Below are 53,784 nucleotides of genomic sequence, written 5' to 3' on the forward strand. Positions count from 1 at the left end.
TCGTGCGCGCCGGATACGTCCGCCGTACCTCCGCCGGCATCTGGACCTGGCTGCCGCTGGGCAAGAAGGTCCTGGAGAACGTCTCCCGCGTCGTCCGCGAAGAGATGGACGCCATCGGCGGCCAGGAGGTCCTGCTCCCGGCGCTGCTGCCCCGCGAGCCCTACGAGACCAGCGGCCGCTGGGAGGAGTACGGCGACCTCCTCTTCCGCCTCAAGGACCGCAAGGGCGCCGACTACCTCCTCGGCCCCACGCACGAGGAGATCTTCACCCTCACGGTCAAGGACCAGTGCACGTCCTACAAGGACCTGCCGGTGATCCTCTACCAGATCCAGACCAAGTACCGCGACGAGGCCCGCCCCCGCTCCGGCGTGCTGCGCGGCCGCGAGTTCCAGATGAAGGACTCGTACAGCTTCGACACCACCGACGAGGGCCTGGCCGAGTCCTACGCGCTGCATCGCGAGGCGTACACCAGGATCTTCGAGCGGCTCGGCCTGGACTACCGCATCGTCTCCGCCGTCTCCGGCGCGATGGGCGGCTCCGCCTCCGAGGAGTTCCTGGCCCCGGCCGCCGCCGGTGAGGACACCTTCGTGGACTGCCCGGCCTGCGACTACGCCGCCAACACCGAGGCCGTGACGGTCAAGGTCGCCGCGGCCGACGGCTCGGCGCACGGCCCCCTGGAGGAGCTGGACACCCCCGACACCCCGACCATCGAGACGCTCGCCGCGCACCTGGGCGTCCCGGCCTCCGCCACGCTCAAGAACCTCCTGGTCAAGGTCGACGGCGAGATCGTCGCGGTCGGCGTCCCCGGCGACCGCGAGGTGGACCTCGGCAAGCTCGGCGAGCACCTCGCACCGGCCACCGTCGAACTGGTCACCGCCGACGACTTCACCGACCGCCCCGACCTGGTCCGCGGCTACGTCGGTCCGCAGGGCCTGGCCGGCAAGTCCTTCCGCTACCTCGCCGACCCGCGCATCGCCCCCGGCACCTCCTGGGTCACCGGCGCCAACAAGCCCGGTACGCACGCGAGGAACGTCGTGTGCGGCCGCGACTTCGAGGTCGACGAGTACTTCGACGTGGTCGTCGTCGAGCCCGGCGACCCCTGCCCGAACTGCGGCGCCGGGCTGCGCATCGACCGCGCCATCGAGATCGGCCACATCTTCCAGCTGGGCCGCAAGTACGCGGACGCCTTCGGGCTGGACGTGCTGGGCCAGAACGGCAAGCCCGCCCGGGTCACCATGGGCTCGTACGGCATCGGCGTCTCCCGCGCGGTGGCCGCCCTCGCCGAGCAGACCCACGACGAGTCCGGGCTGTGCTGGCCCCGGGAGGTCGCCCCGGCCGACGTCCATGTCGTCGCCGCCGGCAAGGCCAAGCAGACCGAGCTCGCCCTGGAGATCGGCGAGCGGCTCGGCGCCGCGGGCCTGCGGGTCCTCGTCGACGACCGGGCCGGTGTCTCGCCCGGTGTGAAGTTCACCGACGCGGAACTGATCGGCGTCCCGACGATCGTGGTCGCCGGCCGCCGCGCCGCCGAGGGCGTCGTCGAGGTCAAGGACCGCCGCACCGGCGAGCGCGAGGAGCTGACGGTCGAGGAGGCCGTCGCCCGCCTCGGCGCGTAACCCCCGTATCCGGGCCGGCCGGGGTGGCCATCCACCCCGGCCGGCCCGTTCGCGTGCCCGCCCGCTACAGCCAGGTGGCGAACTCCAGCAGCAGTTCGCCGTGCCGGCGGTCACCGGCCGCGGATTCGCGGACGCCCGCGGCGACCGCGAGGTACAGCGTCCAGGCCCGCAGCCGGTCCCGCTCGACCTCCAGGGAGTCGGCCAGCCTGGCCACCCTGCGGCGGGCCGTGGCCGCCCCACCGGAACCGGCCACCAGGTCCTCGAAGCGGTCCAGCACCAGGCCCGCCAGGTCGTACGCCCGCTCGCCGACCACCGGCGCAGGGCCGACCGCCAGCCACGGCACCCGCTCACCGGCCAGCACCTTGCCCTGCCGGAACGCGCCGTGCAGCAGCACCTGCTCCGCACTGCCGGCCGGCAGCGCCCGGCGCAGCTCCCGCGCCTCGTCCACCAGCGGTCCGGCGGCCGGGACCAGCGCCCCGGTGGTCCCGAGCGCCGCCACCGCCTCCTCGGTGCGGCCGGCCAGCGTCTCGAAGGGATGCCCCTCGGCCGGCGCCACCCACAGCCGGCGCACCGTCCCGGCCGCCTCCAGCAGCGCCTTGGCCTCCGGCAGCGAACGCAGCGACACCGCGCCGTGCAGCCGCTCCAGCAGCAGCGCGCCATCGGTCTCGTCGGACCGCAGCAGCCGCACCGCGCCCCAGCCGTCCCACGCCGCCAGCGCCGCACCCTCCCGTGCGGACGCCCGCCCCGGCACCGGGAACTTCAGCGCGGCGGGCGTCCCGTCCCGCTGCCGTACGAGCGCGACGAGACTGCCGCGGCCACCGGGCGCCTGTACCCGCTCCAGCGTCAGATCCCATGCGTCCAGCCGCTGCTGAACCACTGTCGGCAGCGCCGCCAGCCACTTCCGTACGGGGCTGTCCGGATCGCCGCTCAGTGCGCTCACCAACCGTTGCGGCGGTTCGACGGGTGCCGTTGACATGCTGGAGCTGTGCCTTTCCTGGAAGCGGTGGCCGCGGGGCGGCCAGTCGGTCAGAGCGCGTTCGCGGCGGCGCTCGGTGCGCCGGCGGCGGCGCCGGCCGGGGCCCGCTCGGCGAGCCCGGGGAAGGCTACGCCGCTGCCGCGCCAGCGCACGGCCCGCACCGCCGCCTCGCGGAGCGCGGCCGCCGCCTCGGCCCGCCGCGCCGCGCCACCGGCCCGTACGAGGTCCGCGTAGACGCCCGCCAGCCGGTCCTCCAGCTCCGCGGCCAGCCGGACCGCGGCGGCCGGGTCCGGCACCGGGAAGGGCAGCGCGTAGGCGGCGGCCGCCGCCTGCGGCCGCCCGCCCAGGTCGCGCACCGTACGGTGCAGCGCGTCCCGGCGCGCGCGGTGCGCGTCGTACGCCGTCTGCGCCTCCTTGCGGCGGTCGGCGGCGATCCGGCCGCCGACCACGCCGTAGCCGTACACCGCGGCGTGCTCGGCGGCCAGCGCCGCCTGTACGGCCGTCAGTTCCGCGCCGCGGTCCTCGGCACCGGTTGTCCCGGTCATTTCGTGGCTACGCCCTTTCCCTGGTCGGTCCCCGGCCGCGGTACGCACCCGGAGGGCTGCCCGCCGCCGTCACGCCTCGGCCGCCGTCAGCAGATACGCGTGGGCCGCGCCGGCCGCCGCCACCGAGGCGAGCAGCCGGGCCAGCTCCGGCGGCGCGGCGGTCAGCGCCTTGGCCCGGGTGTCGGCGAGCCGCCGCTCCGCGTCGGCGAGCGCCGACCGCGCGGCCTTCTCGTCCTGGGGCACCGCGGCCCCGGCCGGCGGGGCGGCGGTGCGCACGGGGCCGGGAGCGGGCGTCCCGGCGCCGCGGGCCGGACCGCCGGACGGCGTACCGCCGGGGGCGGGCGTCCCGGGCCGGTCGCCGAACGCCTCGGCGTGCCGGGCGACTTCGGAGCGCAGCGGCCGCAGCCGCGCGGCCAGCACCGGGTGCGCGGCCAGTGTCGCGTCGTAGCGGGCCAGCAGCGCCGTGCTGTCGCGCGCGGCGCCCGCGCGCAGCCGGTCGGCGGCGGAGGGGTCCGCCGGACGGTCCCGTTCCGGCTCCCCGGAGCAGCCCGCGAGCAGGGCCGCGCCCCCGAGGGCGGTGCCGGCCAGCAGGGTCCTTCTACGCGTGAGCGCCTGGTTCGGCACGTTCCACTTCCCGGGGTCTTCCGTAGTGATCACCGCAGGCGAGCGTAGCCGTGACCGCTCACCGAATCGTCAGTACCCCGCCGGTACCGATAGGCTTTGACCCGACACGCGACTTTCCCACAACAGCACACGCGGCCGAGGAGTCACCCGGATGAGCACCACCCAGAGCGAGAGGCTGCGCGGATTGCTTGAACCGCTCGTCGCCGCGCGAGACCTGGATCTGGAAGAGATCGAGGTGACCCCCGCGGGCAAGCGGCGAGTGCTGAGGATCGTGGTCGACTCCGACGAGGGCGTCCAGCTGGACGACTGCGCCGCGCTGAGCCGCGAGGCATCGCAGGTCCTGGACGACTCCGACGCGATGGGCGGCGCCCCGTACACCCTTGAGGTGACCTCTCCGGGCGCCGACCGGCCGCTGACCGAGCTGCGGCACTACCGCCGCGCCGTCGGCCGCCTCATCAAGGCCCGGCTCCACGAGGGCGACGAGCTGATCGCCCGGATCACCGCTGTCGACGACGCGGGTCTGGACCTTGAGGTACCGGGCGTGAAGGGCCGCAAGCCGACCACCCGCCGGGTCGCGTTCGACGAGATCGCCAAGGCGCGGGTCGAGCTGGAGTTCAACCGCAAGTCCGACAAGCGTGACGCGCAACACGAAGAGAAGATCGACGAGAACCAGGAGGAGGCGTAGCCGTGGACATCGACATGAGTGCCCTGCGGGGTTTGGTGCGGGAGAAGGAGATCTCGTTCGACCTGCTGGTCGAGGCGATCGAGTCGGCCCTCCTCATCGCCTACCACCGCACCGAAGGCAGCCGCCGGCGGGCGCGGGTGGAGCTGGAGCGCAACACCGGCCATGTGACGGTGTGGGCGAAGGAAGACCCGGAAGACCTGGAAGAGGGCGCCGAGCCCCGCGAGTTCGACGACACCCCGTCGGGCTTCGGCCGGATCGCGGCGACCACCGCCAAGCAGGTCATCCTGCAACGGCTGCGGGACGCCGAGGACGAGATGACCTTCGGCGAGTACGCCGGACGCGAGGGTGATGTCGTCACCGGTCTCGTCCAGCAGGGCAAGGACCCCAAGAACGTGCTGGTCGACATCGGTCGGCTGGAGGCCATCCTGCCCGTGCAGGAGCAGGTCCCCGGTGAGGAGTACACGCACGGCACGCGGCTGCGTACGTACGTGGTCCGGGTGGCCAAGGGCGTCCGCGGTCCGTCCGTGACGCTCTCGCGCACCCACCCCAACCTGGTGAAGAAGCTCTTCGCCATGGAGGTGCCGGAGATCGCGGACGGCTCGGTGGAGATCTCCGCCATCGCCCGCGAGGCCGGTCACCGCACCAAGATCGCCGTACGGTCCACCCGCTCGGGCCTGAACGCCAAGGGTGCCTGCATCGGCCCGATGGGCGGCCGGGTGCGCGCCGTGATGGCCGAGCTGCACGGCGAGAAGATCGACATCGTGGACTGGTCGGACGACCCGGCCGAGCTGGTGGCCCACGCGCTGTCGCCGGCCCGGGTCAGCAAGGTCGAGATCGTGGACCTGGCGGCACGCTCCGCCCGGGTCACCGTCCCCGACTACCAGCTGTCGCTGGCCATCGGCAAGGAAGGGCAGAACGCCCGGCTCGCCGCCCGGCTCACGGGCTGGCGGATCGACATCCGTCCGGACACCGAGCAGGCACCGCAGGACTGAACCCGCCGGCTCCGCCGCGGCCCGCCGAAAAGAAGTGGTGCCGCGGCGGTCGACCGGGAATTCTGAGCAGCCGTTCGGTCCTTACCCCATCGGGGTGAGGCCGGCACGGGGAGGTAGACTTAAGAAGTGTCTGGTCGGACGCATGCCCGCGCATGCCCTGAGCGCACCTGTGTGGGGTGCCGGGAGCGAGCGGCCAAGAGCGATCTGCTGCGGATCGTGATGATCGAGGGTGAGTGTGCCCCCGATCCTCGCGGTACGCTGCCCGGCCGGGGTGCTCATGTGCATCCCACACTGGCCTGTCTCGACCTGGCGGTCCGCCGCCGGGCGTTCCCCCGGGCCTTCCGGGGCCGGGGACCGTTCGACACGACGGAACTGCGTCGGTCCATCGAGCGGGGCGGTCGCTGAGCAGCCGCAACTGCACCAAGGCACAGCACGAAACGCACAGCGCACGGAAAACCGTGCGGTCAGGTACCTCGCGAGTCGGAAGTAGGTCGAGATTGCGATGAGCACTCGATGAGTACGCGATGAGTACGCCCATGAAGTAGCGACGGTCCGGTGGACAACCCGGACCTAGAAGGAGCGAAGTGGCTAAGGTCCGGGTATACGAACTCGCCAAGGAGTTCGGCGTGGAGAGCAAGGTCGTCATGGCCAAGCTCCAAGAGCTTGGTGAATTCGTCCGTTCGGCGTCCTCGACGATCGAGGCGCCGGTTGTTCGCAAGCTGACCGATGCTTTCCAGGCAGGCAGTGGCGGCGGCCGCGCCGCCGGCAAGCCCGCGGCGCCGCGCAAGGCGGCCCCCGCGAAGCCGTCCCCGTCCGGCTCCCCGGCGCAGGCGGCACGTCCGGCTGCTCCGAAGCCGGGCGCCCCCAAGCCGGGCCCCGCGGCACCGGCACCTGCACCGGCTCCGGCGGCCCCCGTGGCCCCGGCCCCGGTGACCCCTGCGGCCCCCGAGGCCCCGGTGGCCCCCAAGAGCACCCCCGCGGCCGGCCCGACGCCGGGTCCGCGCCCCGCGCCCGCCCCGAAGGCGGCCGCACCCAAGCCCGCTCCGGCCGCCCCCGCGCAGCCCGAGTTCCAGGCTCCGCCGTCCGCGCCGGCGGCTCCCGCCGGCCCGTCGGCGCCCCGTTCCGGCGCCACCCCCGGCCCGCGTCCGGCCCGTCCGGCGCCCGCACAGGGCCGCGGCAACGCGCCGCGTCCCGGCGGCGACCGCCAGGGCGGCCGTCCGGGCGGTGCCCGTCCGTCGGGTCCGCGTCCGGGCAACAACCCCTTCACCTCGGGTGGCTCCACAGGTATGGCCCGCCCGCAGGCACCTCGTCCCGGTGGCGCCCCGCGTCCCGGCGGCCAGGGTGGCCCCGGCGGCCCGCGTCCGCAGGGCGCAGGCCAGGGTGGCGCCCCGCGTCCCCAGGGCCAGGGCGGCGCCCGTCCGACTCCGGGCGGTATGCCCCGTCCGCAGGGCGGCGCTCCCGGTGGCGCGCCGCGCCCCGGCGGCGGTAACCGTCCGAACCCGGGCATGATGCCGCAGCGTCCGGCTGCCGGCCCGCGTCCCGGCCCCGGTGGCGGCGGTCGCGGTCCCGGTGGTGCCGGTCGTCCCGGTGGCGGCGGCGGTCGTCCCGGCGGCGGTGGCGGCTTCGCCGGCCGTCCCGGTGGTGGCGGCGGCGGTCGTCCGGGTGGCGGCGGCGGTTTCGCCGGTCGTCCCGGTGGCGGTGGCGCCCCCGGTGGTGGCGGCGGCTTCGGCGGTCGTCCCGGCTTCGCGGGCCGTCCCGGCGGCCCCGGTGGCCGTGGTGGCACACAGGGTGCGTTCGGCCGTCCCGGCGGTCCGGCGCGGCGTGGCCGCAAGTCGAAGCGGCAGAGGCGCCAGGAGTACGAGGCCATGCAGGCCCCGTCGGTGGGCGGCATCATGCTGCCGCGCGGCAACGGTGCGACGGTTCGTCTGTCGCGCGGTGCCTCGCTGACGGACTTCGCCGAGAAGATCAACGCCAACCCGGCGTCGCTCGTCCAGGTCATGCTGAACCTGGGAGAGATGGTCACCGCGACCCAGTCGGTCTCCGACGAGACCCTCCAGCTGCTCGCCGACGAGATGAACTACGTCGTCGAGATCGTCAGCCCGGAGGAGGAGGACCGCGAGCTCCTGGAGTCCTTCGACATCGACTTCGGCGAGAACGAGGGCGGCGAGGAGATGCTCGTCGCGCGTCCGCCGGTGGTGACCGTCATGGGTCACGTCGACCACGGTAAGACGCGTCTGCTGGACGCGATCCGCAAGACGAACGTCATCGCGGGCGAGGCCGGCGGCATCACCCAGCACATCGGTGCCTACCAGGTCGCGACCGAGGTCAACGACGAAGAGCGCCGGATCACCTTCATCGACACCCCCGGTCACGAGGCGTTCACCGCCATGCGTGCCCGTGGTGCCAAGTCGACCGACATCGCGATCCTCGTGGTGGCGGCCAACGACGGCGTCATGCCGCAGACGATCGAGGCGCTCAACCACGCCAAGGCGGCCGATGTGCCGATCGTGGTCGCGGTCAACAAGATCGACGTCGAGGGCGCCGACCCGACCAAGGTGCGCGGCCAGCTCACCGAGTTCGGTCTGGTGGCCGAGGAGTACGGCGGCGACACCATGTTCGTCGACATCTCCGCCCGCGAGGGCCTGCACATCGACGAGCTGCTGGAGGCCGTGGTCCTGACCGCGGACGCCTCGCTCGACCTGCGCGCCAACGCGGAGCAGGACGCGCAGGGCATCGCGATCGAGGCTCACCTCGACCGTGGCCGCGGCGCCGTGGCGACGGTCCTGGTCCAGCGCGGCACGCTGCGGGTCGGCGAGACGATGGTCGTCGGCGACGCGTACGGCCGTGTCCGGGCGATGCTCGACGACAAGGGCAACAACATCGAGGAAGCGGGTCCCTCGACCCCCGTCCTGGTCCTGGGTCTGACCAACGTCCCGGGCGCCGGCGACAACTTCCTGGTGGTCGACGAGGACCGTACGGCCCGTCAGATCGCCGAGAAGCGCGCGGCGCGCGAGCGCAACGCCGCGTTCGCCAAGCGCACCCGCCGGGTGTCCCTGGAGGACCTCGACAAGGTGCTCAAGGCGGGCGAGGTTCAGCAGCTCAACCTCATCATCAAGGGCGACGCGTCCGGTTCGGTGGAGGCGCTGGAGTCCTCGCTGCTCCAGCTCGACGTCGGCGAAGAGGTCGACATCCGGGTGCTGCACCGCGGCGTCGGTGCGGTCACGGAGTCCGACATCAACCTGGCGTCCGGCTCCGACGCGATCGTCATCGGCTTCAACGTGCGCGCCGAAGGCCGTGCCACGCAGATGGCCGACCGCGAGGGCGTCGACGTCCGGTACTACTCGGTCATCTACCAGGCGATCGAGGAGATCGAGGCGGCCCTCAAGGGCATGCTCAAGCCGGAGTACGAGGAGGTCGAGCTCGGTACGGCCGAGATCCGCGAGATCTTCCGCTCGTCCAAGCTCGGCAACATCGCCGGTGTGCTCATCCGCTCCGGCGAGGTCAAGCGCAACACCAAGGCGCGCCTCATCCGCGACGGCAAGGTCGTGGCGGAGGACCTCAACATCCAGGGTCTGCGCCGCTTCAAGGACGACGTCACCGAGATCCGCGAAGGCTTCGAGGGCGGTATCAACCTCGGAAACTTCAACGACATCAAGATCGACGACGTCATCGCGACGTACGAGATGCGCGAGAAGCCGCGCGGCTGATCGCGTGCGGGCAACAGCCCGTCCGGAGCCCGGTCCACCGGAGACGGTGGCCGGGTGACGGGCGGACTACCGGGGCCGGTCGGCGGAGGGATATTTCCGTCGATCGGCCCCGGCCGTTGCGTGTACCGTTCATAGGACTCGTACACCCCCAGCTACCGCTGGGCGGTGACCCCAGGGCCCCACGGGTGGCTTGACCCGTCTTGCATGTATGTAGGGACACTCTCCTTTGACCTGCTTCTCGGCGACATACGGTCGCTGAAGGAGAAGCGTTCCGTCATCCGGCCGATCGTCGCCGAGCTGCACCGCAAGTACGCGGTGAGCGTCGCGGAGGTCGGGGACCAGGATCTGCACCGCCGGGCCACGATCGGCCTGGCGGTGGTCTCCGGAGACACGGGACATCTCACCGACGTCATGGACCGCTGCGAGCGCCTGGTCGCCGCACGGCCCGAGGTGGAGCTGCTGTCGGTACGGCGGCGGCTGCACGGCGACGACGACTGACCAGGAACACCAGGCGATCCGTCGCTTGTGGAAGCACAATTGTGGAAGACAAGAAGGAGACGGACCAGTGGCCGACAATGCGCGGGCGAAGAAGCTGGCGGACCTCATCCGGGAGGTGGTCGCCCAGAAGTTGCAGCGTGGCGTCAAGGACCCGCGGCTCGGCACGCACGTGACCATCACGGACACCCGGGTCACCGGCGACCTGCGGGAGGCGACGGTCTTCTACACGGTCTACGGCGACGACGAGGAGCGGGCCAGCGCGGCCGCCGGGCTGGAGAGCGCCAAGGGCGTCCTGCGGTCGGCGGTCGGGGCGGCGGCGGGCACGAAGTTCACGCCGACCCTGGCCTTCGTGGCGGACGCGCTGCCGGAGAACGCCAAGACGATCGAGGACCTGCTCGACAAGGCACGGGCCTCGGACGCCAAGGTGCGCGAGGTGTCCTCGGGCGCCGCGTACGCCGGTGAGGCCGACCCGTACCGCAAGCCGGGCGAGGACGACGAGGGCGCAGCCGCAGAATGAAGCATGAGCACACCAGCGAGCGGGCCGCGGCGCCCGCCGGTGGCGACAGCACGGTGCCCGTCCCGGCGGTGGCCGGTGGCGGGACCGGGCGGCGGAAGAGCCCGGGGCAGCGGCGCGGCGGGAACGGCAGCAAGCGCGTGGAGCCGAGCGGTGCGAAGGACGCGGCGCCGGACGGTCTGGTGATCGTCGACAAACCGGCCGGCTTCACCTCGCACGACGTCGTGGCGAAGATGCGCGGGATGGCCCGCACCCGCCGGGTCGGCCATGCCGGCACCCTGGACCCGATGGCGACCGGTGTGCTCGTCCTGGGCATCGAGCGGGCCACCAAGCTGCTCGGCCATCTCGCGCTGACGGAGAAGGAGTACGTCGGCACGATCCGGCTCGGCCAGACGACCATCACCGATGACGCCGAGGGCGAGATCACCGCGTCGAAGGCGGCGCACGGCATCGCGCGCGAGGACATCGACGCGGGGATCGCCGGACTGTCCGGCGCGATCATGCAGATCCCGTCGAAGGTCAGCGCCATCAAGATCGACGGCAAGCGGTCGTACTCGCGGGTCCGCGACGGCGAGGAGGTCGAGATCCCGGCCCGCCCGGTCACCGTCTCCTCGTTCGTGCTGCACTCCGCGCACGAGACGGAGGCGGAGGACGGCACCCCGGTGACCGATCTGCTGGTCTCCGTCGAGTGCTCGTCCGGGACGTACATCCGCGCCCTCGCCCGTGACCTGGGCGAGGGGCTCGGCGTCGGCGGCCATCTGACCGCCCTGCGGCGCACCCGGGTCGGCCCGTACAAGCTGGACCGGGCGCGCACCCTCGAACAGCTCCAGGCCGCGGTGGACGGCGGCGCGGGCGCCGAGGGCGCCGGCGGTACAGGGCTGCCGGTCATGCCGATCGGTGACGCGGCCGCCGCGGCGTTCGTCCGCTGGGACGTCACCCAGGCGCAGGCGCGGCTGCTGGCCAACGGCGTGCGGATCGCCATGCCGTTGTTCGACGGTACTGACAGCGCTGACGGTACTAACGGTACTGACAGCGCTGACGGTGCCGGCGGCGGCACCGGGGGACGGGTGGGCGGACCGGTCGCGGTGTTCGGGCCGGACGGGACGTTCCTGGCGCTGGTGGAGAACCAGGGCGGGAAGGCCAAGAGCCTGGCGGTGTTCGTCTGAGCGGTGCCCGTGCGCACGGTGCCCGTGGGAACGGGCCGGCCGCCGGGTGACCGGTGCGACGGCCGGGGCGGATGGGGGTGGCCGGGTCCGGGGCGAGGTTTCGCCCGGGACCCGGCCCTCGTCGTTCCGGGCCCGGCCGGGCACCCGGGAGCCGCGGCCGGAGGGCCGTGGCGGGCGGCCGGAGCGCCCGTCCGCCCCCGCGGATGTCCCGTCCCACGGGAGCGAGGCCACCCTTCGCGCGAAGCTCCCTCCCCGGCATGGCAGTCTTAGACCTGCGTCATGCCGAATTGGCGCAGTGGACGGACAAGTGATCGGGCGAGGAGCGGGCACAGTGCAGCGCTGGCGTGGCTTGGAGGACATCCCCGAGGGCTGGGGACGCAGCGTCGTCACCATCGGCTCGTACGACGGTGTGCACCGCGGCCACCAATTGATCATCGGCAAGGCGGTGGCACGCGCCCGCGAACTGGGCATCCCCGCGGTGGTCGTCACCTTCGACCCGCACCCGAGCGAGGTCGTACGCCCCGGCACCCATCCGCCGCTGCTCGCGCCGCACCACCGGCGGGCCGAGCTGATGGCCGGGCTGGGCGTGGACGCCGTGCTCGTCCTTCCGTTCACCAAGGAGTTCTCGCAGCTGGCGCCGGCCGACTTCGTGGCCAAGGTACTGGTCGACAAGTTGCATGCGCGGGTCGTCGTCGAAGGACCCAACTTCCGTTTCGGGCACAAGGCGAGCGGCAATGTCGCCACGCTCGCCGAGCTCGGCGCCACCTACGACTACACCGTGGAGGTCATCGACCTCTACGAACGCGGGGCGGCGGGCGGCGGCGAGCCGTTCTCCTCCACGCTCACCCGGCGGCTGGTCGCGGACGGCGACGTGGCCGGTGCGATGGAGGTCCTGGGGCGCCCGCACCGGGTGGAGGGTGTGGTCGTACGCGGTGCGCAGCGCGGCCGCGAAATGGGCTTCCCGACGGCCAACGTGGAGACCCTGCCGCACACCGCGATCCCGGCCGACGGTGTGTACGCGGGGCTGCTGCACGTCGAGGGCGAGGCGATGCCGGCGGCCATCTCGGTCGGCACCAATCCGCAGTTCGACGGGAAGACCCGCACGGTCGAGGCGTACGCCATCGACCGGGTCGGTCTGGACCTGTACGGCCTGCACGTCGCCGTGGACTTCCTCGCGTACATCCGGGGCCAGGAGAAGTTCGACACGCTCGACGCCCTGCTGGAGCGGATGGCGATCGATGTGAAGCAGGCCCGGGGGCTGATCGCCGCGGCGGCGTCGGCGGACTGACTGCGCGGTCCATCGCGTACGCGCCCGTGGCCGCACGGGAGTTGACACCTGACAAGGGGGCGGGGTCCGGCACCGATGTGCCGGACCCCGCCCCCTTGTGCTGTCCCCGCCGCGCCGTCCTCACTGAGGTGGCGGCTGCTGCCAGCCCGGCTGGAACCCGGGCTGCTCGGGGTGGACCGGCCCCTCCGGGCCGGGCTGCTGCCAGTGGGCCGGCGGCTGGGCGGGCGGCGGGGCGGTCCAGCCGCCCTGCTGCGGCGGGTAGCCGGCCGGCGGCTGACCCTGCTGCGGCGGCGGGCCCTGGTGGCCCTGCTGCGGGTACTGCTGCTGCGCGTACGGGTCACCGGCCATCGGCGGCGCCATCTGCTGCGGGGCGTTGGGGTCCGACCAGCCGCCCGGCGCCTGCTGCACCCGCGTGAAGTCCTCGGCCACCAGGGCCGAGAGCTGGAAATACGCCTCGCGGGTCTTGGGCCGCATCATGTCGAGGTCGACCTCGGCACCGGCGGCGAGATGCTCGTCGAAGGGGACGACGACCACACCGCGGCAGCGCGTCTCGAAGTGCGACACGATGTCGTCGATCTTGATCATCTTGCCGGTCTCGCGGACCCCGGAGATGACCGTGATACCGCGCTGTACCAGGTCGGCGTAGCCGTGCGCGGAGAGCCAGTCCAGGGTGGTGCTGGCGCTGCTCGCACCGTCCACGGACGGGGTGGAGATGATGATCAGCTGGTCGGCGAGGTCGAGGACGCCGCGCATCGCGCTGTAGAGGAGTCCGGTGCCCGAGTCGGTGAGGATGATCGGGTACTGCTTGCCGAGGACGTCGATCGCCCGCCGGTAGTCCTCGTCGTTGAAGGTCGTGGACACCGCGGGGTCCACGTCGTTGGCGAGGATCTCCAGGCCGGAGGGGGCCTGGGAGGTGAACCGGCGGATGTCCATGTAGCTGTGCAGATGCGGGATCGCGTGCACCAGGTCACGGATCGTCGCACCGGTCTCGCGGCGCACCCGGCGGCCGAGGGTGCCGGCGTCCGGGTTCGCGTCGATCGCCAGGATCTTGTCCTGCCGCTCGGATGCGAGCGTCGAGCCCAGCGCCGTGGTCGTCGTGGTCTTGCCGACGCCGCCCTTGAGGCTGATCACCGCGATCCGGTAGCAGGAGAGCACCGGAGTCCGGATGAGTTCCAGCTTGCGCTGGCGCTCCATCTCCTCCTTCTTCGCCCCGAGCTTGAACCGCGACGGCTGGGCGTTGGCACCCGGCTTCTTCTTCTTGGGCTGATTGCGCAGCAGCCGGTCGGAGGTCAGCTCGACGGCGGCGCTGTAGCCGAGCGGCGCGCCGGGAGCGGCCCGCTGCTGCGGCTGCTGCTGGCCCGGCTGCGAGTACGACACGTAGTTCGCCGCCGCGTTCGGGCCGCCGAACTGCTGCCCGGGGAGCGGCTGGTGCGCGGCCTGCGGAAACTGCTGGGCTTGCTGGGCCTGTTCCGCTGCGTGTGCCTGCTGGGCCTGGGCCGCTTGTTGAGCCTGCTGGGCCTGCTGGGCCTGTTGAGCCTGTTGAGCCTGCTGGGCCTGGTAGGCCGCCTGCTGCTGGTCGTAACCGGGGTACTGGCCCTGGAGCGGGTGAGGCTGCTGGGGCTGCTGACCCTGCGGAGGCTGCTGCGGGTACCCCTGGGCGCCGGTCTGCGGATAGCCGTAACCGGACTGCTGCGCGGGCGGGCCGGGGTCGTACGGCGGCTGCTGCGACGGCCCCTGCTGGGGGTAGCCGTACGCGGGCTGCGGATAGCCGTATCCCGGCTGCTGCTGCGGGTAGCCGCTCTGCTGCGGCGGTACCTGCGGGGGCAGGCCCTGCGGATACCCGGCCTGCGGGTGCTGCGGCGCCTGTGGAGGGGCGAACGGCGCCTGCGGCGGCAGGCCCTGCGGCTGTCCGTACTGCTGCGCGGGCGGTCCGCCCTGGACCGGGACCTGACCCGGGATCTGACCCTGGGCCAGTCGCGGGTCCGCCGGCTGGAACTCCGGCGGCAGCGGCGGCAGCGGGCCCGCTGCGGGCACACCCTGCGCGGGGACGCCTTGCGGTGCCGCACCCTGCGGGTCCGCGGCGGCGGCCCAGGGGGCTCCCCGCTGCGGAACGCCGTGGGGCGGCGCACCCTCTTGGGGAACGCCCTCCTGAGGAGAGCCGTCCTGAGGAACGCCCTGCGGTGGCGCGCTCTGCTGCGGAATGCCCTGCTGCGGAAAGCCCTGCGGTGGCGCGTCCTGGGCGGGCGGTGCGTCCTGCGGCGGCTGCGGCCGGTCCTGTGCGGGCGGCTCGGCCCCCTCGGCGGCCGGCGCGGTGGGCTCGGGCGCCGAGGGTGTGGGGGCGGGCGCGGCGGCGGCCGGAGTCCAGCCCTCCGCGGGGGAATCGGCGGCGGCCGTCGGCTGCGGCGCGGGTGCGGCAGGGGCCGTGGTGTCCGGCTCGGCGGTCGTCGCCGTCTCCGGCTCGTCGTCATCCCAGAGAGCAGCCGACGGGTCGACGCCACTGCCTGTGCGCACATTGCCGGACCCGGGGGCGGGCCGGGGCCCGGACTCGGCCCCGGCGGGCGTGCCGGCGTCCGCGGTCACCGGTGCGCCCGGCGCATCGCCGGTGGCGCCGGCGGGCCGCAGCGTGGGGAACCCGGGCGGCGGGGTCACCGCGGCGGGCGTGGCCGGACCGGGCGTGCCCGGCGGGACGCCCTGTACCGGCAACGGCAGGCCCGTCGGCGGCGGGGGAGTGGTCCCACCCGGCGGTGTGCCCCCGGGCGGGGTGGCGGGTGAAGACGCAGGAGGAGGCGTGGGGGAGGCCGGGGCACCCGCCCCGCCTCCGCTGGTGTCGTTGCTCGCGTACCAGGCCGGAGCGGCAAAATCGATCTTGAACTCACCGGTCAGGTCGAACTCGGACTGGTCGTCGTCAGGATCGTTCCCGTCCGGACGGAAAGCCTCCTGCTCTTTCACTGTGCCTCCTGGTGTACGGCAACGCACCTGAACGGCAGGACCGGATACAGGCGGATCGATCGGATGTGGCGGAAGTCGGAACACACCACCCGGGGTTGCGCCAACACTAACTTTCTCCGTCCCCGTATCGGCTGCCGTCCGATGTGCTCCGGTGGCTGTCCGTACAGCCTAATCAAGAGTCGGCCCGGAGCGGCAGTCGCTGTCATGTTGTCATCAAGCCCCGCCGGTACGCCTACGGGCGCATCCGAGGATGCGCCCGTAGGCCGCGTCAGCAGGCCGTCCCCGTGCGTCCCGCCCGTACCTGTCCCGTACCGGTACCCGTGCCCGTACGGCATGGCGGTGTGTCAGGCCCGTACGTCCGTGTGCGCGGCCCGGCCCCGACGAGGTCAGCCCGGATCGGTGTCGGCCCCGGCCGGTGTCAGTCCATCCGGCGCGGGCCGCCGAGCAGGCCGGTCTCCGCGTCGGTGGGCTGGGTCATGACGAACTGATGGCCGTCCCGCGAGCACCAGAGCATGGCGTTGTCGCTGAGCGTCGGCAGCACCCCGCCGACCTGTTCCGGCAGCCGCATGACGCGCGTCACCACTTCGGCCTCCTCCGGTGAGAGCCGCTGGAGACCGACCAGATCGGCGCGGCCGAGCATCTGCGGCGACCGCGGGCCGAGGAACGGCAGCACGGTCAGCACCGACTGCCAGGGGCTCGGGGCGAGCTGATTGCGCGGCGGCCGTGCGCCCATGTCCCGGACGACCAGCACCGGGCTGGAGACCGAAGGGCCCTGCGGCGCTATCTGCCGCACCTCGTGGACCGACACACACTGCTGCCCGCCGCCCGCGGCCTGCGCCATCTGCGCCCAGGCCGGCGGCCGCGCGGTCTCCACCGCGACCCGGGCGCCGGTGGCGACGGTGCGCAGCGCCAGCACCTGCGCCATCCACACGCTCCCGACCAGCACGATCTCCAGCGGTGTGGAGCGCAGCAGGCTCAGCACCGCGGGCTGGTTCTGCGGGTCGATACCGATGATCACGCCGTCGTCGCCGACCGGCAGGGTCAGCGCACCGAGCGACTCGGGCGTCAGGACGTGCGGGCTGCGCCGGGGGCCACGCAGGCCGAAACCGGGCTTCGGGCGCGGCCCGGCCGGGGCCGACTGCTGCTCGTCCGCCCGCGGCTGGTGCGACAGCCGCCGGCCGCCGCCGGTGCCCTGGCCCCCGATGGGGGGATTGCGCCAGCCGTCGCTGCCGGCGTTCACGCGGGGCTGATAGGTGGGAGAGGCCATCAGCGGGTACCTCCGAGGGGAAGCGTGGCCAGGAGGCCGGGCAGCTGCTCGCGGTCGAGCCGGACGAGCCCGATCTTCGACGAACCGGACCGGCGCTCCAACTCGGCCCGGACAGCGGTGAGTTCGTCCCCGCTGCGGGCGGACAGCCGGACGTAGCCCGAGATGGCCGGCGCGCGGCCGCCGCCGTGCGAGGCGGTCAGCGCGAAGGTGCTGGCCATCGCCGCCGTGCTGGTCAGTAGCTGGGTGACGGCGGCCAGCGGAGCGCCGCCCGCGCCGAGTTGGGGCCACCGGCCGATCCAGTAGGTGGTGTGCCAGCGGTCGTCGCAGCGCCAGGCGCGGGTCGTCTCCTGGGTGCGGCGGGCCGCCCGTCCGTCCCGTCCCATCGCGCCGTTCGCGGCCCGCGGGCTGACGCACACCGCCGTGCCGATCGCGGCCACGACCTCCCGCTCGGCGAGCACCCGCGCGCGCAGGCCGTGGGCGGTGAGCCGGCTGACGAGCTGGTCGGCGGCGCGCAGCAGCGAACGCTTGGCGCCGTCCAGCCCGCCGCCCCGCGCCTCGATCGCCTCCGCGCACAGTTCCGGGTCGAGCTTGAGCGCGATCCAGGTCAGCTGCACGGCCGGAGTCTGCGACTGGGCCTGGAGCGGTGCGTACGAGCGGGCCGCGACGGCCTGCTCGGGCAGGTGGGGGGCGGGCGCGGGCTGCGTGTACTGGACGTACTGCACGGATTCGAGGTGGATGTCCTCGACGTCGAGCGCGGTGTGCAGCACATCGAGCGGCAGCATGTGGCTGCCGCGCTGCGGGCGCAGCGGTTCGTCGCGGGCGTCCACCTGCACGAGGGCGGTCAGGAACGTGCCGTCGCCGACGAAGCCGACGGCGCGCTGCTCGGCGTCCAGGTACTCGTAGGTCCGCAGCGCCGCATCGCACTCCACCACCGGGGCGAACGCGGGGTCGACGCCCTGGGTGGCGGCGGCCGAACCGCCTTCCTTGCCACGGCGCTTCATGGCGCGCACGGTCGTGATCCACTCGGGCAGCGGGACCTTCCGGCGGCGGCCCAGCGCGAAGACGATCAGGACGGCCGCCAGCACCGCGGTCACGCTCAGCGCCACCGGGTGGTGGATCGACAGGCCCACCAGTACCAGGGCCGCGGCGAGTTCGACGATGGCCAGCTGCTGTACGCGGACGCCGCCGATATTTCCGGCCTGCGGGCGCAGCCGCGGTGCCACCGGGCCGGACGCCCGGTCCGCCGGGCCCCGGTCGCCATTTCCTCTATTGCCCGGAGCTGTACCGATTTGGTCAGCATTTCCCGCGTATTGCGGTGCGGCGGAAGCCTGTTGCTCCTGTTGCCGCCCATTGCGGCGTCGAGCCCTGGTGGCGCTGGACATCCCCCGGCCTGCTCCTCTACTGGTATGTCGTCTGGGCGTATCGACCGCCGCTGAGACTGGTGCGTTGGAAGGTGGCACCCGTACCGTACGGGTCGATCGGTACACGGCATAGTAGAGGGCGCTACGGCCTACGCGCCGGGTGCGGTCGACGGTGGATCCGACAGCGGGGAGAGAAAGCAACAATGGCATCACGTCGGGACGAGCTGAATGCATATTCGTTCGCGCGGAAGCGAACGAATGCCGCATTCCTGAAGCCGCTGCCGAACGGCTCGATCGAGAGCGCGCCGAAGCCGCTGAAGGCGGTGCTGCCCAGCGTCCTGACGGGAGTCCTGATCCTCGTCGGATTCGGTGCCTGTGGCATTCTCAAGCCGGTCGCCCCGAAAGGGTGGGACACGGTAGGGCAGAACGTCATCGTCGGGGATGAATCCACCACTCGTTATGTCGTGCTGAATAGCACGGACGTGGACGGCAAAAAGCAGAAACTGCTCCATCCCATCCTGAACCTCGCCTCGGCCAAACTCCTTCTCGACCCGAAGAAGTTCCAGGTCGTCAAGGTCAAGGAAGCCGAGCTGGACGGAAAGATCCCGCACGGCCCGGCCATCGGCATTCCGTACGCCCCCGACCGCCTGCCCAGCGCGAAGGAGGCCGACACCCCCAAGGTCTGGGCGGTGTGCGTACGCCCCGGCAGCGGCACCAGCAGCAGGGCCCAGCAGGCCGTCTTCGTCCTGGGCGGCAAGGACAAGCAACTGGTCGAGGGCGCCGGCAAGCTCGACCTGCACCAGGCGCTCTACGTCCGGGACCCCAAGGGTGTGCGGTACCTCGTCGACCAGAACGGTGTGGCCTTCACGTTCGACTCCACCCTGGGCAACACCCTGACGCCGAAGGGCGGCAAGGAGAAGGTCGACAGCGACCTGCGCCGGGTGATCTTCGGCGAGACCGAGCCGCAGGACGTCTCCGCGGACTGGATGAGCACACTCATCAAGAGCCCGATCCCGATCTTCATGCCGACGGTGCCCGGCGCGGGGCAGCAGAGCACCGGCAAGGGCGTCCCGGAGAAGTACAACAAGGTCGGCACCGTGGTCCAGGACAGCGGTTCGCAGCAGAAGTACGTCGTGGTCCAGGACGGCGTGGTGAAGGTGTCGAACTTCGTCGCCAAGCTGCTGCTCAAGGGAGAGAACGCGCAGGAGCTGAACAAGAACGGCGACAGCATGGAAGCGGTCCGGCTGTCCACCAGCAGCATCAGCCCCAAGCCCGACGCCCGGGGCCAGGCCGAGCAGTTCCTGGGCAAGGTCCCGTACCCGGGATACGAGGACGTGGACATGCCGTGGCCGACCGAGGCCGTCGACATGGCGAACAACTTCAAGCAGGGCTCGCAGACCGGCGGGCTGACCACCCCCACCAGCAACGGCGTGACCTGTAGCGTCTACCGGGGCACCAGCACCAAGTACCCGGGCGCGGCGGGCAAGGCCCTCGGCTTCCCCGACGGCGTGCCGGACATGCAGACCTGGGTGGGCAAGGACTACCCGGCCAAGATCGCCTCCGGTGCCACCTCGTACGTCACACCGGGCAGCGGTCTGCTGTACCAGCAGGTGGCGACCGGCGCCCAGAAGACCGGCAGCCTTTTCCTCGTCACCGATACCGGACTGCGGTATTCCGTGCCGCGGAACAACGACAGCTCGAACAAGGCCGGAAAAGCCGATCAGGACCAGGACCAGTCGCAGCTGCACCTCGGTTACGAGGGCGCGCATCCGCCGGCGATCCTGAAGGCGTGGTCCGATCTGCTCTCCGAGGGCCCGGCGCTGGATGTCGCGAGCGCCAAGAAGCCGCAGAGTTCCTGACCGGCCGCGGAGTTCCCGACGGAGCGGATCGCACCCGAGACCTGAATTCGGGCAACCGGTGCGGCCCGTTCCGCATTGAGTACCCCGGCACCGGCCGCTCCGCGATTGATCTCGTGGGGAGTTAGGGGCGTACGGGGGGCGTTCCCAGGGCGTTCCCCGGGCGCGTTCATCGAATCCCGTTGAATCCCGGTGAATCCCTGAGTACGCTTCCCCGATCCTTTCCGGATCTTTTCCGGATCTTTCCCGGGCCCGGCCCCTGACCGTTAGCATCGCATCTGTCCGATTCCGCGGAACGGTACGGGTGATGCCGCCGAACAGCGTTCCGAAGGGCGCCAGTTGGCGATGTTGTGATCCCGTCACAAGAGTCCTCCCCCCTGTTGGGGGCGGAGGTATGGAGTGGTTAAAGTAGCCAAAGGCGTCAACAGGAGACGCCAGCCGCGCAGCCGCCTCAGTCGGCGTGACGCGGTACGACGTACGAGTCTCATGGGGGACGTTGACTATGGCTGGTCAGCAGTTCACAACCACCGAGGAGGAGATGGTTGCGTTCAGCGGCCGCATCTCCACGGTCAATCAGTCGATCCAGGGTGAGATCCAGCGCCTGAACACGGTCGTCGACACCATCACCTCCGGGTGGAAGGGCGCCGCGGCCTCCTCGTACCACCAGCTCCAGTCGCAGGTGAACGAGGACGCGAACCGTCTCAACCAGCTTCTGGGCGAGATCAAGGAAGCGATCGACGCGACCACGAAGAACTACTCCGCCTCCGAAGAGGAGCAGGCGCAGTCGATCTCGCACGTCTCCGCACAGGCTTCCCCGTTCGGATGACGAGGCCGCGCCGCTCCCCGCGGCGCACCGGCCCAGCCGCCGCAGCACGGGCCCGCCGGCCAGTCCCGCCGGCCCGCTGCGGCATGTGAATCGACCAGGCCACATCAACTCCTGAGGAGACCCTATGTCCGGCCAGATCCTCGTCAACTTCGCGACGATCTCGCAGGCCGCATCCGACGTGCGCGGTACGGCCAACAACATCCGCACCCAGCTCGACGACCTCGAGTCGGGTGTCAAGAAGATCGTCGCCAGCTGGGAAGGCGCGGCGCAGGAGGGCTACCAGGCCCGCCAGCGCGAGTGGGACCAGCGTGCCGCCTCCCTGCACTCGACTCTGGAGGCCATCGCCAAGGCCCTGGACACCGCGGCGCAGAACTACCAGAGCACCGAGCACAAGAACGCCGGTATCTGGTCCTGACCGCACGTCAGCGCCGGTACGGACGGCACAACGGCTGAGCAGCCCCGACGGCTCGCACAGTGGTCAATGAGGGCGAGCGCGCTGCACCGGTGCGCTCGCCCTTCTGCCGTCCGGCACCGGCCGGCCACGCCCGCACGTCCTTCCCGGCACCTCCCGTCACCACTGCTTCCGCACCCCCTCCCCACCGCCTTCTCCTGCCTCTCTCACCGCACGTTCACTCACGCCCTGCACGCCCCCTCACGTCCCTTCCGCCACACATGGAGAGCTGACAACCCGTGGGATCTCGCGCCATTGGTCACCGAGCCGGGCACCGTCGACGAGCGGCGGGCGCACTGGTCGCGGCGGCCTGCGCCGTCGGCCTGTCCTGCGCCACCGCCGCGCCGGCGGTGGCGGACGAGAACGTGCCGCTCAACAGCGGTGAGTGCAAGTTCGGCAGCGACGACATCAAAGAGACCCCCTGGTCGCTCCAGCGCCTCCTGACCAATCAGATGTGGGCCGACACCCAGGGCCAGGGCGTCCGGGTCGCCGTCATCGACACCGGTGTCGACGCGGGCAACCAGCAGCTCAAGAGCGCGATCGGGCCCGGCGGCCAGACCTACGTCAAGGGCAAGCCGACCGAGGACAAGGTCGGCCACGGCACCAAGGTCGCGGGCATCATCGCCGCGCGGCCCAGGCCGTCCTCCGGTTTCGTCGGCATCGCGCCCAAGGCGACGGTTATTCCCTTCCAGCAGACGAGCGACGAGAAGGCCGGTACCGCCGACAGCCTGGCCACCGCCATCAACGACGCGGTGAAGGCGAAGGTCGACATCATCAACATCTCGCAGGGCACGGCCGCCAGCGAGGACCGGCTGCCCACCCTCAAAGCGGCGGTGGCCAATGCCGAGCAGGCCAAGATCCTGATCGTCGCCTCGGCCGGCAACGGCGGGGCGAGCGGCGAGGAGAAGAACATGTATCCCGCCGCGTTCAAGGAGTACAGCAACGTCCTGGCGGTGGCCGCCTCGGACCGCAACAACGAACGCGCGGCCTTCTCCCAGCCCGGACCGTTCGTCGACCTCGCCGCACCGGGCGTCGACATGGTCTCCACCGTGCCGGGCGGCGGCAACTGCGTCGACCAGGGCACCAGCTTCGCCGCCCCCTACGCCGCGGGCGCGGCGGCCCTCCTCATCGCCAAGCACCGGTCCGACGCCTGGACGCCGGAACAGGTCATCTGGCACCTGGAGCAGACCGCCGAGCGGGTGCGCAAGAACCGGGACGACAACATCGGCTGGGGCGTCGTCGACCCGGTCGCAGCCCTGAACGACGACACCAGGCCCACCGCCGCGCCCACTCCGGACAAGGGCACCAACGCGGCCGCCGGCGCGAACATCGAACCGGCCGCCCTCACCATCGGCGAATCCGCGGAGGACCGACGCTCCCGCATCGCCATCTACATTGTCGGTGGCGGCCTGCTGGCCGTCGCGGCGGTCGTCGGCTCCGCCGTCGCGCTACGCGACTGGCGACGCAAGAACGGTTTCCATACACACGGGGAGGCTTAACCATGGGTGAGCAATATCGGGTAGATCTGAGCGCGTTGGAAGACACCATCAGGAAACTCAACGGAGTTCTGAAGGATCTCGGCAACGCCAATGCGGACACCCGGTACAAGACCTCACTGTCACGGAGCGCCCTCGGAGCTGACGCACCCGGTGCCTCGTTCCTCGAGGCGCGGAAGCTGACTGAGGCCCACACGCAGATGAAGACGCACATCGAGGAGATCGTCCAGCACCTCCACGACGTGATGAACGAATTCGGTAACAAGACGCAGAAAGTGCACGGCAACTACCAGAACCAGGAAGCCGAGACCGCCGCGAACATGTCCGGTACCTGACGTGGCGTCGGTTCTGGCCGAAGTGGTTCTGGAAGCAGCATGAAGAGCAGTAGAGGGGGAACTGAATCATGAGTGAGGAACTCGAGTACGAGTACATGCCGGCGACGATGTGCTACGCCGCCAAGCATGAAACGAACTTCGCCGAAATGGACATGGACACCATGAAGGCGATGGTCAAGGCGTCCAATCCCGGCGAGGTGCACAATGTTTCGCGGGGCTGGAAAGACGTGCATACCCAGCTCGTCGGTGGGAGCGGCGGCGGCATCAAGGGCACCTTTGACGCTGCCGTGAACGAGGTCCTCCAGCACTGGCAGGGTCCGGCGGCCGAAAAGTTCAGGGCACAGGCTCAGAAGATCAGCAAGAAGATCTCGGACGGGGCCCTGTACGCCGACTACACCTCGACCGCGATGAGCAATGCCGCGAAGGTGCTCGAGCAGCTCAAGCCCGACATCGAGTCGATGGAGAAGCCGAGCGCCGCCAACAAGGCCATCAACTGGCTCGAGGACGGCGGCAGGCGTGATGACTCAGGTCTGAAGAATGACCTCAAAAACCCCAGCATGAGCACAGCCGATGCCTTGGACAGGAACAGCGGCAGTCTGTCCGCGGGCAAAGAGCAGCAGCTGCGCATGGCCGTCAAGATGGAGCAGCTGGGCGCGGCTTATGTTTCGCAGGCGAAGTCTATGGGGTCGTGGAAGTCCAACGGCAAGGTCGATGACAACGGCTCCGACTATCCGGGTCCTCCTGCGGGTGACCCACCGTCCGCTATCCCGATGCCCTTGCCGACCGGCTCGTCGCGACCGAAGCAGGTGGGAAAGCCCTCGATCGCAGGACTGGGCAAGGGGCCTGGGTTCTCCTCCGGCGGGATCAAGTCGCCTGGAGATCCGGGTATTAGCGGCGGGATCGGCTCTCCGCAGCCAGGGAGGGGGGCCTTGACTCCCCACGTAGGCACGGGGCTTGACAGCTTCAATCCACCTGGCACCGGTAGCGGCGGAGGAGGCATCGGCGGAGGCGGTATCGGCAGTGGCCTGACCGGTGTTGGCGGCAGTGGTGGCGTTGGTGGCGGCAGCATCGGTAGTGGCGGCGTTGGCGGTGGCGGCGGCTCCGGTGTTCTCGGTACCGGTCCCGGATCGGGCGTCGGGATTGGGGTCGGCGGGCTTCCGGGCAAGGGCGGCAGAGCACCCGGTGCGGGTGGCCCTGGTGTGGGCAAATCCGGTACAGGCGCTGGTGCGGGTGGTGGTGCGGGTGGCGCCGGTGCCCGCGGTGGCGGCCGTGCGGGCATGCCCGGGATGGGGGGCGCTGCGGGTGCCGGGAAGGGCGCGGGTGCCAAGGGCGCAGGCGCCGGGCGCGGTGCAGCCCTGGCCCGTCAGAAGGGCGGTGTCATCGGTTCCGGTGGCGGCAAGGCGAGTGGCGCCGGTCAGGGCGGATCGGGCCTGCACCGCAGCCGCGGCGGAGCACAGGCCGGGGCTACGGCAGGCGGTCGTCGTCCTGCCGGTATGGGAGCTCCAGGCGCACACGGTGCCAAGAACAAGGAAAAGGCACAGAACGGTGAGCGTCCCGACTACCTTGTGGAGGACGAGGAGACCTGGGCGTCGGAGCGTAACGTTGCGCCGAAAGTCATCGAGTAGGACTCTGTCGTCAGCAATTCGGTCGTAACGAGGCGGGGCCCGCTGCTCTTTGGGCGGTGGGCCCCGTCCTGTTGGGAGAGGTGTACAGCATGAGCTTCACGCGGACGCTGCGTGCAGTCGGCGGCGCGGTTGTGGCGGGAGCGCTGCTCTTCGGCACCGCGCCGGTTGCTGCGGCGGATCAGATCAGGGATGCACAGTGGCCTTTGAAGCAATTCAAGGCTGAGGAAATCTGGAATATCTCCACCGGCAAGGGAGTGACTGTCGCCGTCATTGACGACGGCGTAAATTCCCAGCATCCGGATCTGAAGGGAAATGTACTCGCCGGAAAGGATTTTATCGACGGAGGGGGGACGGAGCCGAAAGATGGGGACACCCACGGAACTCAGATGGCTGCGAACATCGCAGGTCACGGACATGGGCCGGGGGGATCGGAGGGTGTCAAGGGGCTAGCACCGGATGCCAAGATCTTGCCTGTACGTGATCTGAGGTCGAGGGCAGACGGTTTCGCCTCCTCCATCCGGTACGCGGTCGATAAGGGTGCCTCCGTCATCAATATCTCGCAGACAGGTACGCCTTCCGATGGGGAGACCGGGGCAATTGCCTACGCTCTGAAGCACGACGTCCTGATCGTGGCGGGCGTAGGAAACAAAGGCTTGGGGCCTGATTCCATCCAATATCCTGCACGCTACCCCGGCGTTTTGGCAGTTGGCGGAGTTCGAAGCTCTGGAGAAATTTGGTTCGACGCTCCGGGGCACGGCTCCAATTACGGTCCGCAGGTATTGCTGACCGCACCTGCGGTCGATATCGTTTCAGCCGGAAGTAGCGGAAAGTCCCTTTATCGGAAGAGCACCGGAACATCGGAGGCCACTGCCTATGTGTCAGGCGCCGCCGCACTGCTCCGGGCGAAGTTCCCGGAGCTTTCGGCCGGGCAGATCGTCAACCGGCTGACCAAGACTGCTGGGTTGCCGGAGTCCGCGAAGGGGACGTCTCTCCCGGATCAGAAGTACGGCTACGGATTCATTCAGCCCCTCGCGGCGCTCACGCGTGATATCCCCGCGGGCTCGAAGGACGGGCCGATGTGGATGCCGAAGGCAGACTCTTCGCAGGGCGCAGAGAATCCGGCTGCCTCGCAGGGGAGCGACGGCAAGGGAAGCGACTCGCAGCCGGTGAAGGAGGTGCCCATGAGCCCCCTCTTCATCGCCTTGATCGCGGTGGCCGGCCTCGTGGTGATCGGCATCATCGTCGCGATCGTCCTGGTTGTGCGCCGTAAGGGCCGGCGGAACGGTCCCCCTCCGGGCGGGCCTGGCGGGCCCGGTGGATATGGCGGATACGGTGGTGGCCCCGGTGGGCCGGGGTTCGCGCCTCAGCAGCCCAATCCGTATCAACAGCAGCCCAGCGCTCCGAATGCGTACCCGCCGGCTCCTCCCATGCAGCCGCCTGGGCAGTAGTGGAAGGCCCGCAGGGGCTCCTTGATTTGGGGAACGCCGCCTCTGGCGGTGAGATGAGCCAAGAAGATGGGCCCACAGCCGTCAGGCTGTGGGCCCATCTTGCTTGTCTTGCTTGAACCGAAAGCGCGAAGGCGGGGTCAGGGAAAAATCCAGCCGAAGGCGCAGATCGCGCCGCCGATTGCGCCGATGGTGAGGAGGGCGAAGGCGAGGGTGTGGGACTGCTCGCCTTCGGATGGTGGGTTCGGTTCAGTGGCCGACTTTGCTGCGAAGCGTGCGCTGAGGGCGATGAAGAGCAGGCCCAGACCGCAGGCGAGCAGGCCGCCGAAGAAGGCGGTGAGGCCGCGGGAGAGGGTTACCCAGGTGTGGGCCGTGTAGAAGGAGTGGCGAATCTGCCGGACTTCGACCTGGTCGCCTCGTTGGTACACGTGGTAGGGGGTTTCGACGTGGGCATTGAGGTCTTTGACGGCGCCGTTGTCGGAGTGGAAGGTCCCGTAGCACTGGACGGTTTTGGTGCGGGCGGGGGTGGACCGGGCGGAGGTGGCGGAGGGGCGACGGCCGATGCCGCACTCCTCGACGGTGATCTTCCCGGTGTCGCCGGCCCACCAGACCGAATACGGACCGAAGTAGAGGCCGGCCACGCCGAGTAGGAGTCCGGCGACGAGCAGGCCCAGTCCGATGAGCCGCCCCTGTTTGCGGATCGCGTCCCGCTTCACCGTATTCGCGGAATTCTCGGCCGAGTCCGGTGCCGTGTGATCCGGCGATGTCATGACGATGGGTCCTTTCCGGCGGTGTGCGCGGCCGGTGGCGGTATCAGCCCGGCCGTGGGAACTACCTGACTACTGGAGGCAGAAGCAGATGACTGCGCCGATGACACCGAATCCCGCGAAGGAGAGGAATACGGGGCGCAGGACGGCTCCGGAAGGCATCAGCTCCCAGCAGTCGCTGAACCGTGGGCCCCAGCGGCCGCCGAATCCGGTGAGAAGGCAGAACGCTCCTGCGGTGAGCGTGATGAGCGTGACGAAGGCACCGGTGACCGCGCTCCAGGCCGCTTCTCCTCCGGTGCGCGTATAGGACGTTCCGTCCCGTTGGACCGCTACCTCGTCGCCCGCTTCTCGTCTCGACTGCGAAAGGAACTCTGCCGAAGGGTCCGGGCTTGCGGCGCTGTCGGCCGGGCGGAAGGTGCCGCTACAGGTGAAGCCCCGTATCTGGGTGGACCGGCCCGAATTCCCGGTGTGGAGGTTCTCCGTGCACCGTGCGACGGTGAGAGTTCCGTGAGTGCCCTTGTGCCCTGTGGCGAGGAGCGCTTGGTCGATGAAATAGATGCCGAGGCTCAGGGAGAGCGCGATCAGTACGAGCCCGAAATAGCGGCCCGGCAGGCGTCGGGGCGTGTCGCGGTCGCGGGGCCGGGCGAATGCCGTCAGTACGGTTCGCCACGTCATGAGGCGAACTTGTACACGATGAGCGACACCGCGGTTCCCGCAATGCCGATGCCGCCGGCCACGGCCAGGAGGGGCCGGGTCACCCGTCCCGCGGGAAGTGCCGCCCATGCGGGCCGGAAGCGTGGCCCCCGTCGGCCGCCGAATCCGGTGAGGAGACAGAATGCCCCGGCCGCCACCGCGAGCAGACTGCCGAACGCTGCCATGAAGACGGTTGATTTGTTCTGATCCTCGGCGAGTTCGAAGGAGTGACTCGACTTCACGACGTCGAGTTCTGTGCCGGGCTCCACTTCTCGCCCCGTCTCGACCGTTACGTCGGCGAGAGGGGGCTTGGACGCTGCGTCGAACCGGAAGGTGCCGGTGCAGCTGACATGCCGCACCACATGCTGCTGATGGCGTGAGCGCGAGCGCTCCAGGGTGGTGCGGCACTCGTTCACCGTCAGGGCCCCGTTGTCGTGCTGGTAGTTCCCTTTGTCGAGCACGGAGCGGAGAGTGAGGCCGCCTATCAGCAACCCGGCGAGCAGGAGGCCGGCCCCGATCACTCGCCCCGCCGAGAGCAGCATCCGACGACTCGGTGGGGTGGTGTCATTCTCGTCCAACTGCGCCACGGTGGCGGTTCCCTTCCCGGCTGGGGCTCCTGGAGAGCGGTATATGGCATTCCGTGGAATTCGGTGCGTTCGTGCCGTACGCACCGCATGATGCCGGTGTGTACGGAAGGCAGATGTGCGTTATACGTCCGCCAGCTCCTCACTCCGTAGGGCTCCGACTCTCGGCTTTCCCCTGCCATGTGTCAATCGGCGGCAGATGGCCTGACCCGGTCGTTACCGTGGACCAACCGCGGTTGCGAGGCCCGGCGTTGGCGTGACACGATCAGGGGCACTTAAGATCGCGCCAGAATCGTGACATTGGTCATTGGATGCTCGGCCCGGATGCAGATCCCGGCGGGCCTGTCGGATATGGGTGAAGCGTAAGTCATTCATGCCGATGGTGTGTGTGACGGACAGGGGGAAGTGATGGACGGTAAGGCATTTGACGTCGATCCAGCGGTGTTGAAGCAACAAGGGGCGGAGTTCGTCGGTATCGGCACCGAATTCGGTACCGCCTCCAAGAAGTTGCAGGACACGCTGAACGGCCTCGGCAAGCCGTGGACCGGCGCCGACTTCGCTGACGCTTTCGAGACGGTCTACGAACCCGTCCGGGACGGCATGTTCACTTCCATGGACTCGCTCGGTAAACGGCTTGAGGGTATGGGCGACAACCTCCAGGAAATGGGTAAGGGTTACGAGGCGTCCGACCTGGACAACGTTCAGGTGATCAGCTACGTCACCCCGCCGGTCGTGTAGCGCGGTCAATAGTTTGTGGGCGAGGTCCCGTGCCGGGTGCGGGAACGGCCGAATGGTCGACCGGCTGGATGGTCGAACGATCGAATGACCGGCTGCCCTTGGTGAAGAATTCCTTGGTGATCTGCATCAAGTTGCCGATAACTCTCTTTCGCCAGTCTCTTTCGCTCTCTTTCAAGCTCTTCAACTCTCTTTCACGGTACGGGGGATGACCGCTGTGGCACTGACGCTTCCCAGCGAGGTCGTATGGGTTCTTGATCTCCTCGGGTACACCTGGCCCGAGGCGGATGAAGAGAAGCTCATCGAGTGCGGACAGGCGTGGCTGGAGTTCGCCTCGCAGGTCGGGCAGACGGAAAATCGGGGCAGTTCGGCCGCGCAGGCGGTCGTGTCGGCCAACTCGGGTCAGGCCGTTGAGGCATTCACGGACAGTTGGCGTGACTTTTCCGGTGGGCCCGGCGCGTATCTGGCCGAGGCGCAGATCGCCGCGGAAGTGATCGGTGTGGCCTTCGAGGTGGCCGCGGCGGAAGTCCTCGCGGCCAAGATCGAGGTCATCGTCCAACTCGTCATCCTCGCCACGGAGATCATCGCCGCACAGGCCGCCGCGCCGTTCACGCTCGGGCTCTCGGAAGCGGGCGCGCTCGGTGCGACCCAGGCGACCCGCCTGATCGTCCGGCGGCTGTTCGACGAGATGAAGCGGAAGGTCATCCAGGCCGTTACCAAGGCGATGGAGGAGGCCGCGACCAAGGGCATCAAGAAGATCACCTCGGACTTCATGAAGCACCAGGTCAAGGACTTCGCAAAGGACTACGCGAAGAAGACGGCCAAGGAAGTCATCGTGGACCCGGCCAAGGAAAAGGCCAAGGACATCGCCAAGGGCGCCGGCCAGAACGTCATCCAGCAGGGCGTGGAGACGGAATTCGGGGTCCGTAAGGGAATCGACCTCGGGGAGACCGCCGAGGGGGCCAAGGAAGAGTTCGGCAAGCAGTTCGGCACCTATGAGGACGGTCAGCTCAAGCCCGGCGAATACTTCACGGGCAGCAAGAACGACCAAGGCGAAAGGGAAGGCGGCGTGGCCAGCCTCGCCGACCCCGCCATGCACCGGGACCGTCTCGTGGACCAGGCGAAGGAGGCGGGCAAGGACGCCGTCTCGAAGCACGCGAAAAAGGGTGTGCAGCATGTCAGGGGAGGCGACGGCGAGGACGTCCGCTCCGTTTTCGGCTGACCGCTGACCGCTGACCGCTGACCGCTGACCGCTGACCGCTGACCGCTGACCGCTGACCGCTGACCGGATCGACTGGCCCTGCCGGCATCGCGCCGTGCCCCCGCCGTGCACAGGCCGGCGGGCGACGTCCCGGCCGGTGACGTCCCGTGCTCCCCTGCCCGTCCGGGGGAGTTGAGGGGCCAGCAACTGCACGTGTTCCGGGGCGAGTTGGGGCTGCTTTCGGCAGCGGGGCTCGTCGTCGGTGGCCTGTCCCGTAGCATTCCCGCCCATGGACGCACCCGGTGATGAACAGTCCCTTTCCGAGAGTGGTGTGGAGGAGGCGGCGCCCCCGGGGGTGACGCCTCGGCAGGCCCGGCGGATACGGATCGTCCTGGCCTCGGTACTGATGGCCGCGATGGCACTGGTGCTCGTGGTACGCCTGGCGAGTCGTACGTCGGTGCTGGTGGTCGGGGTCTACGGGGCCGCGCTGGTGCTCTGCGGCATCGTGATCGAACTCAGCCGGAACGGGCGTACCCGGCTGGGAACGTGGCTGCTGGGCATCGGCCTGGCGGCAGCGCTGGCCGCGGACTGGCTGCTGTTGCCCTGAGGGACCGGAGCCATCCGTGGGGAAGCGGCACGACATCCGGTGGGAACAACCCGCGTCCCAGATGGCGACATCCGGTGGGAGCAACCCGCGTCCCAGATGGACGACATCCGGTGGGAACAACCGCGCCCCACATGAGCGACATCCGGTGGGAACAATGGGAACGAACCGTGCCCACCCGCGCGAGGAGCGGTCGGAACAACCGGCGCCCACCCGGGCCGAGGGCCGGTCGCAACAACCGGCGCCCACCCGGGCGAAGACCGCTCAGAACAACCCGTGCCACATCTGGTCGAGAACCAGCGACCACCAGTTGCCGTCGTCGTCCAGCGCCCAGGGGTCGATCGCCGCGAGCCGCTCCTGGAAGGCGGCGACCGCCGCACCCGCCGCGTACGGATCCATGCCCCGCAGCTGGTGCCGGGTGACGACCAGCAGGGCGAGTGAGCGCACATACGCGGCGAGCGTGCGGTTGACGAACCGGCCGCCGCCGGACGACGGACGCACCGCCCAGACGGTGCCGAGCAGGCTCTGGTGCTGTTCCGGCGCCGTGCACCGCACCGCGATCGCGCAGGCCCCGTCCGTACCGAGCCGTACGTAACCGGCGAGGGCCTCCAGCGTCGCTTCCCGGGCCTCGGTGCCAGCCTCCCGCAGGTGGGTGGCCGCATCGGTGAACAGCCCCCCGGCCGGCGGATCGTCGGCGCGGTCCGCCGTGAAGAAGTACGGCACCAGAGCGGGCAGCCCGGCCGCGAGCAAGGTCTCCCGCGTGGCCCCGGGCAACGGCGTCGCGGCGAGGGCGTCGGCGTCCGGTCGCACCACACCCCGCGGCCCGAAGACCTCCACGAGGTGTTCGCCGAGCGCCGTGTCGCTCATCGGTTCCGCGGCCGTGACGTGCCGGGGCACCGGCACCCGGTGCGGCCGCGGCGGTGCCGGCCGGCCCGCCAGCTGATACGTCAGCGCGATGTGCCGCAGCAGCCCCGCGACGCCCGCGGCGCGCTCCTCGGGCCGCGGGCCGTAGCCCTCGGTGCAGGTGAACGCGGCGTTCGGGAAGGCCCGTACGACGAAGTCGGCCGGGTAGCCGCCGGGCAGCGGCGCGGGCCGCAGATCGGTGTGCACCGCCGATACGTCCTCGCCGCGTACGCCCAGCTGCCGCAGCTCGTCGGCGAGCTGGTACTCGGCGGGCGGCAGGCCCGGGGCCGAGACACGGGCGAGGGTGATCACCTCACCGGTGGACGGGTCGCGGTAGGTGGCGACGGCCGTGTTGCCGGGGCCGGTGACCGGCGGCTCCGCGGGGGAGGCGGGTGCGGCCGCCGGAGCCGGGTCCGTCCCGGTGCCGCGCTCGCGCTGATACCTCCGCACGATGTCGTCGACCGGTGCGGACGGCCAGACGGTCAGCTCGCCCGACCTCCGGTCGACGATTCCGTACGCGGCAGCGGCCGCCGCGGGACCGGCCGCCGCGCCGCCGACTCCGTCCGCAGCCGCCGTGGCAGCGGCCTCCTGGGACGGGCGGGACTGTCCGCCCCGCGGGGCTCCCGGCAGGGCTCCCGGCGAGGACGGCGGTACCGCCCACACCACCCAGCCGAGGTCGAACTCCCGCATGGCGACCTCGCGCGGCGGACCCTGCCGCCCCTCGGGGTCGAGCCAGCGGGCGGCGATGGCGTGGGCCTGCGCCTGGGTGATCACGAGGGGTCTCCTTCGAGGCCGTGGGAAGCGCCGGCATCCGGGACGCGGGCGGACTGCGCGGGCACGGTGGGGCCGGCTGCGGGTGTGGCCGGCGGTACGGCCGCGGTGATCTGCCGGGCGGTCACGCCGCGTTCCGTGGCGACGACGAGGACACCGTCCGGCGACAGGTCGGCGCCGATGAAAGGGGTGTCGGAGATCAGGGCGGCCACCACGTCCCCGCTCTCCCGGGACCACACCCGCAGATAGTCGGCACCCCGGCTGAGCCCGAACGGCCCCGCCGCCCGCGCCTCGTCCGAGGGGGTCAGCACCCGTGCCGGGTCGGCGTCGAGGTACTCCGGCCGCAGCAGATCGTGGACGAGCAGCGCCGGACCGCCGCTCCCGGCGTCACTGCCCGCCGGCCGGGGCACCGGACGCGAGCCGGGCGTGCCCTCCGGGACGAGAAGGGCGACCACCGGACGGGCGGCGGACGCACCGGCCGAACCCTCCGTCGCTCCCGAAGCTCCCGCGGCCCCCGTACCCGTACCGTCCCCGCCCTGCCCGGAGAGCGCCCCGACCGTCACCCCGGTGACCCCGGTGAGCGGCACGCTCCACAGCGTGCGCCACGGCAGGTCCAGACCGAGGCCGTGCAGCACCTCGGCGTACGGCGTCAGCCCGTCCTCCACGAACGCGGTCTCCAGCAGCGCCGCCCGCATACCGGCCGCCGCCCGGGTACGGGTGAGCAGGGGAGCGGTACGCAGATACGTACGGGCCGGGGCACCCAGCGCGTCGAACGGTACGGCCTCGACGGCGGCCCGCAGCGACACCGGATCGGCGTACGTGAACAGGCCCGGGTCGGTGAGGAGCTGGGGGAGCAGACCGGCGTCGAGGGTGTGCGCCGCGAGGTGGTCGCGGAGGTACGGATCGGCCCGGGACCAGTCCTGACCGGGCACGGCCGCCAGCAGCGCCATCGCGATCCTGGTCTGCGCGTCGCGGGCGTCCGGCAGACCGGCGCGGATCTCCTCGGCGAGCGCGGGGTGCGTCAGGCGCAGTACCGTGCGGCCCTCGTCCGCGGCCCCGTCGGGACCGTCCGCCGCCCCGGCGCCGGGACCGTCCGCCGCCTCGTCCGCCCCCGCCCCGTCCGTCCCGCGCGCCACCGCCGTCTCGACCGGCTGGACGAACGGGGCGGTGAGCAGCATGCCGGCGGCGAGGTCCCGGCTCATGTCCCGTCCGGCGACGGCGTCCGCCAGCGCGCCCCACAGCTGGACGGGCAGCCCCTCGCCCTCGGCGAACGCCAGCGGGGCCAGCATCAGCCGCAGGGTCCGCGGATCGGCCCCCAGCCGGCGGGCGTGCAGATCGAGCGCCTCACCGACGCTCCCCGGCAGCTGGGACGCGTCCGCCGGATCGAAGTTCGCCGGGTGCGCCAGCAGTGACCGGACGGCGAGCTGGACGGTCAGCCGGCTCCCTCCGGCGCGCCCGGCCATCGCCTCGGCGAGCGCCCGGCGGGCGGCCCGATCGGCGGTGCAGGGGGGCGCGGCGGCGCCGGCGGCCGGGGTGAGCGCGGTCTCGGCGTGCCGTACCAGTCCCTCGGGGTCGGCCCACTCGGGGTCGTCGAGGTCGATGAGCTGTGCCTGCCCGGCCGGCAGCGAACTGGCCAGCTCGGCGGCCAGTTCGCGGGGTACGTCGGCGAGCAGCTGGACGGTGCCGGTGGCGGCGAGCGGGACGAGTACGTCCCGTACCAGGCGGGCGGGTTCGTTCGCGGCCCGTACCGGACCGGCCGTGTCCACGTCGGGTACCACGATCGTCACGGGCTCCGCACGAGCGCCGAGTCCGGTGAAGATGTCGTCCGCGCCGACGGCCGGCAGGCCGAAGTGGTCGGCGAGGGTCCACAGCACCTGGGCCGCGGTGCGCCCGACGGGGCTGGGTACGGCGGGCGGCGGGAGGTCGGGTGGCACGGTGGCCGGATCCAGGTCGTCCAGCGGCAGCCGCTCGCGGTACTCGGGGTCGCACAGCATCAGGAAGCCGGTGACCAGCCGCGAACGCCCGCTCCCGGGGCTGCCGGTGAGCACGACGACGCGGGGCGCACCGGGCCACCGCATCCGCCAGGCCGCGAGCGCGCGGAGCACGGCGGTGCGGCCGCCGATGTACGGATGCGGTGCGTATCCGGCCGTGGCGGCCCGTCCCCGGCCCGAGGCGTTCACGGTGTCCCCGTCCCCCATGAATACCGCCCTCCCGCGTCGTGGATTCCTGTCTCTGCCCGGCAGATCCTATGATCCGGGACGCGCTCCCGGCGCCGCCGGGGTACGGCGGTTCCGGAACCGGAATCAGCGCCGGACCAGGCCGGAATCCGGACCAGGACCGGAACTCGGGGCGGTGACGGAAACCACGCGGACCGCACCCGGCCCGCTCACCGTCCGCGGACGTACGCGGAAAACGGGACCACCCCGTACGGAATAGGGGGCGGGGCGCGGAGAGAACGGAAGGATGGAAAGGACCGGAAACACGGGAAAGACCGGAAGGCCCGGAAGGAATGGACCGGGCGATATCCCGTGGCCGGCGCCCGATTACCCGGTCCGGCAATCCATTTCCTTCCGTACGGAGTAGGCGTACGTGCACGGATCGCGCATACGGGGCCGGTCCGCCGTACTCGTGGCACCGGACCGGCCCCGCGGGCGCGGTGTCGTCAGCCCCGGTGACCGGCGCCGCCCCGGCCGCCGCGCCGCGGCGTGCCGACGATGTCGCCGGTGGGACCGTCGCGCTCGGCGCGCTCCTTGTCCTCCTGCTCCTCCTGCTGCTTCTGCCAGGCGGCGAACTGCTCGCGCGACGCCTCCCGCTCCGCCTGCGTCTGGTTCTCCGCCGCGCGCCGGATCTCGTTCATCCGGTCGCCCAGCGCGTCCATGTAGCCCGGCGTCTGGATGGCGTCCCGCATACCGATCCGCCCGGCGAGCACCTCCTGGGCCATCTCCTGGAGCTTGCCCCCGACATGGGGGTTGTCCGCCAGAGTCTTGAGTGCCTTCCGCAGCCGGTGCGCCTGCTCCGGATCCTGGGCGACGTCCATCAGGTCCTCGTCCTGGATCTGCCGCTCACTGCTCATGTCTGCCCCCTTGAACGTGGTGGCACAGCAACCGCGTGTGCTGCACCGGCGTCCTGAGTCTAATGACGGGCACGTACCGCACGACCATGAGGACAAGGCGGGGTTGTCGGTATTGCCGCCCATTGATCCGGATGTATTCCGCACTCCGTTCTCCGGCCGTTCGGCGGGACTTCGGACCGCGGGCGGGTGTGCTAGACCTGTGGCGGTGTCCGGCAGTCCGCCGTCAGTGAATTGGGGGAGAGAAAGTGTCCGATGAGGTCCGGATCAGTACCGAGGCGCTGCATGAACTCGGTGCGACTTTCGAGATATACGCGGATGAGCTGGGGCGGCAGCTGACCGCATTCCGACGGAAAGCGGACGCGGAGGCGCTGCGCGACGGCTTCGGCAGCCAGGAGGCGGCCCGGCCGTTCCGTGAGCGGTACGAGGCGGCCGAGCGCGCCCTCGGCCATCTGCAAGAGCGGCTCGCCGAGGTCGGCGGCGGCATCCAGGAGACCGTCGCGAACACCCGGGCGGCCGAGGAAGAGCTGGCCGAGACGATGCGGAGGGTCCGGTGACGGAGCGGCGCAACCCGGAATCGCTGCACGAGGCGGCGGCCGGCTGGCGGGACATGGGCAAGCATCTCGACGGACTCGTCCGCGGTCTGGACCGGCACGTCGGCGACGCCACCTCGGCCAACTGGCACGGCCCGGCGGGCGAGGCGTTCGCCGCGGACTGGCACCGCCTGAAGCGGTCCGTCGAGGATTCCCTGCCCGCGTTCGAACTGGCCGCCGCGGAACTGGAGACGGCCGCCGCCGCACCCGCCGCCGGCAGCGGGGACGGGGCGGACCATGGCGCACCGCCCGTGGACGACTCCGCCCAGGGCACGCGGTCCTCGGGCACCGACGCCGCGTACGGCTTCATGGCCCTCGGCCAGCTCGCCTCCTCGCTGGGCGGCGCGTTCGGCAAGCGAGGCGGCGGGGGCGGCCAGGGCCAACGGCCGCCCGTACGCCAGGAATGGGCGGACTCGACGGCGCCGCAGGGGCCCGACCCGTTCGGACCGCCGGGGGCGGACGCCGCCAAGGGGGCGGGGCCGCGCGGCGGCGAGGGCATCGCCAAGGGTGTACGGACGGGCCCGCCCGGCACGGACCCGGCCGCCGGGCAGGATCAGGCGGCCGGGCAGCGGCGGACGGGCCCGCCGGAACAGCGCGCCCGGCCGGAGCGGACGGCCGCGGCCGACGGCGCGGCGAGCACCCCGCCCGATGCCGCCGGGCCCCGGGGCGGCTCCGCGGCGGCCGAGGGGTCCGGACCCGACGTCGGCCGGCACGGCGCCTTCGGCTGACCCTGGCCGCCGCGCTCCGGCCCGCCGCCGCGACGGACACGAGAAACGGCGGTGGGGCGCGCCTTCCAGGAGGGACGCCCCACCGCCGCGGTGGGTCCGGACGGCCGGTCAGCGGCCGTTCGTCGGCAGCCAGCCCGTCTGGACCAGCTGCGCGCCACGCTTACGCGTGATGAAGTGCGCCCGGCCGGGCGTCAGCTTCTGCGCCTTGATGTTGCCCATCAGCGGGCCCTCACCCGGGTCACCGGAGAGGATCAGACCCTGCGCGCCGAGCTCCTTGGTGCGCTGCATCACCGGCTCGAACGAGGACCGGCCGGCCCCCGACGAGCTGCGCGCCAGGATCAGGCGCAGACCCAGGTCACGGGCGAACGGCAGGTACTCCAGCAGCGGCTGGAGCGGATTGCCGCTGCTGGTCGCCACCAGGTCGTAGTCGTCCACGATCACGAACGCGTCCGGCAGGTCGTACCAGCTGCGGTTGCGCAGCTGCTCCGGTGTGACGTCCGGGCCCGGCATCCGGCGGCCCAGCGAACCGGCCAGACCGCTGATGACCTCCTGCAACTGCGGCCCCGCGGCGCAGTACTTGTACACATGGCTCTCCGGGACCTCGCCGAGCAGCGCGCGACGGTAGTCGGAGACCACCATCAGCGCCTTCTCCTGCGGGTACCGCTCGGCGATCTGCCTCGTCAGCAGGCGCAGCAGCGAGGACTTGCCCGATTCGCTCTCGCCGTAGATGACCAGCAGCGGATCGGTCTCGAAGTCGATGAACGCCGGCGACAGCGTCGTCTCGTCGACCCCGATCGCGATGCCGTGCTCCGGGAAGTCGCTGCCCTTGGGCAGCTCGTTGACGTGCAGCAGCGTCGGCAGCATCCGCACCTTGGGGGCGGGCTCGCCCTGCCAGTGCTCGCTGACCGTCGCCACCAGATTCGCCATGCCGTCGCTGAGCGACTCCGTGTCGCTGATCCCGTCCAGGCGCGGCAGCGCGGCCAGGAAGTCCAGCTTCTCGGGGGACATCCCGCGGCCGGGCTTGCCCATCGGGACGTTCTCCGCGCGCTTGCGGTCGAACTCCGACTCCATCGGGTCGCCCAGGCGCAGCTCGACACGGTTGAGGAGCTGGTCACGCAGCGCGGGCCGTACCTCCGTGTACCGCGAGCCGCCGACGATGAGGTGGATACCGAAACCGAGACCGCGGCCGGCGATGTCCAGGATCACCGGGTCGAGCTGCTCGTAGTCGGTCTTGAACGTGCCCCAGCCGTCGATGACCAGGAAGACGTCGCCCCACTTCTGGTCGGGGAAGGCGCCCGCGGCCCGCCGCTGGCGGTAGGTCCCGATGGAGTCGATGGTGTTCGCGCGGAAGAACTCCTCACGCTCGTTGAGGATGCCGACGACCTCGGCGACCGTACGGCGCACCTTCTCCGCGTCCAGTCGCGAGGCGACGCCGCCGACGTGCGGCAGCCCCTCCAGGGCGAGCATGCCGCCGCCGCCGAAGTCCAGGCAGTAGAACTGCACTTCGGCCGGGGTGTGGGTCAGCGCGAACGCGGCGATGGCGGACCGGATCAGCGTCGACTTACCGGACTGCGGACCACCCACGACCAGGCCGTGACCGGCACCCGCGGAGAAGTCCAGGTACATCACGTCACGCCGCTGCTCGAACGGCTTGTCCACCAGCGCGACCGGCACCACGAGCTTGCCGAGCGCGGTGTACTCCGGTGCGTGCACGCCCCGCTCGGGGGTGACCGCGAGCGCCGGGAGCAGCTGGTTGACGGTCGGCGACTCGTCCAGCGGGGGCAGCCACACCTGGTGCGCCGGCGGGCCCTGCCCCTGCATCCGCTGCACGATGACGTCCAGCACCGTGTCGGCCAGCGCGTCGTCCTGCTGCGGTTCGGCCGGCTCGACAGGACCGGGATCCTCGATGATCTGCTCGACGACCGGGGCCGCCGTGAACGGCACCGGCTGCCGGTTCGTACGGCTGCCGCCCCCGCCCCCGCCGACGCCGGGCCCGCGGTAGGGCCCCGAGACATACGCGGCCTTGAACTGGACCATCGTCTCGGTGTCGTACTTGAGGATGCCGGAACCCGGGACGTTCGGCAGGTGGTACGCGTCCGGCACACCGATCGCGGTACGCGACTCGGCCGCGGAGAACGTCCGCAGACCCAGCCGGTACGAGAGGAACGTGTCCAGACCGCGCAGCTTGCCCTCCTCCAGACGCTGCGAGGCGAGCAGCATGTGCACACCCATCGACCGGCCGATCCGGCCGATCTGGATGAACATGTCGATGAAGTCGGGCTTGGCGGTCAGCAGCTCGGAGAACTCGTCGAGCACCATCACCAGCGACGGCAGCGGGTCCAGCGGGGCACCGGCGGCCCGCGCCTTCTCGTAGTCGGTGATGTTGGCGTAGTTGCCCGCCGAGCGCAGCAGTTCCTGACGGCGCTGGAGCTCACCGGTGATGGAGTCGCGCATGCGGTCGATCAGGCTGACGTCGTCGGCGAGGTTGGTGATCACCGCCGCGACGTGCGGCATCTCGGACATCCCGGTGAAGGTGGCGCCACCCTTGAAGTCCGCGAGGATGAAGTTGAGCGTCTCCGAGGAGTGGGTGACCGCGAGGGCGAGCACCAGGGTGCGCAGCACCTCCGACTTACCGGAACCGGTCGCACCGACACACAGACCGTGCGGGCCCATGCCCTCCTGCGAAGCCTCCTTGAGGTCGAGCATGACGGGCTGGCCGTCCTTGTCGACACCGATCGGCACCCGCAGCCGCTCGTGCAGCGTGCGCGGCCGCCACGTGCGCGACACATCGACGGAGCCGGCGTCGCCGATGTTCATCAGGTCCGTGAAGTCCAGGTTGGACAGCAGCGGCTCCTCGCCGTCCGCACCCGAACCGGCCCGCAGCGGCGCGAGCTGACGCGCCAGCGCCTCCGCCTCGGGGATCGACAGGGTGTCGCAGACGCCGTTGTAGACCGCGCCGCTCGCCGACTCCAGCACCAGCTTGCCCGGCCACACCTGCACGGCCAGACCGCCGCGGATCTCGTCCAGATCGCCCGGTACGACCTCAAGGATGGTGACGCCCTGAAGGCCCTCGGCCCCGGCGATCGCCGAGTCCATCGGCACCTCACCGGCGTCCAGCACGATCACCACATGCGGGGTGTCGCTCACCGGAACGCCCTGCGGGTTGAACCGCCCGCGGCCGTCCAGCTCGTCCGCCAGCAGCTCCTCTATCTCACCGAGGTCCCCGACGACCAGCCGGCGGGAGCCGGCGCCGTCCACGGACTTGTGCTGGACCTGCGGCAGCCACTTGGTCCACTCCCACTCCGCCTGCGCACCGGGCGAGGCGACGACCGCCACCACCAGGTCCTCGGGCGAGTGCAGCGTGCACAGCTGGGCGAGGATCGCGCGCGAGGTGCCGTAGACGGTGTCCGGGTCACCGGAGACCGTCAGGTGGTAGAAGGCGCGCAGCGAGACCGCCAGCGGCAGATTCTCCAGATGTCCGTGTTTGTCGAGGAACTCCTTCATCGCGTGCGCGGTGAGCGGTTCCAGCTCGTCGATCGGCGCGGTCTCCGGAGCCTTCAGCGGCGTGGCCAGCTGCTGCGGACCCAGCCCCAGCCGGACCTGGGCGAAGTCCGGATCGCTCGCCCGGCGCTCCCACACCCGCTTGCCCTCGGCCACGATCGACCACAGCTGGCCCGGCTCGGGGTGCGTGAACAGCTGGGCGTCGCGCTGCTTGCGGGCGGTGCGCCGTACCTCTTTCCGTTTCTGGGTAAGGTACTTGAGGTAGTCCTGGCGTTCCTGGAGCATTTGTCCGGAAGGCCCCTGCCGGGCCTTGACGATCTGTACGATCGCCATCGCCAGAGTGGACACCACCATGACGCCGCCCATGATCTTCATGAACGGCTGGCCGCCCATGAAGAGGAAGGCCGCCGACGACCCCATGCCCATCATGGGCATGAACATCATCAGCATGTTCTCCTGCTCGCCCTCGCGGGGGAGTTCCGGAGGCGCTTCCAGCATCACCTCCGCACCGGGAAGTTCGGGTGGCAGCGCGCGGGGCGGGCGCTTGACGATGACAACGCTCACCGAGGCATCAGTCCTTCATGCATCTCGCAGTCTCGGACCGCCCCCGTTGGTCTGACGGTCCCCCGAGCCAAGTCCTTGGCCCGACGCAGGCGTTGATCCTACTGTGAGTAGTCGAGTTTCGGGGTGGGTGGGGCAGCCGCCGAACCGGACGGTACGCTGACGCCCCGCGAACGCGCCCGGCCCTGCGACGAAGGCTCCACACGCGGCTCAGGAACGGCCCGTACAACGGCTCTCCATATATAGGGCGCGCACGCGAACAGAACACCCAACGGATAGGGGGAACCGCCAGGTGAGTACGAGCACAGGCACCGGCTTCTGCCGGGTCACCGTCGCCGCGCCGGACGCACGGATCGATGTGGCACTGCCGGAGGACGTCGCACTCGTCGACATTTATCCGGAGATCCTGCGGCTCTCCGGACAGTCCCAGGCGGAGGGCGCCCCCACCGGCTACCACCTGGTGCGCCGCGACGGCACCGTACTCGACGCCGGTCAGTCGCTCGCCCAGCAGCAGATCCTGGACGGCGACCTCCTCCTGCTGAAGCCGTTCGCCGAATCGCTGCCCCTCCCGGTCTTCGACGACGTCTCGGACGCCGTCGCCTCCGCGGTCAAGCGCAACCGCAACCGCTGGAGCGACGACCTCATGAACTTCGTCGGCCTCACTGCCGGCGTGCTGCTGCTCGTGATGATGGCGTTCGCGCTCTGGTTCTCCAATCCGGTCGACCGCGATATGCACCGGCTGCCCGGCATCATCGCGGGCGTCACCGGCATCGTCCTGGTCGCCCTGGCCGGCGTCCGCGCCCGGGTCTACGACGACCACGGCTCGTCCATCGCCCTGGGCCTCGCCGCCCTGCCGCATCTGCTGCTCGCCGGCTCCGGCATCTTCCCGGTGGAGGCCGGCTCCGGCCCCGGCCGGCTGCACCTCCTCGTCGGCTGCGTGACGGTACTGATCGCCTCCGTGCTCCTGGTGGTCCTGCTGCCGCGCGGCGACGCGCCCTTCGTCGCGGCCGCCTTCCTCTCCGCCATCGGCACCCTCGCGGTCTTCGCCGCGATCCTCACCGACGCCGCGCCCCGCGAGGTCGCCGCCGTCACCGCCGTCGTCGCCATCGCCCTGGTCGCCTGGCTGCCGGGACTCTCCGCGCGGTTCGCCCGGCTGCCCATCGGCTACAAGTCGCCCGACCAGATCGCCAAGGGCTCCTACGACGGCGACCGGTCCGGAGAGACCGAGTCGGTCGACTTCGTCAAGATCGGCAACCAGGCCCGCCGCGGCCACGAGCTGCTGCTCGGCCTCGTCGCCGGCTGCTCCGCCCTGGTCGTCGGCTCGGCCGGCGTGGTCCTGGGCTTCTCGGACAACGGCTGGGCCCAGCTGATGGCGCTGGCCGCGGGCATCACGATCATGCTCCGCGCCCGGCTCTTCGACTACACCGCGCAGGTCGCCTGCCTGACCATCGCCGGCATCCTCACGGTCGTCCTGCTCATCCTGGGCATCGCGCTGCACCCGCCGCTCGACATCTTCATCGAGCTCGGCAAGTTCGGTGACTCCGGTCCGCTGAACATCCGCACGGTCTGGTTCTCCGCCAGCATCGCGGCCGGCGCCGCCCTCCTGGTCGGCGTGGGCCTGATCGTCCCGCGCAAGGGCGTCACCCCTTTCTGGGGCCGGATCTTCGACATCTTCGACGGCCTGGTCCTGCTGTCCCTGGTGCCGCTGTGCCTGGCGGTCCTTGATGTGTACGCGACCGTGCGCGGCCTCACCGGCAATTAGCGACGGCCCCGCTCACTCCAATGGCGGCCCCCCGACCACCTGGTCGGGGGGCCGTTTCCAGCTGGTACTCTGGGCGACGGCCTTATCGAGTCATCAAAGATTCCCTGTGCGGCAAATCCAGGGGCGCTCAAGGGCCGAAACCACACACTGAGGAGTACCGCGTGTCGCTCGACGCCGCTACGAAGAAGCAGATCATGGCCGAGTTCGCCACCAAGGAGGGTGACACCGGTTCCCCCGAGGTTCAGGTGGCGATGCTCTCCCGCCGTATCTCGGACCTGACCGAGCACCTCAAGACCCACAAGCACGACCACCACTCCCGCCGGGGCCTGCTGCTGCTGGTCGGCCAGCGCCGCCGCCTGCTCCAGTACCTGGCGAAGAAGGACATCGTGCGCTTCCGTGCGCTGGTCGAGCGCCTCGGCATCCGCCGCGGCGCGGCGGGCGCCAAGTAAGACGCCGTAAAGGGAGCGGTTCCCACCGGGGGCCGCTCCCTTTGCCGTACGTACCGGACGCTTCCACCATCACGAGGTGGACGGAAGCTTTGTAGTCTGGTGCCATATCGCAAAAGCGAATGGGTGGAGCGCTTCCTGGCCGCCGGTCCTCGGTAGTGGCCCCCGGGTGGCTCATGGACGACACCATGCGGCATCACACCGGGTGCTTCGATCGAAGACCGGCCCGCACGGCGCTCCGCCGCAGACGGTCCGCCGCCACACGGGCGGCGGACGCAGACGAGGAGATATTCCTGGTGGAGAACGAGACCCACTACGCCGAAGCCGTGATCGACAACGGCTCCTTCGGCACTCGCACCATCCGCTTCGAGACGGGCCGCCTGGCCAAGCAGGCCGCCGGCTCCGCCGTGGCGTACCTGGACGACGACACCATGGTGCTGTCGGCCACCACCGCTTCCAAGAACCCGAAGGACCAGCTGGACTTCTTCCCGCTGACCGTCGACGTCGAGGAGCGGATGTACGCAGCCGGGAAGATCCCCGGTTCCTTCTTCCGCCGTGAGGGCCGTCCCTCCGAGGACGCCATCCTGACCTGCCGGCTCATCGACCGGCCGCTGCGCCCCTCCTTCAAGAAGGGCCTGCGCAACGAGATCCAGATCGTCGAGACGATCATGGCGCTCAACCCCGACCACCTCTACGACGTGGTCGCCATCAACGCCGCCTCCTGCTCCACGCAGCTGGCCGGCCTGCCCTTCTCCGGCCCGGTCGGCGGCACCCGTGTCGCGCTGATCAACGGCCAGTGGGTGGCGTTCCCGACCCACACCGAGCTGGAGAACGCCGTCTTCGACATGGTCGTGGCCGGCCGGGTGCTGCCCGACGGCGACGTCGCGATCATGATGGTCGAGGCCGAGGCCACCGAGAAGACCATCCAGCTGGTCAAGGACGGTGCCGAGGCGCCGACCGAAGAGGTCGTGGCCGCCGGTCTGGAAGCCGCCAAGCCCTTCATCAAGGTGCTCTGCAAGGCCCAGGCCGACCTCGCCGCCAAGGCCGCGAAGCCGACCGGCGAGTTCCCGGTCTTCCTCGACTTCCAGGACGACGTCCTGGAGGCGCTGACCGCCGCCGTCAAGGGCGAGCTCGCCCAGGCGCTGACCATCGCCGGCAAGCAGGACCGCGAGGCCGAGCTGGACCGCGTCAAGGCGCTGGCCGCCGAGAAGCTGCTGCCGCAGTTCGAGGGCCGCGAGCGCGAGATCTCCGCCGCCTACCGCGCGCTGACCAAGTCCCTGGTGCGCGAGCGCGTCATCAAGGACAAGGTCCGCATCGACGGCCGCGGCGTCACGGACATCCGTACGCTCGCCGCCGAGGTCGAGGCGATCCCGCGGGTGCACGGCTCCGCCCTGTTCGAGCGTGGCGAGACCCAGATCCTGGGCGTCACCACCCTCAACATGCTCCGCATGGAGCAGCAGCTGGACACCCTCTCCCCGGTGACCCGCAAGCGCTACATGCACAACTACAACTTCCCGCCGTACTCGGTCGGCGAGACCGGCCGCGTGGGCTCGCCCAAGCGCCGCGAGATCGGCCACGGCGCGCTGGCCGAGCGCGCCATCGTGCCGGTGCTGCCGACCCGCGAGGAGTTCCCCTACGCGATCCGCCAGGTCTCCGAGGCGCTGGGCTCCAACGGCTCGACGTCCATGGGTTCCGTCTGCGCCTCCACCATGTCGCTGCTGAACGCCGGTGTGCCCCTCAAGGCCCCGGTCGCCGGTATCGCCATGGGCCTGATCTCCCAGGAGATCGACGGCCAGACGCACTACGTCGCCCTCACCGACATCCTCGGTGCGGAGGACGCCTTCGGCGACATGGACTTCAAGGTCGCCGGCACCAAGCAGTTCGTCACCGCGCTCCAGCTCGACACCAAGCTCGACGGCATCCCCGCCTCGGTCCTGGCCGCCGCGCTGAAGCAGGCCCGCGACGCCCGTCTGCACATCCTCGATGTGATGAACGAGGCCATCGACGTGCCGGACGAGATGTCCCCGAACGCCCCGCGGATCATCACCGTCAAGATCCCGGTGGACAAGATCGGTGAGGTCATCGGCCCCAAGGGCAAGATGATCAACCAGATCCAGGAGGACACCGGCGCCGACATCACGATCGAGGACGACGGCACCATCTACATCGGTGCCGCCGACGGCCCGGCCGCCGAGGCCGCCCGCGCCACGATCAACGGCATCGCCAACCCGACCATGCCGGAGGTCGGCGAGCGCTACCTGGGCACGGTCGTCAAGACCACCACCTTCGGTGCGTTCGTGTCCCTGCTCCCGGGCAAGGACGGCCTGCTGCACATCTCGCAGATCCGCAAGCTCGCCGGTGGCAAGCGCGTGGAGAACGTCGAGGACGTGCTCGCGGTCGGCGCCAAGGTGCAGGTCGAGATCGCTGAGATCGACCAGCGCGGCAAGCTCTCCCTGATCCCCGTGATCGAGGGCGAGGACGGCGACGACCAGAAGGACGACACCGCCAAGTGACGTCCCGTACCCACCGTGCGACGGCCCGCCCCTCTTCGGAGGGGCGGGCCGTCGCCCGTACCCAAACGCTTCTCAAGGGCACCGCGGGTGCCGGTACGGTCCGCAGGACGACCCTTCCGGGCGGCCTGCGCATCGTCACCGAGACACTGCCGTCGGTCCGCTCGGTCACCTTCGGGATCTGGGCGCACGTCGGCTCCCGCGACGAGACCCCGTCCCTCAACGGCGCCACGCACTACCTGGAGCACCTGCTCTTCAAGGGCACCGAGCGGCGCAGCGCACTGGACATCTCCGCCGCCATCGACGCGGTCGGCGGCGAGATGAACGCCTTCACCGCGAAGGAGTACACCTGCTACTACGCGCGGGTGCTGGACAGCGATCTGCCGCTCGCCATCGACGTGGTGTGCGACATGCTCACCGGCTCGCTGATCGAGGCCGAGGACGTCGACGCCGAGCGCAATGTCGTCCTCGAAGAGATCGCGATGACCGAGGACGACCCGGGCGACTGCGTGCACGACCTGTTCACGCACACCATGCTCGGGGACACCCCGCTCGGCCGCCCGGTCCTGGGCACCGTCGACACGGTCAACGCCCTCACCCCCGAGCGCATCCGCCGCTTCTACAAGAAGCACTACGACCCGACGCACCTCGTCGTCACGGCCGCGGGCAACGTCGACCACGCCAAGGTCGTCCGGCTCGTCCGCCGCGCCTTCGAGCAGGCCGGTGCCCTGGACGGCTCCGCCGCCACCCCGGTCGCCCCGCGCGCCGGCGCCCGCACCATCCGTACCGCCGGCGCCGTGGAACTCCTCAACCGCAAGACCGAACAGGCCCATGTCATCCTCGGGATGCCCGGCATGGCCCGTACGGACGACCGGCGGTGGGCGATGAGCGTGCTGAACAGCGCCCTGGGCGGCGGGATGAGCTCCCGCCTCTTCCAGGAGGTCCGCGAGAAGCGCGGCCTGGCCTACAGCGTGTACTCGTACACCTCGGGCTTCGCCGACTGCGGGCTGTTCGGCGTGTACGCGGGCTGCCGCCCCGGCCAGGTCCACGACGTGCTCGGCATCTGCCGCGAGGAACTCGACAAGGTGGCGGCCGACGGCCTCACCGACGACGAGATCCGCCGCGCGATCGGCCAGCTCCGCGGCTCCATGGTCCTCGGCCTGGAGGACACCGGCGCGCTGATGCACCGCATCGGCAAGAGCGAGCTGTGCTGGGGCGAGCAGATGTCGGTCGACGAGATGCTCGACCGGATCGCCGCGGTGACCCCGGACGAGGTGCGCGAGGTGGCCCGCGATGTACTGGGCGGACGGCCCTCGCTGTCCGTCATCGGTCCGCTCAAGGACCGGCAGGCCGACCGCCTCCGGGAGACGGTGGCCTGAGGGCGGGCAACGGCGGCACCGGGCGGCTGGTGCCCGGTGCCGCGAGCAGGAAGACCGGAAACGAGGAGAGTAGCGAGATGAGCAGCAAGCTGCGGGTGGCGGTGCTGGGCGCCCACGGACGCATCGGCTCCGAGGCCGTACGCGCCGTCGAGGCAGCCGAGGACATGGAGCTGGTGGCCGCCCTGGACCGGGACAGCGCGCTCGACGAGCTGACTGCGTCGGGCACCCAGGTCGCCGTCGACCTGACCCACCCCGACTCGGTGATGGGCAACCTCGCCTTCTGCCTGGCCCACGGCATCCACGGGGTCGTCGGCACCACCGGCTGGACCGAGGAGCGCCTCGCGACGCTGCGCGAGCAGCTCGCCGCGTCCCCCGCCACGGGTCTGCTGATCGCGCCGAACTTCTCCCTCGGCGCGGTGCTGACCATGCGGTTCGCCCAGCAGGCGGCCCGCTTCTTCGAATCGGCCGAGGTCATCGAGCTGCACCACCCGAACAAGGCGGACGCCCCGTCCGGTACGGCGGCCCGTACGGCGCATCTGATCGCCGAGGCCCGCGCGGCGGCCGGCAGCCCGGCCCAGCCGGACGCCACCAGCACGGCGCTGGACGGCGCCCGCGGTGCGGACGTCGACGGCATCCCGGTCCACTCCGTACGGCTGCGCGGGCTGCTCGCGCACCAGGAGGTGCTGTTCGGCGGGGTGGGGGAGACCCTCACCATCCGCCACGACTCCCTGCACCACAGCAGCTTCATGCCGGGCATCCTGCTCGGCGTGCGCCGCGTGGTGACCACTCCGGGCCTGACAGTGGGCCTGGAAAACTTCCTCGACCTGGGCTGACGGGCAGATCCGACCGTGCGCGCAAAGATCACCTATTTCGCCCTCGCGGCGGTGCTGGTCGTCTACTTCGTCCTCGTCGGCAGCCGCGGAGTCCTGCTCATCGAGCAGGGCACCGTGCTCACCGTCGCCTTCGGAGTCGCCGTCCTGATCCTGCCGTTCATCGGCCTCTGGTTCCTCTGGCACACCACCCAGTTCGCCCGCAAGGCCGGCATCCTGGCGCGCGAACTGGAGGCCGAGGGCGGGCTGCCGGTCGACGAGCTGCGGCGTACCCCCGGCGGCCGGATCGACCGGGACTCGGCCGACGAGGTCTTCGCCAAGCGGCAGGCCGAGACGGAGGACGCGCCCGGCGACTGGCGTACGTGGTTCCGGCTCGCGGTCGCCTACCACGACGCCCGCGACACCCCGCGCGCCCGCAAGGCCATGCAGCGCGCGATCGCCCTGCACGACAACGGGCCCGTACGGACCTGAATCCGTACGGGCCCGCTCCGGCGCCGCCCCCGGGACGATCGCGGCGTCCGGTCCCGGCCCGCGACGTCCCGCCGGACGGCGCCGTTCTCCGCTCCCTGGTTCTCTGGGTTCTCTGGGTTCTCTGGGTTCTCTGGGGGTTTTCCGCTTCCTACGGCCGGTACTCCGCCGCCCACGCCTCCAGCACGTCCGCGGCCCGCTCGAACGCCTCCGGACGGGACAGGAAGTCGCCGTTGTGGTCGGTGACCTGTACCCGCAGCGGCTCGCCCTGCACCCGGTGGATGATCAGGGCCTGCCCCTGCACGGTCCGCGGCAGCCCCAGCCAGCGCACCGGCTGCTGGACGGTACGGACCGCGGCGATGGCGCGCCACGGCTCCGTCGTCGTACGGAGCAGCCCGACCTGCCGCAGGCCGCTCGCGCTCACCCACACACCTATCCGCAGCAGTCGCACCGCGAAGGCGATCACGAGCGCCGCCACCGCCAGACAGCCCAGTGCCCCGGGCAGCGAGCCGGCCAGCGCGATGATCACCGCGGAGAGCATCACGAACGAGGCGAGCAGCAAAAACACCGCCGCCGCCCCTACCCGCCATGGTCCTGGGCGGTAGGGACGGCGCCATTGGTCGGGCTCGTCATGGGGCAGCGGAGTCGATTCCGCCGCACGGTGGTCGAAGTCAAGATCGCGGTCGGCCGTCAAAAAGGGCAGGGGCACGGCTGATCCTCACTTACGGTCACTCTGTCGAAAGCTGTGACCGGTGAGGCTATCGGGACTCGCGGGGCGGAACCACTCGGCGGCTCCTCCCGCTCGGCCCGTTCAGCGGTGCGCGGCCTCGGACTGCTGCACCCGGTTCGTACCGGAGCTGTCCTGCTGAAGCGCCGGAACCCCGAACAGCAGGGCGCCGGCCAGGCCGCCCACCACCGTCAGGGTGATCATCGACTGCCCCACGAGCTGCGCACGGGACGCACGCTCGCGCGGCGGGGGATTGACATTGCTGCGGAACCGGTCTGCCTCGGCAACGAAGGCGAACGGGACGGGCTCTCGCCGGCGGAACATGAGCGGGCTCTCCTAGGAACCTCGAAGTGGGCACTGTCACAGGGTTAGACGTCTAAGTCGTCCGTTTGGTGCCCGTTTTCAGTGACTTCTGTGAAAAATATCAACCGCCGTTCCACTCCTGGACACCGGGGTCCGTTTTGTGCCCTACGCGGCATCACGCCGCATTTCCTGGAGTGTCAGTGGCGGGTCGTAGGCTGGGCGCTCACGAGGATCGAACGGAAGGAACCGCCGGTGTCCCACACACCCGCCGAGAGCGCCGAGAGCGCAGCCGCCAGTTTCCGGAGCGAGGTGACGGTCGAACTGGTCAAGCACAGCGCGGCGGACAGCGACGTCCTGTGGGCGGCCCGCGTCTCCACGGCCGGCGAGCAGTCCCTGGAGGAGCTCCAGAAGGACCCGGAGCGCTCCAAGGGCCTGATCAACTACCTCATGCGGGACCGGCACGGCAGCCCCTTCGAGCACAACTCGATGACCTTCTTCATCAGCGCGCCGATCTTCGTCTTCCGCGAGTTCATGCGCCACCGCGTCGGCTGGTCGTACAACGAGGAGTCCGGCCGCTACCGCCAGCTGGAGCCGGTCTTCTACGTCCCCGGCGAGTCCCGCAAGCTGGTCCAGCAGGGACGACCCGGGAAGTACGAATTCGTCGAGGGCACCCAGGCCCAGCACGAGCTCACCGGCCGGGTCATGGAGGACACCTACCGCCGGGCGTACGACGCGTATCTGGAGATGCTCGCCGCCGGTGTCGCCCGCGAGGTCGCCCGCGCGGTGCTCCCCGTCGGCCTGTACTCCTCCATGTACGCGACCTGCAACGCCCGTTCCCTGATGCACTTCCTGGGCCTGCGCACCCAGCACGAGCTGGCGGCCGTGCCGTCGTTCCCGCAGCGCGAGATCGAAATGGTCGGCGAGCAGATGGAGGCCCACTGGGCCAAGCTCATGCCGCTCACGTACGGCGCATTCAACGCCAACGGCCGCGTCGCTCCGTAAATCGCCAGGCGGCGGGCCGGATACCGCAGCGCGCTGCACGGCCATGCGAAGTGTCCGGATTGCGGCATTTTACGAATTTCATCTACGCTGAATAAACGGACCCGGCACTGCTTGAACCCCCGAGCAGGCAGTGCCGGAGTCCACCTCCCTGCTCCCCGGAGGCGCATCCGGCGGTGAGCTACGAGTAGCGTGGGTGCCATGGCTCCGACTTCCACACCGCAAACGCCCTTCGGGCGGGTACTGACCGCCATGGTCACGCCGTTCACGGCGGATGGCGCCCTCGACCTCGACGGCGCGCAGCGGCTCGCCACCCACCTGGTGGACGCCGGCAACGACGGCCTTGTCGTCAACGGCACCACCGGAGAGTCCCCGACCACCAGCGACGCGGAGAAAGCGCAGCTCGTACGCGCCGTGGTGGACGCTGTCGGAGACCGCGCCTTTGTCGTAGCCGGAGCCGGCACCAACGACACCCGGCACAGCCTGGAACTCGCCCGCGCCGCCCGGGACGCCGGGGCACACGGCCTGCTCGCGGTGACGCCCTACTACAGCAAGCCGCCGCAGGAAGGGCTCTTCCAGCACTTCACGGCCATCGCGGACGCCACCGAGCTGCCCGTCATGCTCTACGACATCCCCGGCCGCAGCGGTGTCCCGATCAACACCGAGACCATGGTCCGGCTCGCCGAGCACCCGCGGATCGTCGCCAACAAGGACGCCAAGGGCGACCTCGGACGCGCCAGCTGGGCGATCGCCCGCTCCGGTCTCGCCTGGTACAGCGGCGACGACATGCTCAACCTCCCGCTGCTCTCGGTCGGCGCCGTAGGTTTCGTCTCGGTCGTCGGCCATGTCGTCACCCCCGAGCTGAGCGCCCTGCTGGACGCCCACCTCAATGGCGACGTCACCAAGGCCACCGAGATCCACCAGAAGCTGCTGCCGGTCTTCACCGGCATGTTCCGTACCCAGGGCGTCATCACCACCAAGGCCGCGCTCGCGCTCCAGGGACTGCCCGCCGGGCCGCTCCGCCTGCCCCTGGTGGAGCTCGCCCCGGAGGAGACGGAACAGCTCAGGCGAGATCTCGCCGCCGGCGGGGTACAGCTGTAACCACAGACTTCACAACTGAACACGGACAAACAACCGCCACACAGCAAGTGCACGAATGTCATGCGCGCCACGAGCCGAGTCGGCACGTGGCGCGCATGGTGAGGAGAGTCTTTTGAGTCATCCCCATCCCGAGCTCGGCCGTCCGCCGAAGCTCCCCAAGGGCGGCCTGCGGGTCACCCCCCTCGGCGGCCTGGGTGAAATCGGCCGCAACATGACGGTCTTCGAATACGGCGGCCGGTTGCTGATCGTCGACTGCGGAGTGCTTTTCCCCGAGGAGGAGCAGCCCGGAATCGACCTGATCCTGCCGGACTTCACGTCCATCAGGGACCGCCTCGACGACATCGACGGCATCGTGCTCACGCACGGCCACGAAGACCACATCGGTGGTGTCCCGTTCCTCCTGCGGGAGAAGCCGGACATCCCCCTCATCGGCTCCAAGCTGACCCTCGCGCTCATCGAGGCCAAGCTCCAGGAGCACCGCATCCGCCCGTACACCCTCGAGGTCAAGGAGGGGCACACCGAGCGCATCGGCCCCTTCGACTGCGAGTTCGTGGCGGTCAACCACTCCATCCCGGACGCCCTCGCGGTGGCCATCCGCACTCCCGCGGGCATGGTCGTGCACACCGGCGACTTCAAGATGGACCAGCTGCCGCTGGACCGCCGGCTCACCGACCTGCGCGCCTTCGCGAGGCTCGGGGAGGAGGGCATCGACCTCCTCCTCTCCGACTCCACGAACGCCGAGGTCCCGGGCTTCGTCCCGCCCGAGCGCGATATCTCCAACGTGCTGCGCCAGGTGTTCGCGAATGCCCAGAAGCGCATCATCGTGGCGAGCTTCGCCAGCCATGTGCACCGCATCCAGCAGATCCTCGACGCGGCACACGAATACGGCCGCCGGGTCGCCTTCGTCGGCCGTTCGATGGTCCGCAACATGGGTATCGCCCGTGAGCTGGGCTATCTCAAGGTCCCGGCCGGCCTGGTCGTCGACGTGAAGACGCTCGACGACCTCCCCGACGACGAGGTCGTGCTGGTCTGCACGGGCTCGCAGGGCGAGCCGATGGCCGCGCTCTCCCGGATGGCCAACCGCGATCACCAGATCCGGATCGTCCCGGGCGACACGGTCATCCTGGCCTCGTCCCTCATCCCGGGTAACGAGAACGCGGTCTACCGCGTGATCAACGGCCTGACCAGGTGGGGCGCGGACGTCGTCCACAAGGGCAACGCCAAGGTCCACGTCTCGGGCCACGCCTCGGCCGGCGAGCTGCTGTACTTCTACAACATCTGCAAGCCGAAGAACCTGATGCCGGTGCACGGCGAATGGCGCCATCTGCGCGCCAACGCCGAACTGGGCGCCCTGACGGGGGTGCCGAAGGACCGGATCGTGATCGCCGAGGACGGCGTCGTGGTCGACCTGGTCAAGGGCGTCGCCAAGATCGTCGGCAAGGTCCAGGCGGGCTATGTCTACGTCGACGGCCTCTCGGTCGGCGATGTCACGGAGGCCCACCTGAAGGACCGCCGCATCCTGGGTGACGAAGGCATCATCTCGGTCTTCGTCGTCGTGGACAGCACCACCGGCAAGATCGTCGGCGGCCCGCACCTCCAGGCCCGCGGCTCCGGCATCGACGACGCGGCCTTCTCCGCGGTCATCCCCAAGATCGACGAGGCCCTGGCCAAGTCGGCCCAGGACGGCATCGCGGAGCCCCACCAGCTCCAGCAGCTGGTCCGCCGCTCGGTCGGCAAGTGGGTGTCGGACAACTACCGCCGCCGCCCGATGATCCTTCCCGTGGTCGTCGAGGTCTGACGCACAGGGTCGTACGCACGTGCCCAAGCGGAGCGGGGCGCCCGGATTTGCATCCAGGCGCCCCGCTCCAGTAGGTTTACGGCTCCGCCCGAACGGGAACCGCAGCACGCTTCTGCGTCCGCAGGTTTTACCGAAAGGGACGGAAAATCCGGCCCAGAGAAATCTGATAGCGTCGGATCAGCCGAAAGGCAAAGCCCCTCCGACGGGTAATCGGAACCGAATTCGAACCGGAAACGGAACGGGCCGGGTCTGATAGAGTCGGAAAGGCCGGAAAGCGAAAGCGGGAAGGCCGACCCCGATCTCACAGGGGGCCGGATGCGGAAACGGATCTGGTACGGTGGGAAAGCGAAGAAGCCGGAAGGCGGAATCGCAGACCGGCGGAAATCGGGTCCGGAAGGATCTGATAGAGTCGGAAACGCAAGACCGAAGGGAAGCGCCCGGAGGGCCTGGTGAAACAGGCGCAAAGGAAGCGTCCGTTCCTTGAGAACTCAACAGCGTGCCAAAAGTCAACGCCAGATATGTTGATACCCC

Annotated in this window: 45 protein-coding genes (1 of these 45 only partly in view); 30 read left to right on the top strand and 15 right to left on the bottom strand. The window is 70.5% G+C overall.

Annotated features, from left to right (window positions below):
• Nucleotides 1-1,613: the 3' portion of a proline--tRNA ligase gene (locus tag ACLJWH_RS23660; RefSeq protein ID WP_411143730.1), read on the top strand. Its footprint begins 97 nt before the window's first position; 1,613 of the gene's 1,710 nt are visible here — the last part of the coding sequence; its start codon lies beyond the left edge, outside the window; its stop codon occupies nt 1,611-1,613.
• A gap of 64 nt (nt 1,614-1,677) precedes the next feature.
• Here ACLJWH_RS23660 and ACLJWH_RS23665 read toward each other — a convergent pair whose 3' ends face one another.
• The 3 genes from ACLJWH_RS23665 to ACLJWH_RS23675 all read right to left on the bottom strand — a co-directional run bounded on the left by ACLJWH_RS23665 (nt 1,678) and on the right by ACLJWH_RS23675 (nt 3,791).
• The gene (locus ACLJWH_RS23665) at nt 1,678-2,589 is read right to left on the bottom strand and encodes an aminoglycoside phosphotransferase family protein (protein ID WP_411143731.1); all 912 of its coding nucleotides are present in this window, start codon (nt 2,587-2,589) and stop codon (nt 1,678-1,680) included.
• 50 nt (nt 2,590-2,639) lie between these two features.
• Nucleotides 2,640-3,134 carry a ferritin-like domain-containing protein gene (locus ACLJWH_RS23670; RefSeq protein WP_411143732.1) on the bottom strand — a complete coding sequence of 165 codons (495 nt, stop codon included), beginning with the start codon at nt 3,132-3,134 and terminating at the stop codon, nt 2,640-2,642.
• Between the two features lie 69 nt (nt 3,135-3,203).
• Nucleotides 3,204-3,791, bottom strand: coding sequence for a hypothetical protein (locus tag ACLJWH_RS23675; RefSeq protein WP_411143733.1), 588 nt, complete (start codon nt 3,789-3,791; stop codon nt 3,204-3,206).
• Nucleotides 3,792-3,909: 118 nt separating this feature from the next.
• Here ACLJWH_RS23675 and rimP point away from each other — a divergent pair, with 118 nt between their 5' ends.
• From rimP to ACLJWH_RS23715, 8 genes are all read left to right on the top strand, one after another.
• A complete protein-coding gene (gene rimP / locus ACLJWH_RS23680) occupies nt 3,910-4,443 on the top strand; it encodes a ribosome maturation factor RimP (RefSeq protein ID WP_411143734.1) in 534 nt (177 codons plus the stop codon).
• 2 nt (nt 4,444-4,445) lie between these two features.
• Nucleotides 4,446-5,435 (top strand): transcription termination factor NusA, encoded by a 990-nt coding sequence (nusA, locus tag ACLJWH_RS23685; protein ID WP_411143735.1) that lies wholly within the window; start codon nt 4,446-4,448, stop codon nt 5,433-5,435.
• Between the two features lie 126 nt (nt 5,436-5,561).
• Nucleotides 5,562-5,840: a YlxR family protein gene (locus ACLJWH_RS23690; protein WP_411143736.1), complete on the top strand. Its 279-nt coding sequence runs from the start codon at nt 5,562-5,564 to the stop codon at nt 5,838-5,840.
• Between the two features lie 179 nt (nt 5,841-6,019).
• Nucleotides 6,020-9,142 carry a translation initiation factor IF-2 gene (gene infB, locus ACLJWH_RS23695; RefSeq protein ID WP_411143737.1) on the top strand — a complete coding sequence of 1,041 codons (3,123 nt, stop codon included), beginning with the start codon at nt 6,020-6,022 and terminating at the stop codon, nt 9,140-9,142.
• 204 nt (nt 9,143-9,346) lie between these two features.
• The gene (locus tag ACLJWH_RS23700; RefSeq protein WP_052861262.1) at nt 9,347-9,640 is read left to right on the top strand and encodes a DUF503 domain-containing protein; all 294 of its coding nucleotides are present in this window, start codon (nt 9,347-9,349) and stop codon (nt 9,638-9,640) included.
• Between the two features lie 67 nt (nt 9,641-9,707).
• Nucleotides 9,708-10,157 carry a 30S ribosome-binding factor RbfA gene (rbfA, locus tag ACLJWH_RS23705; RefSeq protein ID WP_381684168.1) on the top strand — a complete coding sequence of 150 codons (450 nt, stop codon included), beginning with the start codon at nt 9,708-9,710 and terminating at the stop codon, nt 10,155-10,157.
• Nucleotides 10,154-11,320, top strand: coding sequence for a tRNA pseudouridine(55) synthase TruB (gene truB / locus ACLJWH_RS23710; RefSeq protein WP_411143738.1), 1,167 nt, complete (start codon nt 10,154-10,156; stop codon nt 11,318-11,320). Before rbfA ends, truB begins: the two co-directional genes overlap by 4 nt.
• Nucleotides 11,321-11,651: 331 nt before the next feature.
• Nucleotides 11,652-12,608, top strand: coding sequence for a bifunctional riboflavin kinase/FAD synthetase (locus tag ACLJWH_RS23715; RefSeq protein ID WP_411143739.1), 957 nt, complete (start codon nt 11,652-11,654; stop codon nt 12,606-12,608).
• Between the two features lie 120 nt (nt 12,609-12,728).
• Here the strand turns inward: ACLJWH_RS23715 and ACLJWH_RS23720 are convergent, their stop codons facing one another.
• The 3 genes from ACLJWH_RS23720 to eccE all read right to left on the bottom strand — a co-directional run bounded on the left by ACLJWH_RS23720 (nt 12,729) and on the right by eccE (nt 18,047).
• Complete coding sequence (locus ACLJWH_RS23720) at nt 12,729-15,557, bottom strand: SCO5717 family growth-regulating ATPase (RefSeq protein WP_411143740.1); 2,829 nt, start codon at nt 15,555-15,557, stop codon at nt 12,729-12,731.
• A 418-nt stretch (nt 15,558-15,975) separates the two neighbouring features.
• Complete coding sequence (locus ACLJWH_RS23725; RefSeq protein ID WP_411143741.1) at nt 15,976-16,824, bottom strand: hypothetical protein; 849 nt, start codon at nt 16,822-16,824, stop codon at nt 15,976-15,978.
• A complete protein-coding gene (gene eccE, locus ACLJWH_RS23730; protein WP_411143742.1) occupies nt 16,824-18,047 on the bottom strand; it encodes a type VII secretion protein EccE in 1,224 nt (407 codons plus the stop codon). Before eccE ends, ACLJWH_RS23725 begins: the two co-directional genes overlap by 1 nt.
• A 341-nt stretch (nt 18,048-18,388) precedes the next feature.
• On the opposite strand from eccE, the gene ACLJWH_RS23735 reads away from it, so the two are divergent.
• The 7 genes from ACLJWH_RS23735 to mycP (ACLJWH_RS23765) all read left to right on the top strand — a co-directional run bounded on the left by ACLJWH_RS23735 (nt 18,389) and on the right by mycP (ACLJWH_RS23765) (nt 26,222).
• Nucleotides 18,389-20,044: a type VII secretion protein EccB gene (locus ACLJWH_RS23735; RefSeq protein WP_411143743.1), complete on the top strand. Its 1,656-nt coding sequence runs from the start codon at nt 18,389-18,391 to the stop codon at nt 20,042-20,044.
• A gap of 499 nt (nt 20,045-20,543) precedes the next feature.
• Entirely contained in the window at nt 20,544-20,867 is a 324-nt protein-coding gene (locus ACLJWH_RS23740; protein ID WP_411143744.1) for a WXG100 family type VII secretion target, read from the top strand.
• A 124-nt stretch (nt 20,868-20,991) separates the two neighbouring features.
• On the top strand, nt 20,992-21,282 hold the full coding sequence (locus tag ACLJWH_RS23745) for a WXG100 family type VII secretion target (protein ID WP_411143745.1): 291 nt from the start codon (nt 20,992-20,994) through the stop codon (nt 21,280-21,282).
• Between the two features lie 275 nt (nt 21,283-21,557).
• Nucleotides 21,558-22,817, top strand: coding sequence for a type VII secretion-associated serine protease mycosin (gene mycP, locus ACLJWH_RS23750; RefSeq protein ID WP_411143746.1), 1,260 nt, complete (start codon nt 21,558-21,560; stop codon nt 22,815-22,817).
• A 2-nt stretch (nt 22,818-22,819) separates the two neighbouring features.
• Nucleotides 22,820-23,149, top strand: a complete 330-nt coding sequence (locus ACLJWH_RS23755; protein ID WP_387813132.1) for a hypothetical protein — start codon at nt 22,820-22,822, stop codon at nt 23,147-23,149.
• 68 nt (nt 23,150-23,217) lie between these two features.
• Nucleotides 23,218-24,774, top strand: a complete 1,557-nt coding sequence (locus ACLJWH_RS23760; RefSeq protein ID WP_411143747.1) for a hypothetical protein — start codon at nt 23,218-23,220, stop codon at nt 24,772-24,774.
• An 89-nt stretch (nt 24,775-24,863) separates the two neighbouring features.
• Nucleotides 24,864-26,222: a type VII secretion-associated serine protease mycosin gene (gene mycP / locus ACLJWH_RS23765; RefSeq protein ID WP_411143748.1), complete on the top strand. Its 1,359-nt coding sequence runs from the start codon at nt 24,864-24,866 to the stop codon at nt 26,220-26,222.
• A 137-nt stretch (nt 26,223-26,359) separates the two neighbouring features.
• On the opposite strand, the gene ACLJWH_RS23770 is transcribed toward mycP (ACLJWH_RS23765), so the two are convergent.
• The 3 genes from ACLJWH_RS23770 to ACLJWH_RS23780 form a co-directional block, all read right to left on the bottom strand.
• Complete coding sequence (locus tag ACLJWH_RS23770; protein ID WP_411143749.1) at nt 26,360-26,989, bottom strand: hypothetical protein; 630 nt, start codon at nt 26,987-26,989, stop codon at nt 26,360-26,362.
• Nucleotides 26,990-27,058: 69 nt separating this feature from the next.
• Nucleotides 27,059-27,661, bottom strand: a complete 603-nt coding sequence (locus tag ACLJWH_RS23775; RefSeq protein ID WP_411143750.1) for a hypothetical protein — start codon at nt 27,659-27,661, stop codon at nt 27,059-27,061.
• Nucleotides 27,658-28,257, bottom strand: coding sequence for a hypothetical protein (locus ACLJWH_RS23780; protein WP_411143751.1), 600 nt, complete (start codon nt 28,255-28,257; stop codon nt 27,658-27,660). Before ACLJWH_RS23780 ends, ACLJWH_RS23775 begins: the two co-directional genes overlap by 4 nt.
• Before the next feature lie 447 nt (nt 28,258-28,704).
• Between ACLJWH_RS23780 and ACLJWH_RS23785 the strand changes: the two genes are divergently transcribed.
• From ACLJWH_RS23785 to ACLJWH_RS23795, 3 genes are all read left to right on the top strand, one after another.
• Nucleotides 28,705-29,001, top strand: coding sequence for a hypothetical protein (locus tag ACLJWH_RS23785; protein ID WP_411143752.1), 297 nt, complete (start codon nt 28,705-28,707; stop codon nt 28,999-29,001).
• A 205-nt stretch (nt 29,002-29,206) separates the two neighbouring features.
• On the top strand, nt 29,207-30,220 hold the full coding sequence (locus ACLJWH_RS23790) for a PE-PGRS family protein (protein ID WP_411143753.1): 1,014 nt from the start codon (nt 29,207-29,209) through the stop codon (nt 30,218-30,220).
• A gap of 268 nt (nt 30,221-30,488) precedes the next feature.
• Nucleotides 30,489-30,806, top strand: a complete 318-nt coding sequence (locus tag ACLJWH_RS23795; RefSeq protein ID WP_381683354.1) for a hypothetical protein — start codon at nt 30,489-30,491, stop codon at nt 30,804-30,806.
• Nucleotides 30,807-31,067: 261 nt separating this feature from the next.
• On the opposite strand, the gene ACLJWH_RS23800 is transcribed toward ACLJWH_RS23795, so the two are convergent.
• From ACLJWH_RS23800 to ACLJWH_RS23810, 3 genes are all read right to left on the bottom strand, one after another.
• A complete protein-coding gene (locus ACLJWH_RS23800) occupies nt 31,068-32,480 on the bottom strand; it encodes an SUKH-4 family immunity protein (RefSeq protein WP_411143754.1) in 1,413 nt (470 codons plus the stop codon).
• Nucleotides 32,477-34,675: an ATP-binding protein gene (locus tag ACLJWH_RS23805; protein WP_411143755.1), complete on the bottom strand. Its 2,199-nt coding sequence runs from the start codon at nt 34,673-34,675 to the stop codon at nt 32,477-32,479. Before ACLJWH_RS23805 ends, ACLJWH_RS23800 begins: the two co-directional genes overlap by 4 nt.
• 464 nt (nt 34,676-35,139) lie before the next feature.
• Nucleotides 35,140-35,550 (bottom strand): hypothetical protein, encoded by a 411-nt coding sequence (locus ACLJWH_RS23810; RefSeq protein ID WP_411143756.1) that lies wholly within the window; start codon nt 35,548-35,550, stop codon nt 35,140-35,142.
• 245 nt (nt 35,551-35,795) lie between these two features.
• On the opposite strand from ACLJWH_RS23810, the gene ACLJWH_RS23815 reads away from it, so the two are divergent.
• Nucleotides 35,796-36,104, top strand: coding sequence for a hypothetical protein (locus ACLJWH_RS23815; protein WP_411143757.1), 309 nt, complete (start codon nt 35,796-35,798; stop codon nt 36,102-36,104).
• Nucleotides 36,101-36,868 carry a WXG100 family type VII secretion target gene (locus tag ACLJWH_RS23820; RefSeq protein ID WP_411143758.1) on the top strand — a complete coding sequence of 256 codons (768 nt, stop codon included), beginning with the start codon at nt 36,101-36,103 and terminating at the stop codon, nt 36,866-36,868. Before ACLJWH_RS23815 ends, ACLJWH_RS23820 begins: the two co-directional genes overlap by 4 nt.
• Nucleotides 36,869-36,976: 108 nt before the next feature.
• Here the strand turns inward: ACLJWH_RS23820 and eccCa are convergent, their stop codons facing one another.
• Nucleotides 36,977-40,933, bottom strand: a complete 3,957-nt coding sequence (eccCa, locus tag ACLJWH_RS23825) for a type VII secretion protein EccCa (RefSeq protein WP_411143759.1) — start codon at nt 40,931-40,933, stop codon at nt 36,977-36,979.
• Between the two features lie 289 nt (nt 40,934-41,222).
• Between eccCa and eccD the strand changes: the two genes are divergently transcribed.
• From eccD to ACLJWH_RS23855, 6 genes are all read left to right on the top strand, one after another.
• Complete coding sequence (gene eccD, locus ACLJWH_RS23830) at nt 41,223-42,692, top strand: type VII secretion integral membrane protein EccD (RefSeq protein WP_411143760.1); 1,470 nt, start codon at nt 41,223-41,225, stop codon at nt 42,690-42,692.
• 161 nt (nt 42,693-42,853) lie between these two features.
• Entirely contained in the window at nt 42,854-43,141 is a 288-nt protein-coding gene (rpsO, locus tag ACLJWH_RS23835; RefSeq protein ID WP_411143761.1) for a 30S ribosomal protein S15, read from the top strand.
• Between the two features lie 293 nt (nt 43,142-43,434).
• Nucleotides 43,435-45,651: a polyribonucleotide nucleotidyltransferase gene (locus ACLJWH_RS23840; RefSeq protein ID WP_411143762.1), complete on the top strand. Its 2,217-nt coding sequence runs from the start codon at nt 43,435-43,437 to the stop codon at nt 45,649-45,651.
• On the top strand, nt 45,648-47,027 hold the full coding sequence (locus ACLJWH_RS23845) for a M16 family metallopeptidase (RefSeq protein ID WP_411143763.1): 1,380 nt from the start codon (nt 45,648-45,650) through the stop codon (nt 47,025-47,027). The genes ACLJWH_RS23840 and ACLJWH_RS23845 overlap by 4 nt, the downstream gene beginning before the upstream one ends.
• 77 nt (nt 47,028-47,104) lie before the next feature.
• Entirely contained in the window at nt 47,105-47,860 is a 756-nt protein-coding gene (dapB, locus tag ACLJWH_RS23850) for a 4-hydroxy-tetrahydrodipicolinate reductase (RefSeq protein ID WP_052861238.1), read from the top strand.
• A 15-nt stretch (nt 47,861-47,875) separates the two neighbouring features.
• Complete coding sequence (locus tag ACLJWH_RS23855) at nt 47,876-48,328, top strand: hypothetical protein (RefSeq protein WP_397842175.1); 453 nt, start codon at nt 47,876-47,878, stop codon at nt 48,326-48,328.
• Between the two features lie 148 nt (nt 48,329-48,476).
• Here the strand turns inward: ACLJWH_RS23855 and ACLJWH_RS23860 are convergent, their stop codons facing one another.
• Both ACLJWH_RS23860 and ACLJWH_RS23865 read right to left on the bottom strand, forming a co-directional pair.
• Entirely contained in the window at nt 48,477-49,034 is a 558-nt protein-coding gene (locus tag ACLJWH_RS23860; RefSeq protein ID WP_411143764.1) for a phage holin family protein, read from the bottom strand.
• Nucleotides 49,035-49,136: 102 nt separating this feature from the next.
• Nucleotides 49,137-49,376: a hypothetical protein gene (locus ACLJWH_RS23865; RefSeq protein ID WP_381723214.1), complete on the bottom strand. Its 240-nt coding sequence runs from the start codon at nt 49,374-49,376 to the stop codon at nt 49,137-49,139.
• Between the two features lie 231 nt (nt 49,377-49,607).
• Here ACLJWH_RS23865 and thyX point away from each other — a divergent pair, with 231 nt between their 5' ends.
• The 3 genes from thyX (at nt 49,608) to ACLJWH_RS23880 (ending at nt 53,253) form a co-directional block, all read left to right on the top strand.
• On the top strand, nt 49,608-50,357 hold the full coding sequence (thyX, locus tag ACLJWH_RS23870) for an FAD-dependent thymidylate synthase (RefSeq protein ID WP_381723213.1): 750 nt from the start codon (nt 49,608-49,610) through the stop codon (nt 50,355-50,357).
• Between the two features lie 198 nt (nt 50,358-50,555).
• A complete protein-coding gene (gene dapA / locus ACLJWH_RS23875; protein ID WP_411143765.1) occupies nt 50,556-51,455 on the top strand; it encodes a 4-hydroxy-tetrahydrodipicolinate synthase in 900 nt (299 codons plus the stop codon).
• Nucleotides 51,456-51,567: 112 nt separating this feature from the next.
• Entirely contained in the window at nt 51,568-53,253 is a 1,686-nt protein-coding gene (locus ACLJWH_RS23880; RefSeq protein WP_411143766.1) for a ribonuclease J, read from the top strand.
• The last annotated feature ends 531 nt before the right edge of the window (nt 53,254-53,784 follow it).

Source organism: Streptomyces sp. x-80 (genome assembly GCF_046549095.1).
GTDB lineage: Bacteria > Actinomycetota > Actinomycetes > Streptomycetales > Streptomycetaceae > Streptomyces > Streptomyces celluloflavus.

Excerpts from the sequence above, each read along its gene's own strand:
- ACLJWH_RS23700 (WP_052861262.1), top strand. The coding sequence starts at position 9,347 with ATGTATGTAGGGACACTCTCCTTTGACCTGCTTCTCGGCGACATACGG.
- dapB (WP_052861238.1), top strand. The coding sequence starts at position 47,105 with ATGAGCAGCAAGCTGCGGGTGGCGGTGCTGGGCGCCCACGGACGCATC.
- ACLJWH_RS23735 (WP_411143743.1), top strand. The coding sequence starts at position 18,389 with ATGGCATCACGTCGGGACGAGCTGAATGCATATTCGTTCGCGCGGAAG.
- ACLJWH_RS23665 (WP_411143731.1), bottom strand. The coding sequence starts at position 2,589 with ATGTCAACGGCACCCGTCGAACCGCCGCAACGGTTGGTGAGCGCACTG.
- rimP (WP_411143734.1), top strand. The coding sequence starts at position 3,910 with ATGAGCACCACCCAGAGCGAGAGGCTGCGCGGATTGCTTGAACCGCTC.
- ACLJWH_RS23805 (WP_411143755.1), bottom strand. The coding sequence starts at position 34,675 with ATGGGGGACGGGGACACCGTGAACGCCTCGGGCCGGGGACGGGCCGCC.
- ACLJWH_RS23670 (WP_411143732.1), bottom strand. The coding sequence starts at position 3,134 with ATGACCGGGACAACCGGTGCCGAGGACCGCGGCGCGGAACTGACGGCC.
- ACLJWH_RS23790 (WP_411143753.1), top strand. The coding sequence starts at position 29,207 with ATGACCGCTGTGGCACTGACGCTTCCCAGCGAGGTCGTATGGGTTCTT.
- mycP (WP_411143748.1), top strand. The coding sequence starts at position 24,864 with ATGAGCTTCACGCGGACGCTGCGTGCAGTCGGCGGCGCGGTTGTGGCG.
- dapA (WP_411143765.1), top strand. The coding sequence starts at position 50,556 with ATGGCTCCGACTTCCACACCGCAAACGCCCTTCGGGCGGGTACTGACC.
- ACLJWH_RS23745 (WP_411143745.1), top strand. The coding sequence starts at position 20,992 with ATGTCCGGCCAGATCCTCGTCAACTTCGCGACGATCTCGCAGGCCGCA.
- ACLJWH_RS23795 (WP_381683354.1), top strand. The coding sequence starts at position 30,489 with ATGGACGCACCCGGTGATGAACAGTCCCTTTCCGAGAGTGGTGTGGAG.
- truB (WP_411143738.1), top strand. The coding sequence starts at position 10,154 with ATGAAGCATGAGCACACCAGCGAGCGGGCCGCGGCGCCCGCCGGTGGC.
- ACLJWH_RS23865 (WP_381723214.1), bottom strand. The coding sequence starts at position 49,376 with ATGTTCCGCCGGCGAGAGCCCGTCCCGTTCGCCTTCGTTGCCGAGGCA.
- ACLJWH_RS23760 (WP_411143747.1), top strand. The coding sequence starts at position 23,218 with ATGAGTGAGGAACTCGAGTACGAGTACATGCCGGCGACGATGTGCTAC.
- ACLJWH_RS23740 (WP_411143744.1), top strand. The coding sequence starts at position 20,544 with ATGGCTGGTCAGCAGTTCACAACCACCGAGGAGGAGATGGTTGCGTTC.
- ACLJWH_RS23725 (WP_411143741.1), bottom strand. The coding sequence starts at position 16,824 with ATGGCCTCTCCCACCTATCAGCCCCGCGTGAACGCCGGCAGCGACGGC.
- ACLJWH_RS23755 (WP_387813132.1), top strand. The coding sequence starts at position 22,820 with ATGGGTGAGCAATATCGGGTAGATCTGAGCGCGTTGGAAGACACCATC.
- ACLJWH_RS23775 (WP_411143750.1), bottom strand. The coding sequence starts at position 27,661 with ATGACGTGGCGAACCGTACTGACGGCATTCGCCCGGCCCCGCGACCGC.
- ACLJWH_RS23770 (WP_411143749.1), bottom strand. The coding sequence starts at position 26,989 with ATGACATCGCCGGATCACACGGCACCGGACTCGGCCGAGAATTCCGCG.
- ACLJWH_RS23810 (WP_411143756.1), bottom strand. The coding sequence starts at position 35,550 with ATGAGCAGTGAGCGGCAGATCCAGGACGAGGACCTGATGGACGTCGCC.